Raw genomic sequence first — 57114 nt, 5'->3', positions numbered from 1 at the left:
GGGTGAGCGGCGTGTGTTTGAATCTAGGGGAGTCATCGGGGGGTGATCCATTGCGCGTCTTCTCCGGCCGCCGCGGCGCCATCGCCGCTGTCGTGGCGTGCCTCGCGATCGCCGTCAGCCTCAGCGGCTGCGCCGACGCGGAGAGCGTCCCGATCGACGTGCCCACGCAGGCAGACGGCGGGTTCCCCGATGAGACCGGACAGCGACTGCAGGATGCTGTCGCTGCCGCGATGACCGCCACCGGGTCCACCGGAGCGATCGTCGGCGTCTGGGCGCCCTGGAGCGGCTCCTGGGTCGACGGCATCGGCACGCAGTCCCCGACCGACGACACCCCCGTCACCGCGGACCTCACCTTCCCGGTCGCCGACGTCACCCGGAGCATGACTTGCGACGTGCTGTACATCCTCGACGCACGCAAGGTCCTCGACGCCGATGACAGCGTCACCGATTACGTCGGCGGGGTGGCGAGCCTCGCGGATGTGTCGCTGCGCCAGCTGTGCGACTCGACGTCGGGCGTGGGGTCGTACGCGCCGCTGCTGCTCGCCACCTGGCTGCAGACGCCCGCACGCGTCTGGGGGCCGCTGGAGCTGGCGAGCTACGGGCTCGGCAAGTCGAGTGATGCGATCCCCGGGTCGAGGTACCTCGACTCGGACGCCGGGTACCTGCTGCTGGGTCTGGCCCTCGAACGCGCGACCGGGACGCCCGCACACGACCTGTTCGAGCAGTACCTCGCCGGGCCTCTCGACCTCGAGCACACCCTGCTGCCGGCCGCGGCATCCTCCGCGACCGACCCGGCGGGCATGCTCACAGGGCTGTACTCGCGCAAGGTCGACGGCGGCTACCAGTGCGCAGAGCCGACCGACGTAACGGGGATGTCGCCCAGCATCGGCTACACCGACTCGGGTGTCGTCTCCACGGTCGACGACCTCCACCGCTACGTGCAGGCGCTCGCGGTCGGCTCGCTGATGGCGGACGGCGTCGACCGGTACGACACCCCCTACGCACCCGCCGCGGATGCGCCGACCTGGGACCGCCGTGCCGGTGGCACGGTGCGCTTCGGCTCGCTGGTCGGGCAGTTCGGCGCCGTGCCTGGCCACAGCACCGCCGCGTTCGCCGACCCGGAGTCGGGGCTGACCGTGGTCGTCACGCTCAACAACTCCGCCGCCGGCGGGAAGATGGCCGCCTACCTGGCCAGGGAACTGGCGGCGATCGCGTCGAAGGCGCCGGCCGCCGGCGGCGAGGCTGCGCCCGACGCGGGCCTGCCCTGGACAGCCGACGAGCAGCACAAGAAGATCGCCAAGGCCGCGATCTGCTCTGCCCCCGAAGACTGACCGGTGGCGCAGCGTTCGACGCCCGCCATCCTCCTGGTGATCGCGGGCCTGGCCTGCCAGGAGATCGGCGCTGCGCTCGCCGTGGGGCTCTTCGACAAGGTCGGGCCGCTCGGCATGGTGATGCTGCGCCTGGTGTTCTCGGCGATCGTGCTGCTCCTCATCGCGCGCCCCTCGCTGCGGGGGCACACGCGGGCGGGATGGCGCGCCGTCGTGCAGTTCGGGGCGGTGCTGGCCCTGATGAACGGCCTGTTCTACCTCGCCCTCGAGCGACTGCCCCTCGGGGTCACGGTCACCATCGAGGTGCTCGGCCCCCTCGTGCTGTCGATCGTCGCCGCCCGCCGTGCCTCGGCGTGGCTGTGGGCGGCTCTCGCCTTCGCCGGCGTGCTCGCGCTCGGCGGCGGCGGGTGGGATCACCTCGACCCGGTCGGCGTGCTCTGCGCGCTCGGGGCGGCCGCGAGCTGGGCGCTCTACATCCTCGCGTCGGCGCGGGTGGGCCGCGAGTTTCCGCGGCTCGACGGGCTGGCGCTGGCCATGACCGTCGGCGCGGTCATCTCACTGCCGTTCGGCATCGCGCAGGCGCAGGGGATGCTGCTGCGACCCGACATCCTCGCCGTCGGCGCCGCGGTCGCGGTGCTCTCGTCGACGATCCCGTACGCGTTCGAGCTGATCGCGCTCCGGCGGCTGCCCGCCGCGGTCTTCGCGATCCTGATGAGCCTTGCGCCCGCGACGGCTTCGCTGGCGGGGTTCCTGCTGCTCGGGCAGGAGCTGTCGTGGCTCGAGCTGTTCGGGATCGCGCTGGTCATCACCGCGAGCATCGGCGCGGTGCGCGCGTCCGGCCGTGCGGCACGAGGCGCGGCCGAGCCCGTCGGCTGAGCCGGGTGAGCGCCACCGTGTGACGGCATACCCTGTGGGGAGTGACGTTGATCGGAGGATGCGCCGTGGTTTCAGAGAGCGAACGGGCCGCCCAGGGGCATGTGCCCGGACCGGGCGAGCCGTCCATCCCCGAACTCGAGGCGGACGAGAACATCGCGCCGCGACCCGAGGAGGAGATCGCCGACGTGCTGCGGGCGGTCCCCGACGTCGAGGACCACAGCGCGCACGCGGAGTAGCGATGGACTGCGCGAAGCGATGAGCCTGGTTCTCGTCACGGGCGCCGCGCGCCCCGACAGCATCGCGGCCGGTGTCGTCCCCCGGCTGCTCGCGGACGGATGGGATGTCGCGACCAGCGACCTCGACGGCGGCGACTATCCGTGCGACCTCTCCACCGCGGACGGGCCGGAGCGGCTCATCGAACGGGTCTCATCCGCACGCGGCCCCCTCAGCGGCCTCGTTCTCAGCCACGCGCACGACGTCGAGTCCGGCATCCTCGACACCACCGCCGACAGCTTCGACAGGCACGTCGCCGTCAACGCCCGCGCATCCCTGCTGCTGATCGCCGCGTTCGCACGGCAGATCCCGAGCAGCGGAGGTGCGATCGTCGCGTTCACCAGCGACCACACGACGGGCAACCTGCCCTACGGCGCATCCAAGGGAGCGCTCGATCGGATCGTGATCTCGGCCGCTCGGGAGCTGGGACCACGGGGGATCTCGGCGAACGTGGTCAACCCGGGCCCGATCGACACCGGATGGATGGATGCCGACCTCCGCGCCGGCATGGTTCCGCACCACCCGCTCGGCCGACTCGGGACCCCCGGCGACATCGCGGCCGTGACGTCGTTCCTCCTGTCCGAGGAGGGGCGGTGGGTCTCCGGTCAGCTGCTCCACACCGACGGCGGGTTCTCCGCCCGGTACTGACCGGCGCGGGCTACATCCTGGCGTAGCGGGCGCGGGCGAAGCAGAAGATCCCGTAGATCACGAGGCCCGCTCCCACGATCCACAGGATGATCGGGCCGAAGGGCAGGCCGGCCAGGGTGTGCAGCGCAGCATCCAATCCGCCGGCAGCCTTCGGGTCGTGGGTGAACGCGGCGACGATGAAGAGGATGCCGGTGACGGCGATCGCGATGCCCTTGGCGACGTAGCCGACGACACCGAACGTGACGATGCCGCGGTGGGCGGTGCCCGCAGGAAGGTCGAGGTGCTTCTCGAAGGCGCGCGTGAAGCCGCGGACGATGAAGGCGATGCCGATGGCACCGACGATCAGTCCGACGAGGACGAGCAGGAAAACCCCGGCGGGGCTCGCGAGCACCTTCGCACTGAACGTCTGCGACGATCCCTGTGAATCGGACCGGCCGCCCAAGGCGTAGACGAGCGCGGTGATCGCGATGGCGATGTAGGCGACCGCGGTGCCCACGTACTTGAGGCGGTGCCCCCACTTCTTCTTCGTGTCAGGGTCGCGCTCGAGGAAGGCGTCGGCGATCTGCCAGATCGCGAGGGCGGTGAGCCCGATCACGATGACCCACAGCAGGACACGGCCGGCGGGCGCCTTCTGGATCTGCTCCATGGCGCCGCCCTGGTCGGCATCGCCGCCACCCCCGTTCGCGATGGAGATCGCGATGACGCCGATGACGATGTGGAGGATGCCGAGCACGACGTAGCCGATGCGCGCCAGGACGCGGAACGGTGTCGAGCCTTCGGTCGCGCGGGCGACGGATTTCGGGGTGCTCATTGGCGTAGCGTATCTCCCTGCTCGTGTGCCGGCCCGTCGGATCCGGATCCGACCGGCGCGGCGGCCGGCGAACGCGCTGCACGCCGGTCGCGCAGCGCCTCGATCGCGAACCACACGAAGGCCGCGACCGCGATCCCCTCGAGCATTCCGGCGATCACGTCGCTGAGCCAGTGCGCATGCAGATACGTTCGGCTCCACATCATCCCGACGACCCAGACCGCCCCGAGCGCCCACACGTACCAGCGCCGCAGGAGCAGCCCCAGCGTCATGGCGAGCGCGGTCGCGACTGCCGTATGCCCGGACGGGAATGAGGTGGCGACGCTCTCGGCGAGCGAGTCGGCAGGGCGCACGCGCGCGATGACGGCGGCCATCGGGGCCCCGATCGCGACCACCACGACGATCACGGCCGCGAGGGTCACCGCATCCCAGAATCTTCTGAGCAGGGCGAAGACGGCCACGAGCACGATTCCGACGACGACCATGCCGATCGTGCCGCCGACGATGGCCGGGATCCAGGCGATCACCACGCCCGTGTCGGTGAGTGTGGCCACCATCAGGTCGTGCCACCACACGTCGATCGGGAGCGGCTTGTGGCCCCCGAACGCGACCACGAGTCGCAGGAGGACGAACGCGACCGTCGCGGCTACGCCGACGAGCAGCACGGTGACGCGACGCGCGTCGGGCTCCATCGCCGGGGCGGTGTCTGATGGTGCGGTCGGGTCCGCATCTGTCGTCACGGTCGGACTTGCCTTCGCTGGCGGGAGTGGGGCATCCAGCAAGTATGGCGTGCAAGTGGGGTCGACACCCGGTTGGCGCGGGTGTAAACCGACACCATGCAAGAAGAGCGCGGAGTTGCGTCTCGGTGGCGTGCAGCGATGTCGGTCATTTCGGCGCTGGTTCTGGCGGTGGCGATGTCGACGGCCAGCGCCGCGCCCGCTGATGCCTACACCTACTACCGGGGCGCAAAAACCGGGGAAGGTCGTCGTCCTGGACCAGATCCAGGGGACGCATTACCAGCAGTGAGTCGGCTATATCTACATCGGGGGGATCCGGTATCCGAACTGCGTCTGGAATCCCGCACTGATCGCGCCGCAGAACAAGATCAACCGGTCCTCGGCCACGACGTCCGCTCAACGTGTCTCGGTGACCTGGTACCTGCAGCGCTATGACAACGGGTGGTACACACACGCCACACGGGCCAAGGCCTACACGATTCCCAAGGGCACCTCATCGGTGACCTCGCACGACTGGTTCGTGATCCCCACGAAGTCGCTCTACATGCGGATGATCGTGAAGGTGAAGTGGAAGAGCGCCAAGACCGGCAAGACGCTGGGCGCCTACCGGGCCGTGTTCAACGAGGCACGCGATTACAGGTGCGTCACGCGATTCCCGTGTCAGGTGATGGAAGACAGCATCTGGTTGAAGGCGCCGGGCGCCTGATACCAGATCGTCGGCGCCGGAGGTCGATCTACCAGACGACGCCGCCGCCGATGGAGATGCCGCCCCACGTGAGCGCGATGAAGATCGCGGCGAAGACGACGGGACCGATGCCCTTGCCGTTGCGCGCGAGTCCCTTGAGGAGGCCGATCACGGCGAGCACCGCGGCGACGATGGAGAGTCCGCCGCCCACGATGAGTCCGATGAAGAGCGGAATGGGCATGAGCACGAGGCCGGCCAGCGCTACCCAGAACGCGGCCCAGGCAGTCGGGTTGGATTGGCGTTCGACGGAGGAGGACATGGGGCCATTATCTCGTGCCCGACACGTCGTCGTCGGCGAGGAGCCGCGCGAGTGTGGTTTCACCGAGCCAAGCCATCGGCGGGTTGGTGGTGCGGTAGTACCAGACGAGGCCGACCGCCTGTTGGAACGCCCACGCCGCGCCGCGCTGCCATGCCAGCTCATCGGCCGACAGAGCGTCGCGCAGCACTGCTCGTGCCGGCGCGTCGAAGTGGTGCCACGCGCAGACGAGGTCCAGCGAGGGGTCGGCGGGGCCGAAGCATCCCGCGTCCAGCACGCCGCGCACGCGCTCGTCGATCAGGATGTTCCAGGGAGTCAGATCGCTGTGTGTCATCACGTGCGCTGCGCCGTCAGGAAGACCGCGGAGTCGTGACCACAATGCGCGCAGCGGTTCGGCGTCGCGGAAGCCCTCCACCTCGGTGAGGCATTCCTGCACATACGCATCGTGGGCGCGGAGGTCGCCTCCCCGCCCTGTCCCACGGAAGGTCCTGCCTCGGGTCGGCACCGCGCGCAGCGACTGGATCAGGTCGGCGAGATCCCGCGCGACGGCGGTGGAGGTCGCGACGCTGATCGGCGTTGCGACGTCACCATCCAGCCAGGTCTGTACCGACCACGGCATGGGATACGCCCCGCCCGGACGGCCCAGGGCCACCGGGATCGGCGAGGCGACCGGACTCGCAGAGGCGAACTCGGTCATCGCCGCAGCTTCCTGCTCGAGCGCTCGCCTGGCCAGATCCGGCTCCGCGCGCTGAAGCGGGAATCGCGCCGCCATCCCCTGCCCGACACGGAAGATCGCGTTGACCGTGCCGCTGCCGGACACCGCGGTGACCTCGAGATCCGCCCACTCCGGAAACTGCTCGGATATCAACGCTCGCGCGATGTGAGCATCGATGGGTATCTGATCCGGATGCATCCGCATCTCTCAATCCTCCGGGATGCGCAGCAGTGCCTCAGGGCGTGCTGACGATGAGGTACCGCTCGTCGGAGACGGGGCCGCCCCAATAGGCGGGGTCATCGAACATCCGTATCTCCACGTTCTTGCGGCTGGCGCTGACGAGTGCGAAGCACTCCTCGGCCGAGAGTCCGACTCCCGTGTGCCATTGGCCTTCCACGAGGATGAGGATGCCGGTGGGAGTGAGCAGGTCGAGCCAGGTCTGCAGTGCGGTGGCCGGATCCGGCATCGCCCACAGTACGTGGCGAGAGAGAACCACATCGAAGCCCCCGAGCGGGAGCGGCGGGTCCGCCGCGTCGCCCACGATGAACTCGGGTTCCGGTGCTGTGTCGCTGGCCTTCTCCCTGGCGCGGCGGACCATCTCCGGCGAGAAGTCCACCCCGGTGACGAGATGTCCGCCCTCCGTGGCCAGCAGCACAGACAAAGTTCCGGTGCCGCACCCGAGGTCGGCGATCCTGCGCCCGCGGCCTCCGATCAGGGGGAGCAGCAGGTGCGCCCACGCGCGACGGATGTCCGGATCCAGCAAGCCATGGTCGGGCGCGTCATCGAAGGTCTCCGCCTCTGCGTCCCACAGAGTTCTCGGATCGTCCCTGGTACGGAGGAGGTCCGCCTGGATTCGTCTGATGTGCTCGCCGAGGTCACCGGAAGCCAGCAGACCCGGGCCGAGTGGCCCGGCCGTGTCATCGCCCAGGGGTGGGAGCTGCCGGAGCGCAATCGCTGCCTCCGGGCTCAGGTGCGCGAGTTGCCATTCCAGCTCGTGGACTGCCCCGTCGGCCGCAAACCCGGCCGCTCGCGCGGCATACGCCGCCGCGCCGAGAGCATGTGCACCCATGTGCGCGACACCGGCTGCTTGGGCGGCAGCACGGGCAGCGGCGACGCCCGCGGGTGATGTCGCCGAGTGCGCGGCGCGGCCGGCGACGAATCGTTGCCGGATCTCTCCCGCCGTCGAGAGCTCGCCGCGCGCGAATGCCCGGGCACGCGCGATGGCGTTTCGGGGTCGGTCGTCGGCCGGTGCCTCGGCCTCGAACAGGTGCAGGACGCGTTCGGCGCAGTCGGCCGCCCACGCCGCCACCCGTCGGCGATCCTCTTCGCTCAGCGACTGGGGTGACGGCACGCCTGCACTCTGCCAGACAACCACTGGAGCTGCAGCCCGATCGCCATTCTCAACCATCCAGGGTCAGGGGCAATCCTCGCCTGTGGCGGGGAAGGACATCGATTGTGTGCCACGGGCCACGTGCTGTTCCCCGTTCACCTCGTATGTGAGATCAACGGCCGCGAACCCTCCGGCGATGTCCCCTGTGCGCTCCAGCGCGAGCGCGACGAACCAGGTCTCGCCCCCGTCATCGCTGACGACGGTCCCGTCGAGCGGAACTCGGCCATCCCACGCCTCGTCGCCGTCGTCCACGTATAGCGATCCGACACCCAGGTGAGTGCCATCCGCGAGGAGGACCGCCCGTGCTGCGGCCTGCTCGACCACGCGCACTCCCTCAGCGTCGACCAGGTCGGCCCGGACGAGTGTGACGTCCGGAGCACCTCCAGTGAGCCGGAGCGGCTCGCCGAACGTCATCGGTTCGGAGAATTCTCCGACGCAGATGGCGGTGCTTCCTCCCGACGGGCCCGCGCCGAGAATGAGTTGCGGATCGGGGGCACATGCGGTCAGCGCGACAACAACGCTCCCCAGTGCGGCAGTGACCGCCAGTGTTCGCGCGAGGGGCACGGAGGCTTACCTGCCCGGCCCGAGAACACGACCATCGACGGCGCCCGCAGCCTCGCCCTTGAGTTCGACGAAGATGGTGTGCGTTGCGGACTGACCGATGTTCTCGCCCGCGTGCCGTTGGGCAGGCAACCACATCGCCTGATTGGCAGGGATGTCGAAGTCTCGCTCTCCAGAATCGGTGCGCAGCCGGCGCTGGAAGTCGGACAGAGTCACCATCACACTGTTCGGGTGCACGTGAGGAGTCGTGCGTTCGCCCGGCTCGTCGGTGTACTCCAGTACGCGAACGAACTCGTTCTCGAAGATCGTGCGGTAATGCTCCGGGTTGGTCGTCACCGGATCTTCCTCGGCCATGGTGGCGAGCGTACTCCGCGACGCGCCAGACGTGTCGCGCGCGGATCAGTCCCGGTCGATGAGGTGCAGGACGGAGGCGACGAGCTGATCGAGGGGTGCATGAGCACTGAGGCGCTCGTGCTCACCCGCCCACGGCTCGAACTCCGCCTGCCGCGTGCGCACGTCATCCCAGGTGGGTTCTTGGATGCTGCGCAGATCGCGATGGCGATCCTCAAGTCGACGACGATGCTCGACGGCATCATCGAGGGTCAGGAGGATGAAGGTGAGCGGCGCACGGGTCGCAGCCGCGGCGCGACGCCACGTGTCGCGGGCGATCTCGCTGTCGTTGACCGCGTCGACGACGACGGTGTGACCGAGCTCCAGGTTCTGCTCGGCGACGGCGCGGACCGCCTCATAGGCGGCGACGCCGGTCGTCCAGGACGCGGGGATCCCGGCGCCGATGAGTGCGTCCTCGATCGTGTCGATCGAGAGATGCACGGCGTGTGCCGCCTGGGCGACCCGGGCGGCGAGGGCACTCTTGCCAGTGCCGGGCAGCCCGGATATGACGAGCAGCATCAGCGCATCGTCGGCTTCGGCTCAGCGCGTACCGCGACGGCGGCGAGCAACGATCGCGACGATGACGAGGACCACCCCGGCGATGAGGACGATCGGGCCGATCGTTGCCCACAGCGCGGAGCCGCTCATCGCGGACCCGCCCAGCACGTTGAGACCCTGGAGGGTCCACACCAACCCGACCGCAGCCAGGATCACGCCGACGAGGAGGAGCGGCCACAGTCGTTTCACATTCGCGACCTTAGCGGGACCGACCTTCTCAAGACAGGGGAGGCGCAATGTCGTCGCGCTATCCCGCGAGTGTGACGAGATTCGACCCGGTGACCTCGCCGTCGTCCGAGATGGCGGAGGTCTCGATGTGCACATCGAGGACCTCAGCGTCTGCCGGCATGGTGACCGTTCCGAGCTTGGCCAGCGGCTTGCTGGTGTCCGCGATGTCGTCCATCAACCAGAATTCGATCACCCGATCGTCGCCGATGTAACCGCTGATCATGGTGCCGTCGACGGCGTCCGCGTCAGCGCGGGCGCAGTCGTTCCAGCCCTCCGTGATCCGGGAGCAGATGGTGAGGCTTCCGTCCCCCACCGGTTCGGAGATGTGAATGCGCACGGCGATGGGAGTCAGCCGCTCCAGCAGAGCAGGGTCGGCGTCTTGGGGGTTGAGGATCACCGGCTGTTCCTCGTCCGACTCGAGCGGAGCCAACCCGAGGTGCGCACGGACGTCCGCGTGCTCGACGCGCGGCAACCGCGCAAGCACCGCGTCAGCGTCCGCCCCGAGGGCTTCATGCACCGGGATGCTGATCCTGTCGTCGATGCACGATCCGGGGAAGAACACCTCTCCGGAGGGTGTGACGGCCAGCACGTAGTCGACCATGTCGGCCGGAAAGAGGTCGGGGTCTGCCATCGCGAACCAGACCTGACCGCCGTGAGCGAGGGTCCACTCGACGCCTGGCCAGAACGAGGTGTGGATCTGCACGCGCTGCTCGTGCGCCGAGTCATCGAGGATGACCGCTGGCAGAGTCTGCCCCTCCGCCCGGGTAGACCTGCCGGCATCCACGACCTTCGCGACGGCGAGCCAATCGGCTGTGGCGGCGAGGTACTCGGTGGGCGTGAAGGACACTTCACCCGGCGGTGACGTGCAGGCGCCATACTTCGCCCCGAGTTCCCGACCCGACGCATCCGCCGGAGGCTCGGCACCCGTTGCGCACGCCGCCAGCATGCCCGCCGAGACCGCAAGGGCGGCCATCACCGCCCACCTTCCACCAGCGTTCGCCCTCACGAGGTCCCCTTCACGCGCGCTGCCGAGTCAACGGCAGACGCGACCAGGAGCCCGAAGCTGGGGGGCCACCGTGTGGAGGGATGCTATTGCACATCACGCCGTGGCTGCCACAGTCGGTCTCAGCACGATCAACCACGAGGAGTAGTGCTCCAGAACCGTCCCGCCCAGTTCCCTCACCGCGTCTGCCGCCCGGCCCACCTCGTCGAGCGACCAGTCGCTGAAGGTCGTGAACAGCGCGCGAACCTCGTGTTCGTCGAGATCGATGCTCCACCGGTACGTGAAGGTGTCAACGACCCGGAACAGACCCGTCTCGGTGAGTGCAGCCGCTGTGGCGACGCAGTCCTGGGCGTCTGGTCCTGGGCGCGGGGGCGCCGTCCGCTCCGCCACGATCTGGACTATCCGATCCCGGAACGGGGTGCGGAAGTCGGGATCGCCGAAGACGTTGCGCCAGACCAGCAGGACTCCGGAGGGCGAAAGGAGTCTCCGCACCTTCGGGAGGACGACGTCGAGGTCCATCCAGTGGATCGATGTTGCGGCCACCGCGAGATCGAACGATCCCGCGGGAAGGCTCAGGTCTTCGGCCCGCGAAACGATCACCGGTGCCTCCGGGAATGAGGTCCGGATCTGCGCCGCCAACTGGGGCCCGGGCTCCACCGCCGTCACCCGCAATCCGGCTGCCAGCAAGCGGCTGGTCGCCTGCCCGGTCCCCGCTCCCAGGTCGAGAGCACGAAGGCCGGGAGTCAGCATCCCGAGATCCCGCAGATCGTCCCACAGCGCATCCGGGTAGGGCGGCCGCGCGCGGGCGTAGTCCTCGGCGTGCGCCTCGAAATGCATGGGATCCGGCACGCGCACAGCCTACGACCGGGGTGCGGATCGATGGTGTGCCGCCTCGTCGGCCTAGTACAGGGTGACCCCGGTCTCCGTCAGCTCGAGCTCAACGACCGGAATCGATGTGATGGCGGCGAGGGTCTCGCGCGCGGCAGCTTCCGTGAGTTCGGGGTCGTCGGTCTTGATCATTACCCATATCCCGGTTCCGAACTTGTCCGGTCCGACTGCCAGAAGCGACCCCGCTGCCCCCAGTCGAGCGTCGAGCTCGCGAGTGACCTTGTCGCGTGCGTTGCTCATCTCCACCAGGGAATGCGGCGCGTCCACGAGGTGCACGGTCACCTCGGGATGTTCAGCGATGAATGTCCGCACCGACGGCGGGAGCTCTCCCTTCCAGCGCAGAGTCACCTCGTTCGAGAGGGGCGCGCCGATCACCAATGAGGCGTATCCGTTCGGCTTTCCGTCGATGGTGTGTACGAGCTGGGATTCCTCGTCACCGGCCAGGTGCAGCAGCTGCCTCACGAGCGGCTCACGGACAGCGGCCGCTTCGAGCTCTGCCGCGGTCGGATAATCGGTGGCCGACTGATCTGTGTCAGCGGCTGTGTCGACGGCCTTCGCGAAGAAGTCGCTCTGAGCCCGGGGAGCGGCGCGGTCGCCGGAATCGACCAGCCATCCGGTGAGGCTGAAGAAGCCGGCCCACAGGGTCACTGTCGTGACAGCAGCCCCCACCACGATCAGCAAGGCGGTGCGACCGTCGCGTGACTGTGGGAGCAGGGCCATGGGCAGAGCATACTGGCGCCTCCACGGGGCCGTACAAGGGTCCGGCAGCGCCCGCTTGCTCGGTGGAGGTCCGCGTCAGCCCGGCGATCTGGTGGCGATGGGCTCGATCTCGACCAGCTGGTTGGGGTATCCGAGTACGGAGACCCCCTGCAAGGTGGCCGGCACCTCATGACGGCCGAAGTGCTCGCGTACGACCGTCCACGCGAGGCCGAGGTCGTTCGGTTCGTCGGTCGCCACGAGGATCCGGAGAAAGGCCACGTCTTCCAGGGCCGCCCCGCACCGGCGAAGGACAGCATCCATGTTCTCCAGAGCCGCGCGGGTCTGCGCCGCGACATCTCCGGGTGAGACGACGACGCCGTCCTCGTCCAATTGGCACACGCCGGCCAGGAGGATGACCTCGCTGCCCGCTCCGACGATCGACGCGTCGGCGTACTCTGCATGGGCCAACGACGGCACGCGGACCAAGCGCAAGTTGCTCACCCCGCGATGATACTGAGCATGCCGTGGCGGCGGTCGGCCCAACCCGTCAGCCGGTCGTCGGCGGGCGGGAGGGCTCCAGCTTGTATCTTCGCTTCATGGCTCTGACTGCGCGTCGCAACTCGGTATGGCTCATCGCTGCAAGCGCGGTGTCAGTGATCGGATTGCTGATGGCGCTGACATCGACGGTGTTCGGAGCGGGCTCGGTGGCATCGTTCGGTTGGTGCTCGTTCGCGCCGCTCTCGAACGAGCTCATCATGCCCGGCAACTTCGTGATCCTGTCGGGCCCCACTCTGATCGGCGCGGGTCTGCTCGGGCTCGGGTTGCTCGCTCTGAGCTTCCTCCTGGGCATGCGAGCCGGAGCCAGGTCCGCCTCACGCGCGCCGCGACCGACTCCCGTCGACTAGGTGCCAAGGGCGCATGCCACGCCGCTCGGGTGAGGGTGCCGTGCCTGTCGGCAGCGTGTGTTGTTACTGCGACCAGACGGCGAGCTCGTTGCCCGCGGGATCGACGAAGTGGAACCGTCGGCCGCCGGGGAACGCGTAGATATCGTGCCGAATGGTGCCCCCGGCATCCGTCACCCGTTCACGCGCAGCCTCGAGGTCGTCCACGTACAGCACTGCGAGCGGTGCGCTCTGACGGGCGCCATCGTCGACGGCATTGAAGCCCGCCGTCACCCCGCTGTCAGAGGTGTCGAGGTACTCGCCGTAGTCCGTGAACCGCCATGCGAATGCCGCTTCGTAGAACGCGCGTGCCGCGGCCAGATCGCCGCTGCCGCCGATGGGAAACTCGATGAGATCGATGCGATTGTGCTCTGGCATGTCCCTGGTCTACCAGGTAGCGCCGACGTCACGCGGCGGTGGCCAGCAGCATCCGCATCTCGGGGGAGGGCGTGATCGATGACGGTCATCATCGTCGAGGGTGAGAGCGACCGCGTCGTCCTCGAAGTCCTCAGCACCCGCATGGGCATAGCGCTGGGGAGGATCGTGACTATCGGCGGTGCGAGCGGGATACGCCGGGCCGTCTCCGAACTGCCAGGTGAGAGCATCGTCGGGTTGGTCGATGCCAACGAGCGAGCGCAGTTCGAACGCGTGATGGAACGAGTCTTCGTGTGCGACCCGGATCTCGAGGGCGAGCTCGTCCGGGCACTCGGTTCTGACGCCGTCGAGGCAGTCATCGCCGAACAGGGAGAGCATGAGTCGTTTCGGCGCCTGCAGAACCAGCCAGCACAACGCGGCCGACCCGTCGAGGCGCAGCTGGCACGTTTCTTCGGGGGGAGGAGCGGAAACAAGCTGCGATACGCGCGCCTCCTCACCGCGGCAGTACCCCTGGATCGGATACCCCCGCCGCTCGCCGAGCTCATCCGAGCGGCCGCAGTCCAACCACCTCCTGTGCGATAGCGGGCGTGGCAATCGGTCCCGTCGTCAGGCGATTCGGGTGAATCGTGGTCCTTCGTAGCCGTCGCGGCTGAGGGAGTCGAGGAACATGTCGAGGGGGCGCACCCAGAAGCTGTAGTCGTCGTAGAGCTTGCGGTAGAAGACGAGGTCCTCCTCGGTCTCGCTGTGCCGCCCTGTGCCGATCACTTCGTAGAGGGCGCCCTTGAAGTGCTGGTAGATGCCGGGCTCGACCGCGGCGGGTGTTGAGGGCAGCATTCCGCGATCGTACCCACTCATCACGCCGGTCCTTCAACGGACGGCTGCGGTGAGTGGTCCGCTCAACCAGGCTTCGACCTGGCGTCGCGACTGCAGCCGCACCACTGTCAGATGCGGGTGATCACGTTCGAGTGCCGGCACGCGAGCTCGATACTTGTTCCGCGTGGAAACCGCCCATCGCACGATGTGCTCCCGGTCGGTCAGGATCGTGCGCAGAGGGGGCTCCACGTTCCCGTTCCACAAGATCTCCCGCCGCAGCCGCCTCTGCACGGTGCGCCGGATCACGCGAGGCAGCGTCACCGTCGCAAACGGCAGATCCAGCCACACCAGCAGGTCGGCGCGGGCCGCGAGGAGAGGCCGCGCGGTCGCGTACTGCCACTCGGTCGTCCACGACTCCGCGGCGACGAGCGCACGGACGTCGTCGAGGAACTCCTCACGGGGAACCCAGCCTGCTCCGTGATACAGGGCGTCGATCTCGGTATGTGCGGCACCGGTGAGGCTCGCGATCCGTCGCGCAAGATGGGTCTTTCCGACTCCCGAGACTCCAGCGACCACAACCCGCATCGGACGGACCGGGAGCGGGTCGTCGAAGCGCAACATCGTGCCGATGGTACCGGGCGAGCGATTCAGCCGGGCGGTCCGCTGATGTCGGCGGTGAGTCCGACCCGCAGGGTGCTCAGTAGGAAGGGCGGCCGGCCTCGCCGGATTCGTGGATCCAGCGGCTTGCGAGCGCCTCGGATCCCCGAGCGAGGAGCGCGACGTCCGCGCCGACGAGGATGAAAGATGCTCCGGCCCCGGCGTAGGCGTCGGCGACCGCCGGGTCGAAGGCGTTGACGCCGACGGGCTTGCCCGTGGCTCGCACCGCGTCGAACGCCTTCCGGACGGATGCGACCACATCCGGATGGGACTGCTCGCCCAGCAGGCCCATCGACGCCGCGAGATCCGATGGCCCGACGAACACGCCGTCGATGCCGTCGACGGCGGCGATGGCCGTCGCGTTGTCCACGCCTTCTGCGGTCTCGATCTGCACGAAGACCGAGACGTGGTCCGCGGCGTTCTCGAGGTAATCGTCCACTCGATTCCATCGGGCCGAGCGTGCCAGTGCCGACCCCACGCCGCGCCGGCCTCGCGGCGGGTAGTGCACGGCCTCCACGATGGCTCGGGCCTCGGCGGCCGTCGACACCATCGGCACGAGGAGAGTCTGCGCGCCGAGGTCGAGCACCTGCTTGATGGTGACGATGTCACCGATGGGCACGCGCACGACGGGAGTGATCGGATAGGCGGCGACGGCTTGCAGCTGCGCGAGGACGGAGTCGAGTCCGTTCGGCGAGTGCTCCATGTCGATGAGCATCCAGTCGAGCCCGGAACCGGCACAGATCTCGGCCACGAGCGCGGACCCGGAACACGCCCAGATACCCGCCAAGGGACGAGAAGCGTCGGTGAGATCGTGACGAAGGGTGGGCTTCAGACGAAGCGGCATGTGATTGATCCCATCGGTCCGTAGTCGCACAGCACGACATCTCCACGCGAGACCCACATCGGCCGTGTGAACGAGCCAGCCAGGATGATCTCGCCGGCCTCCAGTCTGCTGCCGTGCTGGTGGAACTTGTTGGCGAGCCACGCGACACCGGTAGCAGGATGATCCAGCACACCGGCGGCGACGCCGGTCTCGGTGATCTCGCCGTTGCGGTACAGGAGTGCAGGGACCCAGCGCAGGTCTATCTCGTCCGGCCGCCTTCGTACGTCGCCGAGCACCATGGCGCCGTAGGCCGCGTTGTCGGAGATCGTGTCCACGATCGTTCGACCCTCGAGTTCGATGTGCGAGTTGAGGACTTCGAGCGCAGGGACGGCGTAGTCGATCGCGGCGAGTGCGTCGTCAAGCGTGCAGTCCGGCCCCGCAAGCGCCGTCTTCAGCACGAACGCGAGTTCGACCTCGATGCGCACATTGGAGAACTGGTCGACGGGGATCTCCGCGCCGCTCGCGTAGACGGTGTCGTCGAACATGACGCCGTAGTCCGGCTCGGTGATGCCGGTGGCGTCCTGCATCGCCTTCGACGTGAGCCCGATCTTGCGGCCGACAAGAGTGCGCCCGGCCGCGATGTTCCTGTCGCGCCAGACCCCCTGGATCGCATAGGAGTCCTCGACAGTGGCCTCGGGGTACCGGGCGGTGATCCGGGGGATCACGCTGTGCGTGCGGTCGGCGCGGGCGAGCTCGTCCGCGATCTCCGCGATGGTGTCTGGGTGCAGCATCCGATTCCTCCGTGATCACGCTGTCGGACGGTCAGAGCTGATGGCCGAGCTTGTACTCACCCTGTTTCCACTCGGGCATGGACGCCTCGCCCTCGTCGGGGCGAGTGTACGAGAAGCCGTCCGCGCCGATCGTGACGGCCATCTCGGACGTGTCGGTGCGTGCGAGCACGGGCTGCGGGTTGCCGTCGAGATCGAGTACGAGCGACGCCTCCGTGTACCAGGACGGGACCACGGGGTTTCCCCACCAGTCACGGCGCTGATTGTCGTGCACGTCCCACGTGACCACCGGGTTGTCGGGGTCGCCGGTGTAGTAGTCCTGCGTGTAGATCTCGACGCGGTGCCCGTCCGGGTCGCGCAGATACAGGTAGAAGGCGTTCGACACGCCGTGCCGACCGGGTCCGCGCTCGATGGCGTCGGAGCGGCGGAGCGCGCCGAGCTTGTCGCAGATGGCGAGGATGTTGTGCTTCTCGTGGGTCGCGAAGCACACGTGATGCATGCGCGGCCCGTCGCCGCCCGTCATGGCGGTGTCGTGCACCGTCGGCTTGCGGCGCATCCACGCCGCGTAGACCGTGCCCTCCTCGTCCTGGATGTCCTCCGTCACCCGGAAGCCGAGCGACCGCATGAAGCCGACCGCCCTCGGGACGTCGGGAGTGACCTGGTTGAAGTGGTCGAGTCGCACCAGCTCCCCGGGGATATAGAGGTCGTAGCGCCAGGAGAGCCGCTCGACGTGCTCGGTCTGGAAGAAGAACTCATACGGGAAGCCCAGCGGATCGATCACGCGCACCGAGTCGCCGATGCCCTTGGTGAATCCGTCCTCGCGACGCTCGACGCGGCAGCCGAGTTCTGTGTAGAACGCGACCGCCCTGTCGAGGTCCTCGGCGCTGCGCACCCGGTACGAGAACGCGGCGACGGCGGCGACCGGGCCCAGGCGCAGCACCAGGTTGTGGTGGATGAACTCCTCGGTCGAGCGCAGGTAGATCGCCTGGTCGTCCTCCTCGGTGACGTGCAGCCCGAGCACATCGACGTAGAACACGCGGGAGGCGGCGAGGTCGGTGACGACCAGCTCCATATACGCGCAGCGGAGGATGTCCGGAGGCGCCGCCTGGGGTGTCGGCACCGGGTTGTCGGAGTGGATCGGGGCCTCCTGCGAAACGAAGAACCCCGAGGAGGTGCGGGTCATCTGGGAGCGGTCAGTCATGTCAGCGTCCTTGCGTGAGACGAGCGGTCAGTTGCGGCCGAACGTGGGGTTGTGCACCTCGCCGAGCGTGATGTGCACCGCCTGCTGGTCGGTGTAGAAATCGATCGAGCGGTATCCGCCCTCGTGGCCGAGGCCGGAGGCCTTCACGCCACCGAAGGGCGTGCGGAGGTCGCGCACGTTGTTCGAGTTGAGCCAGACCATGCCCGCCTCGATGGCCTGCGAGACGTTGTGCGCGCGCTTCAGGTCGTTCGTCCAGATGTATGCGGCAAGCCCGTACTTCGTGTCGTTCGCGAGCGCGACAGCCTCGTCGTCGCCCTCGAAGGGGGTGATCGCGACGACGGGGCCGAAGATCTCCTCCTGGAAGATGCGGGCGTCGGCGGGCACGTCCGCGAACACCGTGGGTGCGACGAAGTTGCCCGTCTCGAAGCCTTCAGGGCGTCCGCCGCCGGCGACCAGACGCCCCTCGGTCTTGCCGATCTCGACGTAGCTCATCACCTTCTCGAAGTGCTCAGGATGCACGAGCGCGCCGACCTCGGTCGCCGGATCGTGGGGGTAGCCCACTCTGACCCGTGCCGCCTGCGCCGCGTACTTGTCGACGAACTCGTCATAAATCGCCCGCTCGACGAGGATCCGCGAACCCGCGGTGCAGCGCTCGCCGTTGAGGGAGAAGACGCCGAAGATGGTCGCGTCGACAGCGGCGTCGACGTCGGCATCGGCGAAGACGACGGCGGGCGACTTGCCGCCCAGCTCCATCGACAGCCCCTTCAGGAAGGGTGCGGCGTTGCCGAAGATCAGTCGGCCGGTCGAACTCTCGCCCGTGAACGAGATGAGCGGGACGTCGGGATGCTTCACGAGGGCGTCTCCGGCTTCCTCGCCCAGTCCGTTCACGAGGTTGAAGACACCTTCGGGCAGCCCGGCCTCCTCGAAGATCCCCGCCCACAGCGAGGCCGACAGGGGAGTGAACTCGGCCGGCTTCAGCACGACGGTGTTCCCCGTGGCCAGCGCAGGGCCGAGCTTCCAGCTCTCCAGCATGAACGGCGTGTTCCACGGGGTGATCAGCCCGGCGACGCCGATGGGCTTGCGGTTGACGTAGTTGATCTGACGGCCGGGAACCTTGTAGGTGTCGTCGGACTGCGCCACGATCAGGTCGGCGAAGAAACGGAAGTTCTCCGCCGCGCGACGTGCCTGGCCGAGCGCCTGCGTGATGGGCAGTCCGGAGTCGAACGACTCGAGCTCGGCGAGCCGCGCGTCACGGGATTCGACGATGTCGGCGATCCGGTGCAGGACGCGCGAGCGATCCCGCGGGAGCATCCGCGGCCACGGTCCTTCGTCGAAGGCGTGCTTGGCGGCGGTGACGGCGCGGTCGATGTCGGCCTTCTTGCCGGCTGCGGCCTGCACATAGACCTCGTTCGACACCGGTTCGAGCACGTCGAAGGTGCCGCCGTCCGCACTGTCGACGAACGCGCCGCCGATGTAGTGCTGGATGCGCGACGGCAGGTCTGCCGGCACATGGCGCCCGGCTGCGGGTTCGGGGACCGCTGCGAGCGAGGTCGTCTCAGACATTGTTCCTCCAGTCGGTGGGAAGGTCAGAAGGCCGGAAGGCCGAGGGTCTCGTCCGGGTGTTCGTGGATGAGGTACGCGTCGAGGGTGGCGGAGCGGTGGCGACGGGCGACCTTCTCGATCTCGCCGAGGGGGGCGCCGTCCTCGATGAGCTGCAGGATGCTCTCGTGCTCGCGCACCGACTCCTGGGCGCGACCGGGCACGAACGAGAAGGTCGAATCGCGCAGGTGCCCGAGGCGTCCCCACTCGGCGTTCACGAGCTCGAGGATGCGCGGGTTGGCGCACTTCTGGAACAGGACGGCGTGGAAGTCCTGGTTCAGTGCAGTGAACACGCGCGGGTCGAAGTGGTCGAGCGCGGCGATCATGCGCTCGTTGATCTCGCGCGCCCTGCGGATGTCATCGGTGCCGAGTCGTCGTGCGGACAGGGCGGTCGCGGTGCCCTCGAGGATGCTGAGCGCCTGCATGCTGAACCGGTACTGCGAGTCGTCGACCATCGACACGTGCGCGCCGACGTTGCGCTCGAACGTCACCAGTCCCTCCGCCTCGAGCTGGCGGATGGCCTCACGCACGGGCACGACGCTCATGTCGAGCTCGCCGGCGATCGAGCCGAGGACGAGGCGGTACCCGGGTGTGAACTCCTGGCCCGTGATCCGCTCTCGAATCCACTGGTAGGCGCGCTGCGATTTGCTCAGGCCGTCGGATTCCTGAAGAGCCGAACTGGTCATCGCCCGTCCTCCCGATCCTGCGCACGGTCGGCGTACTTCGCCCGCCACGCGGCGTTCATCGGGAACAGCCCGTCGACCGGGTGGCCCGCGGCGACCTGCTTCGCGATCCAGGCGTCCTCCTCCTCCTGCGCCAGCGCCGCATCGGCGACCTCTTCGGCAAGAGCGGGCGGGATCACGATCACACCGTCGGCGTCGGCGACGATGATGTCCCCCGGCTGGACGGTCGTGCCGCCGCATCCGATCGTCACGTCGTGGTCCCAGGGCACGTGCTTGCGTCCGAGCACCGCAGGGTGGGTGCCCGCCGAGTACACGGGGATGCCGACCGCGGCGACCGCCTCGGCGTCGCGGACACCCCCGTCGGTGACGATGCCGGCCGCGCCGCGCGCGTGAGCCCGGATCGCGAGGATGTCGCCCAGTGTCCCCGAGCCGGTTTCGCCGCGCGCTTCGATGACGATGACCTCGCCCTCGCCGACAGCGTCGAACGCCCGCTTCTGCGCGTTGTAGCCGCTGCCGTGGCTGTCGAAGAGATCCTCGCGGTTCGGGACGAATCGCAGAGTCCGGGCGGTGCCGACGATCCTGCTCCCCGGCCGGAGCGGGCGCACTCCGTCGATCGTGACGTTGTTCAGCCCGCGCTTGCGCAGCTGGGCGGAGAGACCGGCGACGGGTATCGACTCGAGCTTGTCGCGCAGCGCCGGATCGAGCCCGACCGGGGCGAGCCCCGCCGCCTCCGACGAGCCCCACGCCTCGGCGCGCTGCGTGTCGTCGACGGAGGGGAGTGATCCCAGTCGCTGGTCGAACGGCGTCGCGCCCTGGGCGACCGTCGTGACCAGGCGGCCGGAGGTGGGGGCGCCCTCGGCCGAGGGCGCGTCCACCTCGACCTCGACGACGTCGCCGGGCGCGATGACGGATGAGCCCGCCGGTGTGCCGGTGAGGATGACGTCGCCCGACTCGAGTGTCAGGTGCTGCGAGAGGTCGGCGACGATGCGCGGGAAGGAGAAGAGGAGGTCGGCGGTCGTGTCATCCTGCACGAGCTCGCCGTTCACCCAGGTCCGCACGCGCAGCCCGGCCGGGTCGACGGACGCGGCCGGGAACCGGGCGGGGCCGATCGGCGTGAAGCCGTCGCCACCCTTGGATCGGACGTTCGAGCCCGAGTCGTTGGCGCGAAGGTCGTACAGGCCGAGGTCGTTGGCCGCCGTGATCCAGCCGACGTGCGACCACGCGTCGTCGGCGGTGACGCGCCGCGCCGGGGCGCCGATCACGAGTGCGACCTCACCCTCGAAGGCGAGCAGCTCCGTGCCCGCCGGGCGCTCGACGATGCCGCCGGAGGCGGCGACGGAGCTGGAGGGCTTCAGGAAGTAGGAGGGCGCCAGCGGCGTCCGGCCCCGCTGCGCGGCGCGCGACGCGTAAGCCAGGTGGACGGCGATGACCTTGCCCGGTCGCCCGGGCAGTGCGGCGAATCGGGGATCGCCGTGGGCGTCGTCGTCCGATCGTGAGTCGGTGGTCATGAGCTCCCTCGCTCTTGCGTCATATCCGAAATCGTATATGATCGTCGGTGTTCGGGCAAGCGGCTGTCATCGGCCATCCCGGACCGCAGACAGAGTCGTCGAACCGACACAGGAGTCATCCGCATGAGTGCACCGCAGCCCCCCGGATTCACGCCCACCGGAACCATCGCCACCCCGGCGGACCGCCGCAGAGTGGTCTTCGCCACGGTCGTCGGCACGACCGTCGAGTGGTACGACTTCTTCATCTACGCCACCGCCGTCGGCCTCGTCTTCGGCGAGCTCTTCTTCGCGCCGCTCGGAACGAACAGCGCCCTCATCGGCTTCGCGACGGTCGGCGTCAGCTTCCTGTTCCGCCCTCTCGGCGCGTTCCTGGCCGGTCACTTCGGCGACAAGTACGGGCGCAAGGCCGTCCTGATGTGGACGCTCATCCTGATGGGAGCGGCGACCGCGCTGATCGGCGTCCTGCCCACCTACGAGGCGATCGGCATCGCCGCCCCCATCCTGCTCGTGCTGCTGCGCATCGTGCAGGGCATCTCGGCCGGCGGCGAGTGGGGCGGCGCCGTCCTGATGGCCGTCGAGCACGCGCCCAAGGCCCGACGAGGCGTGTTCGGCGCCTCGCCCCAGATCGGCGTGCCGCTCGGACTCCTGCTCGCCTCGGGCGTCATGGCGCTGATGACGATCATCGCGCCCGGGGACGCGTTCCTGCAGTGGGGGTGGCGCGTCCCGTTCCTGCTCAGCGTCGTGCTGATCCTGGTCGGGTACTACGTGCGCCGCCGGGTGGAGGAGAGCCCGGTCTTCACCGAGCTCGCCGAGCGCAAGGAGAAGGCGCGGATGCCGATCGTGCAGCTCTTCCGGAAGCACGCGCTCCTGGTGGTCGTCGCCGCGCTCGTGTTCGCCGGCAACAACGCGGTGGGCTACATGACCACGGGCGGATACATCCAGGGCTACGCGACCAACCCCGACGGCCCGCTCGTGCTCGAGCGCGGACCGGTGCTCTGGGCCGTCGCCGGCTCTGCCGTCACGTGGCTGCTGTCGACCCTGTCCGCGGGCTGGGTATCCGACCGCATCGGCCGCCGCACGACCTACATCATCGGGTGGACCCTCCAGCTCGTCGGCGTCTTCGTCCTCTTCCCGCTGGTGAACACCGGCAGCATCGTGCTCCTGTTCGCCGGCCTGGCGATCCTCACCATCGGCCTCGGATTCACCTACGGGCCGCAGGCCGCGCTCTACACCGAACTGTTCCCCGCCTCCATCCGCTTCTCCGGCGTCTCGATCTCGTATGCCATCGGCGCGATCGCCGGCGGCGCCTTCGCGCCCGCCATCGCGACGGCGCTCGTGCAGGCGACCGGCAGCACCGTGTCGGTGACCTGGTACCTCGCCGGCATGACCGTGGTCGGCCTCATCGCCACGCTGCTGCTGCGCGATCGCAGCGGCATCCCCCTCGGCCCCGACTACGAGGACGAGCAGTCCGTCAGTCCCATCCGAGGGCTCGTCCGGGCGTAGCCGGTCAGGCGAAGGAGTCCGCATGCAGTTCCACCACCACGGCTACGTTTCGCACGACCCGCGTGTGCAGCCCGCCGCCGGCACCGGCATCGACCGTCCCGCCGATCTCCCCGACGAGATGGACGTCCTCATCGTCGGCTCGGGGCCGGCGGGCATGCTGCTGGCCGCGCAGATGTCGCAGTTCCCCAGCCTGTCCACGCGCATCATCGAGCGACGCGACGGCCGGCTGCCGCTCGGTCAGGCCGACGGCATCCAGCCGCGCAGCGTGGAGACGTTCCAGGCCTTCGGCTTCGCCGAGCGGATCCTGGCGGAGGCCTACAACATCGCCTACATGAACTTCTGGACCCCGGATCCGGATAACCCCGCGAACATCATCCGCACCGCCCGGACCGACGACTACGCGCTGAAGATCAGCGAATTCCCGCACCTCATCGTCAACCAGGCGCGCGTCCTCGACTACTTCGCCGAAGCCGCCGCGCACGGGCCGGGGCGCATCGTGCCCGACTACGGCATCGAGTTCCTCGGCCTCACGGTGCGCGACAGCGGCGACCACCCCGTCGAGGTGCGGGTCCGCCATGTCGCCGGTGATCGCGCGGGCGAGGAGCGCACGGTCCGCGCGAGATACGTGGCAGGCTGCGACGGCGCGCGCAGCGGCGTCCGCGAGGCGATCGGCCGCAGGCACGTCGGAGGGATCTCCGCGCACGCCTGGGGCGTCATGGACGTGCTCGTGAACACCGACTTCCCTGATTGGCGCACGAAGTGCGCGATCAACGCGCAGGCGGGCAACATCCTGCACATCCCCCGCGAAGGCGGCTACCTCTCGCGCGTGTACGTCGACCTCGGCGCGGTCCCGGAGAACGACGACCACCGGGTGCGCGCCACGCCGATCGACGAGATCATCCGGAGGGCGAACGAGATCCTGCACCCCTACACCCTGGACGTGAAAGAGGTCGCCTGGCACAGCGTGTACGAGGTCGGCCACCGGGTCACCGACGGATTCGACGACGTGGCCGACGGCGAGGAGCGGACGCCGCGGGTCTTCCTCACCGGCGACGCGTGCCACACGCACAGTGCGAAGGCCGGCCAGGGCATGAACGTGTCGATGCAGGACGGCTTCAACCTCGGTTGGAAGCTCGGCGCGGTGCTCACCGGTCGCAGCCACGCGTCACTGCTGTCGACCTACTCCGCCGAGCGGCGACCGGTCGCGCAGCAGCTCATCGACTTCGACAAGGAGTGGTCGTCGCTGATGGCGCGCAAACCGGGCGAGATCTCCGACCCGCAGGAGCTCGCCACCTACTACCTGGCGACCGCGGAGTTCCCGTCCGGCTTCATGACGCAGTACCCGCCTTCGGCCATTGTCGCCGACTCCCCTCATCAGGCCCTCGCGGCCGGCTTCCCGATCGGGAAGCGCTTCGCGTCGGCCGAGGTCGTGCTGGTCAGCGACGGCAACGCCGTGCACCTCGGCCATCACGCCAAGGCCGACGGCAGATGGCGCCTGTATGCGTTCGCCGACGCGCCGGCGGCCGGCGAGCCGTCGCAGCTGGCCTCGTGGGCGCAGTGGCTGGCCTCATCGCCCGACTCCCCGCTCGTTCGGCACACGCCTGCCGGCGCGGACATCGATGCCGTCTTCGACGTGAAGGCGATCTACCAGCAGCGGTTCGAGGACGTCGACCTCACCGCCGTGCCCGACCTCTTCCGGCCGTGCACGGGCCCGCTGGGGCTGACCGACTGGGAGAAGGTGTTCGCCGCGGCGCCGAGCACGTGGACCCGCACCGACATCTTCGCCGAGCGCGAGCTCTCACGCGACGGGGTCGTCGTGGTCGTGCGTCCCGACCAGTACGTCGCTCACGTGCTGCCCTTCGCGGCGCGCGACGAGCTGGCCGAGTTCTTCGCCGAGAGCATGATCGCGGCGGGGCGCCCCGGCGCGGCGTGACCGTCACGAGTTCACGCGGATGATCTCCTCCTGATACGGCGCGACGACCGAGGTCGACACGCGGCAGTCCAGCAGGAGGAAGGGACGGTCGGCTGGTGCACGACCCGCCCAGCGGGCCAACGCATCCAGGTCTCCGAGCTCGCGCACGATGACGCCCTCGGCGCCCACGGCGCGGGCCAGCCCGGCGAAGTCGACCTCGGGGATGAGCATCGGACCGGTCGCGAGACCCTTCAGCGCGTAGAGGTTGACCTCGGCGCCGTACGCGCGATCGTTCCACACGACCGCGAGGCCGCGGCCGCCGGCCACACGGACGGCCGACTCGAGATCGGCGAGGGCCATCAGCCCGCCCCCGTCTCCCGTGGTCAGCACGATCGTGGACGCGGGCTTGGCCATCGCCGCGCCGGGGACCGAGGGGAAGCCGAGCCCGATGGACTGATAGGCGGTGCCGACCATGAGCATCCGATCGGGTGACGCGACCGGCCAGTACATGTTCGCCCAGCCGATGAAGTGGCCCCCGTCCGAGACCACCACACGATCCTCCGGCAACAGCTCGCCGATGCGGCGCGCGACGGCGCGAGGGTCGAGCCGCCCGTCCGCGGCCTGCCCCGCGCCGTCGTCGTAGGCACGCAGCGGCGCGAACTCGACCCGATCGCGCCAGCCGGACGGCGCCGCCCCCATGCCCTCGATCTCGCGGACCAGGGCCTCGGCCACCACCCTGGCGTCGCCGCGGATGAACCCGCCGACGTGCGGATGCGTGGCGGCCGGTGCCGTGTCGACCTGCACGATGCGCGTCCCCGGCGCGAAGAGCTCGCCGAAGCGCATCGTGAACTGGTTCAGCGACGCGCCGAAGACGACCGCCACGTCAGCCTGGCGGACCAAGTCCATGGCGCCGGCGGCGCCGAAGCCGCCCGTGACACCGAGGTCGTACTCAGCGCGAGGGAAGACGCCCCGGCCCAGCGCCGTCGACGCGGTGACGGCGCCGGTGACATCGGCGAGCCGACCGAGCGCCGTGGTGGCGCGGGCGTTCCACGCTCCACGGCCGGCGAGCAGGAGCGGCCTCTCGGCGGTGGCGAGCGTGCGGGCGAGCTCGGTGACCGCCGCGGCACCGAACGGGCCGGCGGGCGCGAGCGGCGCGGGCAGCGCGGGCTGCGGTGCGACCGGCACGGGTCCGGCATCGAGGCGCGCGACGTCGTAGGGGATCGCGAGCACGGTGGGCACCCGATAGGCGAGGGCGTGCTCGATGGCGATCACGGTCGTCGCCGCGGCGTCGGCGCGACCCACGGTGTACGTCCGCGCGCCGACCGCCGCCGCCAGGGCGATCTGGTCGACGTCCCAGGGGCGGGGTCCGGATGTGGGCTCGTCGCCGATCACGAGCACGAGCGGCACGTGTGCCTGCACCGCCTCGGCGAGGGCGGTGAGCGTGTTGGTGAAGCCGGCGCCGTAGGTGGTGGATGCCGCAGCGATACCGCCGCCCGCGCGGTGATACGCGTCGGCCGCGACCACAGCGCCCGCTTCGTGCCGCACCGCCGTGAAGGTGACATCGGTGGTGCGCTCGAGAGCGTCGAGGAAGTAGGCGTTGCCGTTGCCCATCACCCCGAAGACGTGGTCGATGTGGTGGGCGAGAGTCTGGGCGACGTGCGCGGAGACGGTGGGCATGGGCGTGCCTCTCAAGACAGAACGGATGCGGGAACCGTATGTGTCTCACCAGTGCCGGCGACAGTGCCGGAGGCTGCGTGCCCTTTTTTCGAGCACCGGCGTGCGTAACGCCGGACGACAGCAGTATAGGCATGCCCGCGTCGGTGTTCGCGAACCGGTGCTGGAAGAGAGAAGTGGATGTGGAACGTCGCGGAGTTGGGACCGCTCAGCGAAATTCTCAGGTAGTTGGGACTGGAGATTTCGCGGACACAGGTCGCCCTGACGGCGGCCGATTCTCAACCTAGTTGACACTTTTCCGGAGGAGAATCCCAGGTCATTGCAGAGTTTTGTGTCGCGGACCTCTGGAATCGGGCAGGGAGAGGGGAGGTGGGGCGAAATGATCACGGCTCGACTGCCCAGTCGAGCACTCCCGCCCGACGCGTTCTACTGGCGCGCTGCTGGTCCCGTCGACTCGCGGATGAGAAGCGCGGAGTCGATCCTGGGTATCTCTGATTCGGACTCGGGCCTGGCAGGGTCAACTTGTCGGAGTAGTTCGGCGAGTGCCTCGCGCCCCTGCGCGCGGAAGTCGAGTCGGATCGTGGTCAGCGAGGGCGTGAAGTACGCGGCCTCGGGAGTGTCGTCGAGCCCGGTGACACTGACGTCACGAGGCACTGCGAGTCCGTGCTCGTGGAGTGCGTGCATCGCACCGAGGGCCATCTGGTCGTTCGCAGCGACGATCGCGGTGGGCACGTCCGCTGCCGGCATCGCACTGATTGCGTCATAGCCAGACTTCGCCGACCAGTCGCCGTGCACGATGCCCGCCGCGGTGAACCCTCGCGAACTCATCGCGCTTTCGAAAGCGTGGCGACGGTTCCTCGCGGCGGCCCAGTCTTCCGGGCCGGCAATGTGCAGGAACGTGCGGTGACCGAGATCGGCGAGATGGCTGACGAGGTCGTCGATACCGTGCGTGGCCGTTCGTGAGGCGTCGACAGAATCAGGCTCATCCGTCTCGCTCGCGATAACGACCGGCACGTCGAAGCGGGTTCGCTCGAACACGTCGCGGGTGCCGTCGGTTGAGGCGAAGGCGAGAATCCCCGCGAGGTCGTACTGCATGAGGGAGGCAAGGGCCTGGCCGATCTCGGCGGCGTCGCCCATGTCGAGGGTGACGACATCGAGGAGGTATCCGGCTTCACGGGCGGCCGCCGTCGCACCCTGTATGACCATGTTCGGGCCGACTTGATGGGTCTCGTGCGTCAGGGCGCCGATCCTCAGCGAGCGGCCTGTGATGAGAGCTCGGGCCGTCAGGTTTGGCTTATAGTCGAGAAGCTCGAGCGCCTTCTCGATCTTCACCTTGGTCGTGGCTCGCATGTCGAGCCCGCGCATGTAGCGGCTCACGGACTGATGTGAGACGTCGGCAGCGTGCGCGATGTCGTAGATCGTCGCATTCTTGCGCGCGCCGGAACGGTTGCCGGCTGGGGAGGCCTCGGCCATGAGCCCCCTTTCATGGGTCAGCAGAAACTGTACTTGCGTCGTGAACTTTTATCGATAACAATAGCTCTAGCCCGCGAACGGTTATCGATAACAGTTCGCATCGACACCACAACGGAGTAGTTGACCCGATGTCCGCGACGACGCGCCGCCCCACCGCAGACCTGCTCTTCGGTGTCGCCTATTACCCCGAGTACCACCAGAGCGACCGCACGGCCAAGGACCTCGATCTGATGGCCGCGGCCGGCATCAATGTGATCCGAGTCGGCGAGTCGGTGTGGTCGACATGGGAGCCCCGGGACGCGGAATTCGACCTGGAGTGGCTGGCCCCGGTGCTCGACGGGGCGCACGAGCGCGGCATCCGGGTCATTCTCGGCACTCCGACCTACGCCGTCCCGCCGTGGTTGCAGACCGCGCACCCGGAGATCGCCGCTGAGCGTCGCACGGGCGAGCGAATTCCGTGGGGCGCCCGCCAAGAGGTCGACTACACGCACCCGGTCTTCCGCTTCCATGCCGAACGGGTGATCCGGCGGATCATCGAGCGTCACGCGGAGCACCCTGCGGTCATCGGCTATCAAGTCGACAATGAGCCCGGTCTTGAGCTCCTCCACAACCAGGGCGTGTTCGAGGGCTTCGTCGCGTCGCTGAGGGAGCAGTATGGCGACGTCGACACCCTGAACCGCGAGTGGGGCCTGACGTACTGGTCACACCGTCTCGGCGACTGGACCGAGCTTTGGCGACCCGATGGCAATACCTTCCCGCAGTACGACCTCGCGTGGCGGCGTTATCAGGCGCAGGTGACGACCGACTTCATCGCCTGGCAGGCGGAGATCGTGCGCGAATACGCCACCGACGACCAATTCGTGACGACCTGCCTGCAGTATCCGCGCCGCGCGCTCGACGACCGCTCCGTATTCGAGGCGCTCGACGTCGCCTCGGGCAATCCGTACTACGGGATGCAGGACCAGCTCGATGCATCGAAGGACCTCGAGGCGCTCAATTACTGGACGACGTCGGGGGTGGCGGGCCTGTTCCGCCAGGCGGACCGCATGTACTCCTCGAGGCAGCAGCGCTACCTGGTCACTGAGACGAACGCGCAGGCCATCGACGCGTCCGAGAACAATTTCCCGCCATACCCGGGTCAGCTTCGCCAGGCCGCTTTCGCCCTGATCTCTCGCGGCGCCGAGATGATCGAGTACTGGCACTGGCACTCCCTCCCGTACGGGGCGGAGACCTACTGGGGTGGCGTGCTGCCGCACAGCCTCGAACCGGGCCGCATCTACCGCGAGGTCAGCGAGATCGGCCGCGATCTGGCAGCGCTCGGCGCCCGGCTCGATGGCTATGTTCCCGACGCGGATGCTGTGGTGCTCTGGTCGAATCCGAGCCGCTACGCACTGCAGTTCATGCCGCCACTCGCCCGCGACGGCAAGCCTGACGACGAGTCGTACGAGCGGATCTTCGACGCGTTCTACCGCGGTGTCCTCGACGCAGGTGGCCAGGCGAGGATCATGCACGTCGAACAGGCGCTCGCGCTAGGCGCCGCCGAACTCGCTCGGCGGTATCCGGTGCTGATCGCCGCCGCGGTGTACATCACCTCCGACGCCGACATCACCCTGCTCCGCGACTACGCGGCGGCCGGAGGTCACCTGCTTCTCGGACCTCGAACCGCCTACGCCGACGAATTGGCACGCGCTCGCATCGCGGTCGCGCCGCCGGGACTCGCCGATGCGGCTGGGGTCCGTTACGAGGAGTTCTCCAACCTGCAGCACGACATCACGGTGACAACAGATCATGGTGCGTCGGACGGCTCCGCGCATGCGCGGCTCTGGGTCGACGGACTCATCCCGACGGATGCCGACATCCTCGCGACGTATGCACACCCGCGCTTCTCCGCGTTCGCGGCAGTCACGACGCACGTCCATGGTGCAGGTCGAATCACGGTCGTCGGCACCGTGCCCGACCGCGAGCTCGCCCGCACTGTGGCCGCGGAGGCGATTCCCACGCACACCCCCGCCGTGCGGATCCCCGCTGGATCGTCTGTCACGATGTCGTCCGGCACGGCCGGTGCACACCGCTACGCGTTCCTCTTCAACTGGGGCCAGGACCGCCAGCAAGTCGGGCTCGCGACCGATGCGGAGGACGCGATCGGCGGGGTCGTCGTGGCCGCGGGCACCACGATCGATCTGGCACCGTGGGGCACTCGCATTCTGCGGTTCGCAGCGGAAGGAGAGGCCCGATGACCGTTGTGCAAGGTGCGCCCCCGATGGTCGTGGACGCCCCGCTGTTGAAGCGCCGCCGTCGACGGGACTGGCGCGGCTGGCAGTTCGCCGCGCCGTTCGCCGTCGTGTTTCTGATCGTCTTCATCGCACCGCTCGCGTACGCGCTGTACCTGAGCCTGTTCCAGAACCGGATGATCGGGGGAAACAGCTTCGTCGGGATCGACAACTATGTCGCCGCCCTCACCGACCCGCAGTTCTGGGATGGGTTCCTCCGCGTCGTCATCTTCCTGCTCATCCAGGTCCCGATCATGCTGGTGCTCGCGCTGGTCGCGGCGCTCGCCATCGACAGCGCCCGCCTCTACGCGAGCGGCGTGTTCCGTATGGTGATCTTCCTGCCGTACGCGGTGCCCGCCGTCGTGGCCGTACTCGTCTGGGGCTTCATGTACGGCAGCAACTTCGGGCTCGTCGCCGACATCAACCGGATGCTCGGGGCCACCGTCGTCCAGCCGTTCTCGGCGAACTGGATCCTCGCCTCCATCGGCAACATCGTCACCTGGGAGTTCGTCGGCTACAACATGCTGATCTTCTACTCCTCACTCAAGACGATCCCCACCGATCTGTATGAGGCGGCAGCGATCGACGGTGCCCGCGGCTGGCAGGTCATCAAAGCCATCAAGCTGCCGGCCGCCCGCGGCGCGATCGTGATCGCAACGATCTTCTCCATCATTGGCAGCTTCCAGCTGTTCAACGAGCCCAACGTGCTCCAGCCGTTGGCCAACAACGTCATCACGACGTACTTCACGCCGAACATGTACGCCTACAACCTGTCGTTCGCAGGCCAGCAGTACAACTACGCCGCGACCATCGCGATCATCATGGGCGTCATCACCGCCGTGATCGCCTACGTCGTCCAGCTGCGCGGAACCCGCAAGGAGGACCGATGACCACGACGCTTCGCACCGTCAACCCGAGGGCCCACCAGCGCTTCTCGATCGCCCGTCCGCGCAAATCCGTCGCTCTGACGGTGATCATGCTCCTCTTCCTGATCTACGCGATCGTGCCGCTCGCCTGGCTCGTCATCAACGCCAGCAAGACCCAGGCCGATCTGTTCACCACCTTCGGGCTCGCCTTTGGCGACACATTCGCCCTGTGGGACAACATCGTCGCGACATTCACGTACGACGACGGCATCTTCCTGCGCTGGCTCGGCAACACGTTGCTGTACGTCGTCCTCGGCGCGGGAGGCGCCACACTCCTGGCCACCCTCGCCGGGTACGGCCTCGCGAAGTACACGTTCCCGGGGCGAACGGCCTACTTCGCCGTCGTGCTGGGAGCCGTTGCCGTGCCTGGAACCGCGCTCGCCGTCCCGACGTTCCTGCTGTTCAGCCAGATGGGCCTCACTAACACGCCCTGGTCGATCATCATCCCGTCGCTGATCACGCCGTTCGGCCTGTACCTGATTTGGGTGTACACGATCGACTCCGTCCCCACCGAGCTGTTGGAGGCCGCGCGGCTCGACGGCGCCAGCGAGATGCGCACCTTCTTCACGATCTCAATCCGGCTGCTGACCCCCGGAATCGTCACCGTCGCGCTGTTCTCGATCGTCGCGACGTGGAACAACTACTTCCTGCCGCTGATCATGCTGAGCGACCCGACCTGGTACCCGCTCACGGTCGGACTGAACCAGTGGAGTTCGCAGGCATCCGGCGTCGCGGCCGAGCCGATCTACAACCTCGTGATCACCGGCTCGCTCATCACGATCGTGCCGATCGTTGTGATCTTCCTCTTCTTGCAGCGCTTCTGGCAATCGGGCCTGAGCGCAGGAAGCGTCAAACAGTGATTCGGGAGCACTGCGCGATGGACCCGAACATCCTCTCGACCCACCCGGGTGACCTGCACCCACACACAACGAAGTGAAAGGAACACACATGTTCAACGCAACATGGCGCTCGCGTCCGGCGCGTACAGCGGCGGTGCTCGCCGTGGCCGGTTTCGCCGCGCTGTCGCTCTCGGGCTGCGGCGGCGATACCGGCACAGCGGCCGCGCCCGAGGCCTCGGCATCCGATCTCGAAGCTGCGCTTGAGGCAGGCGGCGAGCTCACCTACTGGACCTGGACACCCTCGGGCGAGGCCCAGGCCGAAGCCTTCATGAAGGAGTATCCGAACGTCGACGTCACCGTCGTGAACGCGGGCACCGCGACGGACGAGTACACCAAGCTCCAGAACGCGATCACCGCGGGTTCGGGCGCACCCGACGTCGCACAGATCGAGTACTACGCGCTGCAGCAGTTCGCCCTCTCGGACAGCCTGCTCGACCTCGCGCAGTTCGGGCTCGACGACCTCGAGGACACGTACACCGCTTCGACCTGGGGCGCAGTGAATCTCAACGGCGGACTGTACGGGCTCCCGCAGGACTCAGGCCCCATGGTGCTCCTGTACAACCAGTCGATCTTCGACGAATACGACCTCGACGTGCCGGCAACCTGGGACGAGTACATCGCTGCGGGCGAGAAGCTCCACGCCGCAGACTCGTCCAAGTACATCACCAACGACGCCGGCGACCCCGGGTTCGCGCAGCCCCTGATCTGGCAGGCCGGAGGCCGCCCCTACAAGACCGACGGCACGAAGGTCACGATCGATCTGCAGGACGAGGGCAGCAAGCTCTGGGCCGACACGTGGAACCAGCTCCTCGAGCCCGAACTGCTCGCACCCATCTCGACCTGGACGGACGACTGGTGGAAGGGCCTCGGCAACGGCAGCATCGCGACGATCGTGACGGGCGCCTGGATGCCCGGCATTCTGGAAGGGTCCGTACCTGAGGGCGCCGGCCAGTGGCGCGTCGCACCGCTGCCGAGCTACGACGGCTCGCCGACGACCGCGGAGAACGGCGGCAGCGCACAGTCCGTGATCAAGCAGAGCAAGAACCCCGCTCTCGCTGCGGCGTTCCTGCAGTGGCTGAACAGCTCGGAGGAGAGCATCGATGTGTTCCTCGAGAGCGGCGGCTTCCCGTCGACGACCGCACAGCTGAACGCGGACGACTTCCTCAACGCTGCACCGGAGTACTTCGGTGGACAGGAGATCAACAAGGTCCTGGTCGAGGCATCGCAGAACGTCGCAGAAGGCTGGGAGTACCTCCCGTTCCAGGTGTACGCGAACAGCGTCTTCCCGGACACGGTCGGTCAGTCCTACGCCAACTTCAGCGACCTGAACGCCGGGCTGCAGGCCTGGCAGGAGAACCTCGTCGACTACGGCAACTCGCAGGGCTTCGAGGTCAACAAGTAGTCCGACCGCAGTAGGTCAGCGAGCGCGAAGCTGACGACCGGGGGACGGTTCATCACGCCCCCGGTCGGCAGCATCGTCTTCGCGTCAGTCCCGGGAGCGCGGGAGACCCGCACGGCGCCCTCATCTCCTCAGGGTGTCCGTTCCCAGCCCCCTGCAGAACTCGAGTCTGCATGAGCGAGGACTAGTCCACGCTCCCTCGATCGTCGCCGGAGTCAACCCCTGCCGGCGGTACCTGTCGCGCCCGCGTCAGGTGAACTCACACCTCGAAGGAGAGGTCATGAAAAGGCTAAGAAATGGGCTGGGCGTAGGCATCATCCTGGCGGCTTTGTCCGCGCCGATGCTGGTTGCGCTGCCCGCCAGCGGCTACGAACCGACGGGAGATGTGATCTTCTCGCTTCCCGACGACCCCTGCCTGAAGGGCCGGGGCAACTGCATCGTCTACCCGAAATCGGCGCAACTGCCGAGCGGCCGTCTCGTGATGACGTTCGAGCGCTCGCTCGTGCAGGAATCGGGCGGAGCGACCGGTCAGACGCTCCCGATCTTTGCGAGTGACGACTATGGCGACAGCTGGGAGCAGATCAGCGAGGTGGCTCCGCCGTCCGACCTGTCGGACGACCCTGCCATGGACAAGTACCTGTCGAACTGGACCAACCCGTATCTCTACGTCCTCCCGGAGGACGTCGGCGAGCTCAAGGCTGGCACCCTGCTGCTCGCGTCGGTCGTTTCCGGTGAGGACGCCTACTACCTCGAGCAGAAGGCGAACGAACCCGCCTGGATCCCCAACAACGACGGCGACCGTGCCAACGTCGCCATCGCACTCTTCCAGAGCACCGATGAGGGCGGATCCTGGGACTTCGTCAACATCGTCACCGAAGGTGGATGGCAGGGCGGTAGCGCCGGTGCGATCGGCACCCGCATCGCCGGGGCGAACACTTACGGTCAGATCGATCCGGTGTGGGAGCCTTACCTGTTTGCGCACAACGGCAAGCTGATCACCTACTTCTCCGACGAGAACGACTACCTGGGATTCGACCCTGCGACGGGCGTGCTCGTCGAGGACCCGGACAATGACACGGCCTCCGACGCCGGCATCCAGATCTTGGCGCACCGGTCGTGGGACGGCGTGGGCGCATGGAGCGCCCCCATCGTCGACGCCTGGGGCAACCAGGTCAGCCGCGGCAACGGGAAGGTCCAGATCGGTGGCGGTCGACCTGGCATGACCAACGTCGTCGAGACCACCGACGGCAAGTTCATGATGACTTTCGAGTTCTTCGCGAACGGCAACGGCAACCGCTACAAGCTGTCGACCGACCCGAACAACTTCTTCGGTGACGCCGACCCGGACGGCGTGAACGTGAATACGCTCACGCGTGTGACGGGCAGCCGGTCGCTCAACAACTCGGGCAGCCCGGTCCTGGTCTCGCTCCCCGACGGGCGACTGGCCTACAACTCCAGCGGCAGCGGCAGCGTGTGGACGAACAACGGCAGCAGCACCGGACCGTGGACCGAGTACCAGACCACGCTCGCCGGGGGTTATAGCCGCAACCTGACGCCCATTGCAGGCACCGGACGCGTACTGATCCTGCAGTCGATCTGGGGCGGCGCGAACACGCTCCCGGTCATCCGTCACGCCGACATCGACTTCGGTGGCTCGGACGGTCTCACCTACCAGTTGGTGAACCGCAAGTCGGGGCAGGTTTTGGGCACCGGCGGCAAGACCAACGACGCCAACCTGGGCAACGCCAACACGCCGGATATCGTTCAGGAGAACCCGAACGGGTCGGTGACCCAACAGTGGCAGGTGGTTCCGAAGACGAGTGGATCGATCACTCTCCTCAACCAGTCGGGCGGACGCTCGGCAACGGTGTGGACGGGGAACGCCACGGCTGGTCAGCGGATCGCGCAGTGGGTCGACGAGAGCACCACGGGTGCGTGGCGGTTCATCCCGACCACCGACGGCTACGTCAAGCTGCGTTCGGTTGTCAACTCGAACATGTTCTTGACCGGGGTGTCGAATGGATCCCCCGCTACCGTTCAGCTGGCGGCGTCCGACGGCTCGCAGGAGTGGCTGCTCGTTCCCGTCGCCCCGGCGGCGTCAGAGCTGACGGCCCGCAACCAGAAGACGGAGCTCATCTCGAGCGACCCGTCGGTGAGCGCGCTGACCATCCAGGTCGACGCGTCGGCGGCGACGCCGAGCGGCGCCGCCCGTCACGCGGGTGCGACGGCCCACGCCTTCCTGTACGTCGGGTCCGAGCCGGCCGTGGATCTGGGCGCGGTTGCTCTGGACGCACAGCAGCGGGCAACGGTCACCCTGCCGGACTCGCTCCCGGAGAGCACGACGTTCCGCGTCGCGGTCGCATACGAGGACGCGCCGCTGCAGTGGGATGAGGCAACGATTCTCGCCGCTGACTCCGACGCGCCCGCAATATCGGTTGTCGTGGACCCGTCGAACCCCACGGGCGACAATGGCTGGTACACCGGCGAAGTGTCGGTCAGCGTGAGCGCGACCGACGAACTGGATGCCTCCCCGCTGGTCGAGGTCAGCGTCGACGGGGGTGCGTGGTCGGAGGCTACGGCGCCGGTCGAACTGTCGACCGATGGCACGCACTCCGTCAAGGTCCGCGCGACCGACTTTGTCGGCAACGTGTCGGGCGTGACTGATCAGGTCGTCCGGATCGACGGCGTGACTCCGGTCTCGGCGGCAACGGTCGACGAGCAGGCGCGCACTGTCACCATCCGCAGCGCCGACGACACCAGTGGTGTCGGACGCACTGAGGTCAATGTCGCGAACGGCGGCTGGGTCACCTACGAGGGACCGGTGACAGTTGGCGCTGACCAGACGGTCGTCCAGTTCCGCAGCGTCGACAGGGCAGGCAACGTCGAGACCGCCGCTTCCGCGGTCGTCCCGAAAGCCGGCGTGACGCTCACGAAGTCGCTCACCGCGGCCAACATCGCAGATTCGTCCGTCAGGTTCTACGACACGAACTCCATCACGGTTCGTGTCACCGGTGGGTCGGCAACAGCAACAGGAACAATCAAGGTCGTTGCGGGTGCGGTTCAAGTTGGATCGGGAACCCTTTCCAACGGGCGCGTCACCATCAACCTGAACAAGGCGCTGCTGGTTCCCGGAAAGTACACACTCGAGGTGCGGTACTCCGGAAATGCGGCTCTTGAGGCGTCGACCGACACAGCGGAGCTGAGTGTCGCGAAGGCTGCCGCGACGGTGAAGGCCTCGTTCGTGGACAGCACGATCAAGTCGTCGACTACGCCCAAGGTGAAGGTATCCGTTTCCTCCAAGGCGCCGGTGACCGGCACGGTGACAGTGAAGGAGGGGTCGAAGACCCTGAAGGCGAAGGTCACTCTGATGAACGGCAAGGCGACGATCAGTCTTCCGAAGCTGAAGACGGGCACGCACAAGGTGACGGTCACCTACAACGGCTCCTCTTCGATCGGAACGGCGAAGTCCTCCACCATCACGGTGAAGGTCAGCTGACGCGAAACTGACGACCGCGGGACGTGTCCTTGCGCCCCGCGGTCGTCAGCATTGCCTTGGCAACAGTGATCCCCCCGCGAGGGCGGCCGCCCCCAACGGCCGCCCTCATTTTCCGAGAGGCTTCCGTGCCCACTTTTACCATCGGCGAGACCGACTTCCTGCTCGACGGCGAGCCGCACCGCATCCTTTCCGGCGCCATCCATTACTTCCGAGTGCACCCCGATCAATGGGCAGAACGCATCCACGCGGCGCGGCTGATGGGCCTGAACTCGATCGAGACGTATGTCGCGTGGAACGCTCACGAGCCCCGCCGCGGAGAGTGGGACGCCTCCGGGGCGCTCGATCTTGGCCGCTTTCTTGACTTGGTCGCGGCGGAGGGGATGCATGCGATCGTGCGTCCCGGGCCCTATATCTGTGCCGAGTGGCACAACGGAGGCCTCCCCGTCTGGCTCACGGGCATGCGCGACGTTGCGCTCCGGCAGTCCGACCCCGACTACCTCGCCGAAGTCACGCGATACCTCGACAACGTCTACGAGATCGTCGCACCCCGTCAAATCGGCCGCGGTGGCAACGTCGTCCTCGTGCAGATCGAGAACGAGTACGGTGCCTACGGCAACGATAAGGAGTACCTCGCAGAGCTTGTGCGCGTCACCCGCGCCGCCGGTATCACCGTGCCCCTCACAACTGTCGACCAGCCCACCCCGCAGATGCTGCGCGATGGAAGCCTCCCGGGTCTGCATCTGACGGGATCGTTCGGGTCTCGGTCCGCCGAGCGACTCGCCACGCTCCGCGAGCACCAGCCCACGGGTCCGCTGATGTGCTCGGAGTTCTGGGACGGATGGTTCGACTGGTGGGGCGGCATCCATCACACGACGGATGCGGCGGCCGCGGCATCCGAGCTGGAAACACTGCTGGCAGCCGGCGCATCGGTCAACTTCTACATGGTGCACGGCGGCACGAACTTCGGCCTGACGAACGGGGCGAATGACAAGGGGCGCTACCTGCCCCTGGTCACCTCGTACGACTACGATGCCCCCATTGACGAAGCCGGGAGCCCGACGGCGAAGTTCTTCGCTTTCCGCGACGTCATCGCCAAGTACGCGCCCGTGCCGGACGAGGTGCCGCCTCCGGTTCGCTCGGCGCCGGAGGTCAGTGTCGCGCTGGAGCCGTATGCCCTCACCCTCCCGCCGGCCCTTGAAGAGACCTTCGAGGAACCGCCCAGCTTCGATGGCTTAGGTCACCTCAGCGCTCTCGTCCGGTACGAAACGGTGCTTCCCGAGGCGGGCTTGCTTGCATTCGACGAGGTGCGCGATCGAGCGTGGGTGAGCGTGGACGACCGTCCTGTCGGCATTCTCGATCGGACGCGTGGCGAGCGGGCCCTCGTCGTCCCGGCCGGGCGACTCTCGCTGCTCGTTGAAGAGCAGGGCCGCGTCAACTACGACGCGCGGCTTGGTGAGCCGAAGGGGATCGTCGGGGTTCCGACGCTAGAGGGGCAGCCGTTGCGGTCGTGGATCGTCACGCCGATCGAAGTGGCCGCCCTTGCATCGCAGGCTGCCACTGCTCCGGTCATCTCGCGAGAAGAGTCGACCACCTCGCGCCCGGCTGCGCTACGAGGCTCCTTCCATCTGGCCGAATCGGCCGACCTCTTCCTGGACGCCGGCAGGTGGGGAAAGGGGTTCGTATTCGTCAACGGCTTCTTCCTCGGCCGATACTGGGCGAACGGGCCGCAGCGCACGCTGTACGTACCGGCGCCGGTTACGAGGTCCGGCCCGAACACCGTCGCGGTCGTCGAACTCGAGCCGATGGTGGACCTCACCGCGAACTTCGTCACGGGTCCACTCCTGGGTCCAGTGGAGGAGTAGTGACTGTCGCGACGCGGACAACGCGCCGACTCGGACCTAGGCGTCAAGCTGGCCCTTCTTGATCCCGTTCGGCCCTACTTGATCGAGCCTCGGGTGACCCCGGAGATGACCCAGCGCTGAGAGAAGATGTAGACGATCAGCAGCGGTGCCATGGCCATCAGGTAGGACGCGAACGCGACGGTGTAGTCGGTGTTGAACTGCCCCTGGAACACGTATTGGGCGAGCGGCAGCGTGCGTGAGCTCGGATCGGTCAGGACCACGAGCGGCATGATGAAGTCGTTCCAGGCCCACACGCAGGTCAGGATCCCGACAGTCGCGTTCATCGGCATGAGCAGCGGGAAGATGATCTGCCAGAACACGCGCCAGGTGGATGCTCCGTCGACGCGTGCCGCCTCTTCGAGCTCGATGGGGATAGAGCGGATGTACGCGGTGTAGATGAAGATGTTCAGCGACAGCCCGTAGATCGTGTACAGCAGGATCATGCCGACCTGGTTGTCGAGTCCCAGGATCGCGGTCTGCTTCACCAGCGGGAGCATGATGATCGGGAACGGGATGAAGAGCGCGGCGAGCAGGTAGAAGAACACTCCCTTGAAGAAGGGCCGGTGGATATTGCGGGCCAGGGCGTAGGCGACCACCGAGCTGGTCAGCAGGGTGAACACCACGGAGCCGACGGTGATCAGTGCGGTGTTCGCCAGGGCCTGGGGGAAGTTCGTGCGCTCCCATGCCTCGGGGAAGTTCTCCCAGCGGATCGGGTTGGGGAGTTCGAATCCGGTGCCTGCCGTGAGCTGCTCCGGGGTCTTCAGGGCGACCACGACGGCGAGGTAGAGCGGGACGAGGACGGTCAGTGAGCAGACCGCGATCAGTGCGGTCGCCCACCAGTTGGTCTTGCGGGTGTCGTCTTCGTCACCGCCGCGCCGGCGGCGTCGCTTGAGGGTGACGGCGCCGGAGGCGCTGCCGAGCTGCGGGGCGACGTTGGTTGCGGTGGTCATCAGAAATCGGCCTCTCTGCGCTGAAGGACACGGAATTGGAAGAGCGAGACGATCGTGATCACGATGAAGAAGATCACGGCGTTCGCGGTCTGGTAGGCGAACTCTCCGCCGGAGAAGCCGCCGCGGAAGATGAGCAGCGTCACTGACTCGGTGGCGGTGCCGGGACCACCGTTGGTGAGGGCGACGATCGGGTCGAAGACCTGCAGGAAGCCCTTGAGGCTGAGGACGACGTTGATCGTGAAGAACGCGCCGATGAGTGGGAAGGTGATGGAGGTGAACTGCCGCCAGGGGCTGGCGCCGTCGAGCGATGCTGCTTCGTAGAGTTCGGCGGGGATCGTCTGCAGCCCCGACAGGTAGATGATGATCGCGAACGCGCATGCCTGCCATACGGCCAGGACGACGATCGCCGTCCACGCCCACGTCTCATTCGTCAGGATGTTGTCGGCGAACAGCGGGATCCCGGAGAGGATCTTCGGGAGGGAGTTCGAGAAGAAGAACTGGAAGACGTATCCGATGACGAGGATCGCCAGGATGTAGGGCACGAAGTACACGCCCCGCCAGAAGTTCCTCGCCTTGATCTTGGCGTTCAGCCCGAGAGCGATCGCGAGCGAGATCGCGTTGGTCAGGATGGTTGCGACGATCGCGAACAGGAACGAGAAGCCGTAGGCCTGCAGCACCCTGCTGTCTTTGAACAGGTTGATGTAGTTGGACAGCCCGATGAAGTTCCAGTCGCCGTAGCCGGCGTAGTTGGTGAAGCTGAAGAAGATGCCGATCAGCACTGGCAGGGTATGGAATCCCGCGAACGCGATGACCGCCGGCCACACCATCCAGTAGTAGGCGGGCATCGCCCGCTTCGAGTCGCTCCTTGTGCGGCCGGCGCGCTTCTTCGCGACGCCTCCCGTCGACGAGGCGCGCACGGCCTCCGTCATGGTGGTGGTCATGTCATTCTCCTGTCACCGGGATGGTGCGGGCGGCCACCTTGGCCCACTCGCTGTCGAGAGTGGCGAGCGCTGCCTCGGCGTCGCCGCTGAAGAGGAACTGCTGGTCGATCGCGGCGAGCGGGATGCTGGGTGGGATCTGGTGATCGATGAACCCGGTGATCCTGCCCTCGTCGAAGTACGGTTTGACCGATTGCAGTGCGGGGTCGTCGCTGAGTTGGGCTCCCTCGACGGAGGGGACCATGTTCTGCGACGCCGCGAAGTCCTCGATGACGCCGACGTCGAACAGGTAGTCGATGAAGCGCAGTGCCTCTTCCCGCTTGGCTGTGTTCTTGCCCATCGTCACGACGACGTCGACACCAGAGACGAGCAGCCGGTCGTCTGGATCGTCTGCCGCGGGGTAGGGGAAGATGCCTGCCTTGATGTCGGGGTTGATGGCCTTGACGGGGCTGATCGCCCAGATGCCCTGCAGCAGCATCGCCACCTCGCCGTTGGCGAATGCCGCGTTGCCGTCGTCATACGTCATGCCCCGGTATCCGTCCTGCATGTAGGAGAAGAGCTGGAACTGCTGGTCCATGGCCTGCGCGAAGTCCTTCTGGAATGACACCTCGGAGTCCGGCCCGACGTTCTCGCCCTCCTCCCGCATCTGGTCGAAGAACCCGTCCTGGGCCGGGTACGCGCCGAGCGCGTTGAATGACGGCAGCCCGGTCCAGGAGTCGGCGAGTGTGCCGTAGAACGGGGTGACGCCGGCATCCTGCAGCGCGTCGCAGACCGCGATGAACTCGTCCCACGTCTCGGGGACCTCGAGGCCCTGCTCGTCGAAGATGTCCTGGTTGTAGATCACGCCGTTGGCGTTGTTCACGTAGCCGAGGCCATTGACCTCGCCCTCCTTGTTGCCGAGTTCGGCGAGGATCTCCTGCACGGCGGGGTTGATCGTCTGCAGTACGGGCTCATCGGAGAAGTCGTAGAACACCCCGGACTGGGCGAGCTTGCCGAAGCCGCCGTTCGCGTTCAGGGTGATGACGTCGGGGGCCTTGTCCTTCACCAGCAGTGTCCGGATGATCGTGTCGGCATCGGCGACCTGGTTCTGGACCACCTTGATGTCGGGGTTCTCGGCCTCGAAGTCGGCGATGATCTTGTTGAAGTCCTCGAGCGCCTCGCCTTTGAACTGGAAGAAGTTGAGGGTGGTGACGCCGGACTCTGCGCTGGAGGCGCAGCCTCCGAGCGTGACGATCACGCCGGCGGTCGCCAGCGCGGCCAACACGCGCTTGTGAACTCTGAATGTGGATGACATCGGCGCCTCCTTGCGCTCGTGCGGGGTTTCAGTGCTGTGCGGTGAGCTGTACGACGGTGGACTGCTGCGGGAGCTGGACGGGTGGGCGGATCCCGGTGGCGGCCAGCATCCGGCCGGTCAGGACGGTGGGATGCTGTGCCCACTCGAGGGCCGACTGGCCGGGGTCGTGGCTCTCGTCGCCCAGCGACAGGATCTCCAGGAGATAGGGGCGATCGGGCTCGAGCCCGGGAAGACGGATGCGGCCTGGCGGGTAGGCGACCGTCGTCTCGGTCTGCGTGATGGTGAATACCGCGCTCGATCGGTCCTCGGCGACCACCCCCCGCACGTCGATCCCCGGATCCGTCCCGTCGACGTCGATCGTCCAGCCGGTGGCGATCGTGGATCGGATCCGCTTCGCCAGCACGATCCATTGCGAGATCGATTCCCGGGTCGGGGTGTCGACAGTGGTGAGATCCCACTCGACGCCGAAGTGACCGAACAGCGCGACGGCAGCGCTCAGCCCCAGCGCCACGGTCCGACCGGACGAGTGCACGACGGGGCTGGTGAGGTGCATCCCCATCAGCTCGGGGGGCACGACGAGGGCGGTGTAGCGCTGGTTCGTGAGGCGTTCGAGCGGGTCGAGGCTGTCGCTCGTCCAGATCCGGTCAGTGTGGTCGAGGATCCCGAGGTCCACGCGGGCTCCGCCCGAGGCGCAGCTTTCGATCTCCAGGCCAGGCCGCGCCGACTTGAGCTCGTCGAGCAGCCGGTAGAGGGCGAGGGTCTGCTCACGCACGCGAGCGACACCGCCCGGGCCACTGCCGGCGTCGGCGAGGTCTCGGTTGTGGTCCCACTTGAGGTAGGCGATCGGGTACTCGTCGAGCAGCGCCTTCAGGCGACCTGCCACGTAGGCGTACGCCTCCGGGTGCGCGAGGTCCAGAACTTGCTGCTGTCGAGCCGCCGGGGGGAGCGACATCCGTGCGCGCAGGATCCAGTCCGGATGCGCTCGGGCGAGTTCGCTGTCCGGATTGACCATCTCGGGCTCAACCCACAGTCCGAACTCCATACCGAGGGCGGTCACATGGTCGACGAGGGGATGAAGCCCGTGGGGCCACACGCCCTCGTCGACGAACCAGTCGCCGAGCCCGGCAGTATCGTCTCGTCGACCGGTGAACCAACCGTCGTCGAGGACGAAACGTTCGACGCCGACATCCGCCGCGGCGTCCGCGAGTGCCGTCAGCTTCTCGAGTGTGTGATCGAAATACACCGCTTCCCAGGTGTTGAGCGTGATCGGGCGGGGCCGGTGCGGATGCTGGGGGCGCTGGCGCAACTCACCATGGAAGCGGTGCGATAGCTCGGTGAGGCCATCACCCCACGACCCGACCACCCACGGTGTCTGCGCTGTGGCGCCGGGTTCCAGGATGAGTTCGCCAGGTGCGAGAAGCTCACCACCGGCGAGGAACGCCTCACCGGTGGCGACACGCTCCGCGAGAACGCGGTGATTCCCGCTCCACGCGACATGGATGCCATGCACCCGCCCGGCCTCGAAGCCGAATCCCGGGCGGCCCGCCGCCAGCAAGAGCGTCGAGTCCGCGCCGGGTCGCCCGCGGCGACTCTCACGAAGATGAGTCCCGAAAGTGAAAGGCCGACGCTGCGGACTGCGCTCCCTGAGATGGCGTCCAGTGGTGTCGAGAAGTTCGGTCGCGTCCCACGGCACCGGGAAGCCGAGGAGCATGGACTGAACGGTGTACGCCGTGTCGGCGGTGTTGCGCAGCGTCATCCGCTGATGCAGCAGCCCGCTGGGGCCGAGGCGAAGTTCGAGCTGGGCGGCGAGGCGAGCCTCCGGGTCGGTGAGTGAGAAGAGAGCGCGGTGGTCATTGGACTGGAGCCCGGCCACTTCGAACTGGGCACTGAACCCCGCTCCATTGCGATGGCCCTCAAGCCCGGGCGTGTGGAGCCATCCCGATGCAGGAGTCGCGACGAGCGACAGGCGCGGCGTTCGGTCAAGGCCGCCCGAGACACGCTGTGGCCGCGCGGCCATCGCGAGCGACGCAAGTGAGTCAGGTGCCGAGCCTTCGAGCGATTCACCCCAGTGCACGATCACCGGCGAGAAGGCCGCGTCGACGTCGATGACGACACTGGTGCCCCCTCGGTGGAGGTGCAGGACTCGGCTCGGCGCGACCGCTGCGGCACTGAGGGCCGATGTCTCCACGCCTACTGCCCCTCCGTCCGATGCCATGGATTATTTCTACTACAGAACTAATTAGCCTGGCAAGGCCTTTCTCTGCATCGCTTGCGCGGCGTTGAGAGCAATTCTTCGTGCCAGGATGGAACCAATCAGCGGAGGAGGACCATGCTCACCGACAGCGAAGCAGCGCTCGCCGAGGCGGTCCTCATTCATGGCCCGATCTCACGCAGCGCGCTGACGCGGCGTCTCGGACTTTCGGCCGCGAGCCTCACGCGGTTGACGAAACCCTTCCTCGACTACGGCATCCTCATCGAGCTGGATGACGTCGTGGATGGGTCGGTGGGTCGTCCCACCAAGCCGTTGGACATGGCCCCGGATGCGGGGCGCTTCATCGGCGTCAAGCTCACCGGCGATCGTCTCTACGCCGTGGCCACCGATATCAGGGCCGCCGTCCTGGCGAGGGCGGAGAAGCGGCTCGAGGACCCCGATCCGCTCGCCGTTGTCGATGCGATCGCCGAGGCCGTCGACGAGCTGCAGGTCTCGGGGCTGACGGGTCTGGGAGTCAGCCTCGGTGGCAGCATTCGTGACGGCATGGTGGAGCGGGCGGCGTTCCTCGGCTGGACTGACGTCGACATCGCATCGGTGCTCGCGCAGCGGCTGGGAGTCGCCGTCACCGTGGAGAACGACCTGATCGCGCTGGCCGAGGCCGAGCGCTGGTTCGGTCTTGGCCGCGGGATGGCGGGGTTCTCTGTCATCACGATCGGTGCCGGCGTCGGCTATGCCTTGATCGTGCACGGCGCCGTCGTACGCTCGCGAGAGGCCGGCCTCGGGCTGGGCGGTCACATCCCTCTGGCGGCGAACGGGCCCCTCTGCCACCTCGGCCACCGGGGATGCGCGGAGGCCATGCTGACATCTGGCTCCATCGCGACGCAGGTGACGACCGCGCTGCAGCGGCAGGTGACCTATCGCGAGGCACTTGACCTCGCGCGCGCCGGCGACCCGGCAGCGGCCGCTGTGATCGACGCAGCCGCCGACGCTCTGGGGAGGTTTATCGCACTTGCGGCGAACCTCACGATGCAGCACTCCGTCGTCCTCGCGGGCGAGGGTGTCGAGCTCTACTCCGTCGCGGCAGACCGCGTGAGTGCGGCGATCGCCGCGGACCGTGATCCACTCGCAGACCCGCTCGAGGTGCACGTAGATACGTCGGGGTTTCTGGCGTGGGCCCGCGGAGCGGCCGCTGTCGCGATTCAAGCAGCGATCTCGCGACTTGAGATCGCGCGGGTCTGACGCGGGCGGATATCTGACCCCATCGGCGATCGGCTCGTCGAAAGGGGGACGACAATAACGTGCGCGGAGTTCCGGGCTTGGATCGTTTCACTTTCGGCTCGCTGATAGCGGCCCAACTTGCCGAAAACACATCACTGAGTGGATTGACGGAGACGGCGCAGCGCATTTAGTATTGCCGAAAGCCCGTCGTTGACTAGTTTTCAGATCAGCGCCGATGCACCCGGAAGTGGGCCCTACAAGGAGGTAAGGATGTCTTCAATCACACGCGGATCGCGGCCAGTCATTCTGGCAGGCGTCGCGATAGCAGCACTCGCATTGGCCGGTTGCTCCGGCGGCGGCGGAGAAGCAGACCCGGAAGGCCCGGTCACCCTGAAGTGGTTCCAGGGGTCGGGAGTCGAGACCAACATCGCCACCGCTGAGGCGCTGGCGACTGCGTTCAACGATTCGCAGTCGGACATCGTGGTGGAGGTCGACGCATCGGGTCCCAGTGACTCGGCCGCGCTGGACAACCTCATGAAGACGCGTCTCGCGACGAACGAGATGCCCGACATGTTCTGGTACAACAGTGGCTCGCTGCTGCAGGCGCTCAACCCCGACCAGACGATGCTGAACATCGCCGACGAGGACTTCGTCTCGGGGCTGGACGACGCCTGGGTGGCGGCAGTGTCGACCGACACAGGCGTCTTCGGTGTCCCGGTCCAGACCGCTGGTGGCGGCGGGTTCTTCTACAACATCCCGATGTACGAGGAGCTCGGTCTCAAGGTTCCGACGACCTGGGACGAGTTCCTCTCGAACGCCGACGCGATCCGCGATGCCGGCCACACTGCGGTTGAGCTGACGTTCGGCGACGCGTGGACATCCCAGATCGTCACGCTGGCCGACTTCTACAACGTCTGGGCGAGCGACAACGACTGGGCGAAGAAGTACACGGCGAACGAAGTCAACTTCGCGGACGACCCCGTGGCGGTGGGAGGCTTCACCAAGCTGCAGGACATCTACGACGGCGGCTACGTCAACGAGGACTTCGCCTCGGCGCTGCTCAACGATGGGCTCGAGGCCATCGCGACCGGGGAGGCGGGGCATTACCCGATGCTCGGATTCGCACAGGCCACGATCGCGACGAACTGGCCGGACAACGCCGACGATGTGGGCTTCTTCGGGATCCCCGGAGACTCCGCAGATGACGCTGGCATGACCGTCTGGATGCCGCCGGCGCTCTACGCGCCTGCAAACACCGAGCACCCGGAGGCGGTCAAGGCGTTCATGGCCTTCGTCGCCAGCCCGGAAGGCTGCGACGCGATCACGGGCGCGCTCGGCGCGACCGGTCAGTACCTCGTCGAGGGCTGCGCGGTGCCGGACGAGGCGCCTCGGATCGTGGCCGACTGGGCCCCCTACTTCGAGGCTGGCAAGGTTGCACCCGCGCTCGAGTTCCTGTCGCCGGTGAAGGGGCCGAACCTGATGCAGATCGATGTCGAGGTCGGCTCGGGCGTCCGTGACGGTCAGAGTGGTGCCGAGCTGTACGACGATGACGCCACGAAGCAGGCTCAGCAGCTCGGCCTCGAGGGCTGGTAGGCCGTTCCATTCACTGCGGGGGTCGTCGGCTTGCTGGCGGCCCCCGCCGTAACAAAGGTTTTACTATGGCCACTCTCGCACCCCCCGACAGCACCGAGGCGGTGGTCACCGTCCCAGGACAGCGCCCACCGCGCCGCCGATATGCCAACGCCATGTATCCGCACTGGTTCGTGCTCCCTGGCGCAGCGATCTTCCTCGTGCTGTTCATCGCACCCACCTTCGCGTCGTTCTACTACGCCTTCACACGATGGACGCTGTTCGACGTCGAGTTCATCGGCTTCGACAACTTCGTCACGTTCTTCACGGACCCGCAGCTCAGCAAGGGCTTCGTCAACACCCTCATCTTCGGCGGACTCACCTCTGGCCTGAAGATCGTGCTCGGGCTGCTCATCGGCGTCCTCCTCACGTCTGAGATCTGGGCACGTGGATATCTGCGGGCGGTCATCTTCTTCCCGGTTCTGGTGAGCACGGTCGGCGTGGGCATCACGTTCCAGGCGCTCATGGATCCGTACGACGGAGCGATCAACCAGGCGCTCGCATGGGTCGGGATCGACGGGCCAGGCTGGTTGACCGATCCGAATCTCGCGCTCTACTCGATCATCGCGGTCGACGTGTGGCGAGGCGTCGGCCTCGCAGCGCTCATCTACATGGCCGGTCTGGTCGCCATCCCGCAGGAGTATTACGAGGCTGCGAAAGTCGACGGCGCCAGCGGATGGCACCGCTTCTGGAACATCACTCTCCCGCTCGTACGCCCCGCCACGACGACGGTCATCATCCTGTCGCTCATCGGCGGCCTTCGCGAGTTCCAGTTGATCTGGGTCATGACCGGCGGCGGGCCCGGTTTCGCGAGCGACGTCCTCGCGTCCGTCATCTACAAGCAATACGCGTACGGATTCTTCGGCCTGTCCACCGCGGGCAACGTCGTCCTCTTCGTCGTCGTCAGTGCGATCATCCTGCCCCTGTTCTGGTGGCTCAACCGAAAGCAGACGGACCTATGAGTCGCGCTGTCACACGCCACGTCACCGGCGGCCTCGCTGTCCTCGTCTCGGCGGTCGTCTTCCTGGTCCCGTTCGCCTTCATCGTCCTGCAGTCGTTCAAGACCGGTCAGGACTCCGCAACGCTCAAGTTCACCTGGCCGGTCGACTTCGTCCTCCTGGAGAACATCGTCACCGTCTTCCAGACGCGCGATTACATGCTGATCACCGCGTTCATCAACAGCACGATCCTCACCGTGCTGTCCGTGTCGATCATGGTGGTGCTCTCCGCGATGATCGGGTGGGTCCTCGCGCGACGCCCCTCCCGCTGGAACCCGGTGATCACCTTCTTCATCCTCGCGGGGCTGATCGTGCCGCCCGCAATTGTTCCGACCGCGTGGATCATGCAGAGCTTGGGGATCTTCAACACCCTGTTCGGGTTGGCCCTCATCGAGGTCGCCTACGGCATGTCGTTCTGCGTCCTGCTGTTCCGCGCGTTCGTGTCGAACATCCCACGTGAACTCGACGAGGCAGCGACGATCGACGGCGCCGGACCGATCCGGCTGTTCTTCCAGGTCGGCTTCCCGCTGCTGAAGAGTGTGATCGTCACGGCGATCGTGGTTCAGTCGGTCGCAGTGTTCAACGACTTCGCGAATCCGCTCTACTTCCTCCCCGGGGAGGAGAACGCCACAGTCCAACTGACCCTGTTCAACTTCCAGAGCCAGTTCCAGACAACGTGGAACCTGTTGTTCACCGACATCCTCCTGATCACGATCCCGCCGCTCGTCATGTACATCTTCTTCAACCGGCAGATCGTTGCGGGCATGACATCCGGCGCGATCAAGGGATAGCAGTTCCCGCAAAGAGGTAGGGGCTCATCTGACACACGTCAGATGAGCCCCTACCCGAGCGCCTCCGGGGGGAGGGCTTATCCCAGGCGAATCGGAATCGACTGGAGCTCCTTGGCGACCGACGTGCCGATCACGAGTCGGTACTCGCCGGGTTCCGTAACCCAGCCGTCGGCGGTCCACGTCGCGAACGCCCGTGCCGGCACCGTGATTCGGAGGTGCCGGGATTCGGCCGCAGGGATCCCCGTCGCCTTGAACGCGGCCAGCCACCGCTCAGGTCGGTCGATGCTGCTGGTCTCGACGCGTTCGACGTAGACCTGGACGACAGCCTTCGTCATGCGAGACCCGGTGTTTGCAAGCGTGACGCTCAGGTCCACATCCGATCCCGCCGACGCCCGCTCAGGTGCGTTCGCATCGGTGAGAGCCCACTGGCCGTAGCCGAGTCCGAACCCGAACTCGAAGGCCGGGGTGGCATCTGTGCGAAGCCATGCCCGGTATCCGACGTGGATGCCCTCGGTGTACGCGAGCCTGCCATCGTCGGGCGTGACGTTCGAAACAGGCACCGATTGCTCGTCCGCGGGCCACGTGACTGCGAGACGCCCGCCAGGCTCCGCATCGCCGCTCAGCATGTCGGCCAGCGCGGCACCGACTTCCTGCCCTGGGAACCACATCGCAAGGACTGCAGCGACATCGTCGACCCAGGGCATCAGCACCGGCGAGCCGGCGTTCACGATGACGATCGTGTGAGGATTCGCCGCTGCTACTGCGTGGACGAGATCATCCTGACGCCCTGGCAGGGCGAGCGTCGTCCTGTCGAACCCTTCGGACTCGACTTCGGGTGAAGTGGAGACCATGACTACGGCGATCTCTGCCGCGGCCGCGGCCGATACGGCCTGCGCGATGAGGGCATCCGGATCGTCGTCTCGCGGCGGCAGACCGACCCGGAACGATAAGGCGTCGGGGATGCCGCCTTCGACGGGACGCAGGCGAACAGTTATCGCTACTTCCTCGCCTGCTCGGGGGAGCAGGAACGATGTCGACGGCGGATGCAGCACCGCCGCTGCGGGATCGTCCCCGGGGCCGGTGCGCAAGCGTCCCTGGTGCGCAAGGGCGCCATCCACGAAGACCTCGAAGTCGCACAGACCCGCCACGCCGAACGGGAACTCAGTCGGATGCTGGTCCTCCGGGCGGTAGGCCAGTCGCAGCTCGATGACGGCAGATCGCAGCGCGAGGGACTCGGCCTCGAATGAGACCACTTCTGATGCGCGTCGCGTCTCGCTTGCGAGGATCTCGCCGTGCTGGTTCAGGTACACGACCTGCATACCCGGGGTGCCATCCGGTGCGTGGAATGAATCGAGTGGCAGATCCGACAGCCCTGTTCCCACGACCGCTCCAAGAGACCACGTCGTCGTGGAGTCGGGGAAGCGGGCCGTGACCGCCCCGAGCGGCGTTACGACCTCTGCCGGAATGACGGTTGCGCTGCCGCCGCCCTGGGTTCGTGGGTGGCGCATTCCTTCACCAACGAGCGCGATCGATGCCGGCGCCGCAAGTGGGAGGATCGCTTCATTTCGCAGCAAGACACTCCCCGCTGTCGCCGCTACCCGAGCCGTCGCGCGCGCATCCGTGGAAACCTCGGTGATCGGCGACGCCGCGACGCCGTCGATGGCTCCGACACGTCCAGCGAGCCGCAGCATCCGGATCACTTTCCGATCGACGATCCGCTCATCGATCTCGCCGGCGCGGACCGCGCGGACAAGAGCGTCGCCCCACGGCCCCGACGGCCCCGGCATCACAAGATCCTGCGGGAACTGCGCGCTCTGCAGCGAGCGGACCGCAGTCCAGTCACTGACGACGACGCCATCAAACCCCCAGTCGTCTTCCAGCGGAGAGCGGAGCAGTTCGTTCTCGGTCGCGCGAGCCCCGTTGACCGAGTTGTAGGCACTCATCACGAGCCATGCCCCTCCGTCGATCACCGGCCCTTCGAACGCGCGCAAGTACACCTCGCGCAGAGACCTCTCGTCGACCTGCACGTCCACCGTGAACCGGTCGGTCTCCGAGTCGTTCGCAACGTAGTGCTTCGCCGTGGCGCCGACGGCTTGTGACTGGATGCCCGCGACGTACGCAGCGGCCAACTCCGACGTCACGAGCGGATCCTCGCTGAATGCCTCGAAATGGCGTCCGCCGTAGGGACTCCGTTGGATGTTGATGGTTGGGGCGAGGACGACATCGACGCCCTTCCGGGCAGCCTCGCGGCCCAGCTGCTCACCCACGGCGCGAACGACCGTCCGATCCCAGGACGCCGCGAGCGCGGACGGGGACGGGAAGTTCACCGAGGGTGAGCGCTCATCCCAGGTCGCGCCGCGCACGCCTGCGGGCCCGTCTGAGAGCACCATCGATCGCAGGCCGATGCTCGGGAGTGGATGTGTCGACCACGAATCCCGGCCCGTGAGGAGGAGGACCTTCTCCTCCAGGGTCAAACGAGCGCACAGGTCAGCCAGCACCGATTCGTCCACGTCTGACAAGACTTCTTCGTACATGGCGTGACGCCTCCTTGATCGCGCCCAGGCTATCGGAAAACCACTCACTGACCTAGTTTCAACCCTCGAGCATGCCGTAGCATGGCGCCATGGCAGCGCGGGGACCCTATGCGAAGGGCGTCGCCAAGCGTGACGAGATTCTTGACGCTGCGATGGAAGTCTTTGCGCAGAACGGCTACGACCGCACGTCGGTACGCGAGATCGCCAGGCAGACCGGGCTGAGCCAGGCCGGCCTGCTCCACCACTTCAGCACGAAGGAAGAGCTCTTCCTGGAGGTGCTTCGCCGTCGAGACGATCGCAGTCTTGACTCAGACGAGCGCTCGCACAAGCATTCCGTGGATCGCCTCATGCGGGCCGTTGACCGCAACTCGGAAGAGCCAGGCCTGGTCCGGCTCTTCGTGGCCATGTCGGCGGAGAGCGCACAGGATGCCAGCGTCGCGCACGGCTTCTTCGCCGAGCGGTACCGCTGGCTGCTCGACGAGATCGCACAAGACGTAAGGGTCCATCAGGCATCAGGCGAACTGCCTGCGGGACTGGATCCCGAGGGAATCGCGTCCCTGCTGGTCGCTGCCGCCGATGGGCTTCAGCTTCAGTGGCTGCTCAACCCCGGGAGCGTGGACATGGGTGCCCGCATTCGGACCCTGTGGGAGGCGTTGCGCAAAACGACCTAGTCGTTTGCAAAACCTGTCAGTGACCTGCATTCTGTAGGTGTGAAGATCTCGCGCCGACTCACCGCGAGCAATCCGCGAGGAACGCTCGTGCTCTTGCCGTCGCTCGGCTGTTCCACACGGATGTGGGACCCGGCTCTCGCTGAGCTCGCCTGGCGTGACCGTCTCGACGTCGTGCTGCTGGACCTTCCCGGTCATGGGGACGCCGCGCCCGGGGAACCCGAGACGGTGCAAGATCTTGCCAGCGCAACTCTGGCCGCGCTCGACGCCTCCATGGGTCTCGGGCCCGTGGTGGTAGCGGGGGTGTCACTGGGGGGCGCGATCGCGGTCGAGTGCGCGAGACTGAACGGCTCGATCGCCGGCATTGCGAGTTTCGCGAGCGCTCTCCACTTCGGCACTGCGCGAGGGTGGGCGCAGCTCGAAGCGGCGGCGCAGGCCGATCAGACCGCCGCCTTTGATCCCACGGGCACCACGAGAGGGTGGTTCACGAACGGGTTCATCGCGTCGCAGCCCCATGCTGTCGCACGTGCGATGCACGATCTTGCTCGAGTAGACGTCGGATCGTATGTCGCGTGCTGTCGAGCTCTCTCTCGATACGACGCGCGAGGCCGGGTCGCCGCACTCGAAACCCGCGGCATAGCCGTCGGAGGAGCGGCTGACGTCGCCACCCCAGCCGCTCAGATGAGAATGCTCGCTCGCGAGGCCCCCGGCTTTCGATACCACGAACTGCCCGGAGCCCACCTCGCCGTCATCGAGAATGCCTCCGAGGCTGCCTGGTACCTGGATCAACTCCTTGACGCGACCATCGGTGAGGAGCGGGGAGGGGCTCAGAGATGATGGAAGACGGCAGAGACTTCCCCGAAGAATTCCTCTGGGGGGCGGCAACGGCTGCGCACCAGGTCGAGGGGAGCAACGTCAACTCCGACTGGTGGGCATTCGAGCATGATCCGCACACCGCGAGCGTCGAGTCTTCTGGCGACGGCATCGACCACTACGCCCGCTTCGCGGATGACTTCGCGCTTCTGGCCAGCCTCGGCCACACCGCGCACCGCCTGTCGATCGAGTGGGCGCGAATCGAACCAGCCCCAGGTGAGTTCAGTGCGGCACAGCTCGCTCACTATCGCCGCGTCCTCACGGCAGTGCGTGATAACGGCATGACGGCATTCGTCACGCTCCACCACTTCACCCTCCCTCGATGGTTCGCAGATCGCGGCGGATGGACCGCCCCTGATGCCATTGACCGCTTCGAGCAGTACGTCCGCCACGTCTGCGTGGGACTCGGCGACCTGCTCGAACACGTGTGCACCATCAACGAACCGCAGATGGTCGCTCTGCACGGCTACCTCGAGGGATACCATCCGCCCGGCGTGACGAATCCGACCCTATGGAAGCGAGTCGGACGGACGCTCTTGGCTGCCCACCGAGCGGCAGTTCGAATTGTCCACGAAACGACCGGCGCCACCACCGGACTCGTCGTTCAACTGCCTCTCCTGGCACCCGCCCGCGAGGACGACGTGACAGGCCAGTTCTGCGCGCAGATGCAGGCAGAGATCGTCGACTTGTACATCGACGGGCTGGCTGCGGACCCTGTCGATGCCGGCGATTGGCTCGGGGTCCAGTACTACCGAAAGAACTGGGTCGATCCCGCGAGTCCCACGATCTTCGCCCCGCCACCGCCGGGGGTCCCGACGACGCAGATGGGGTGGGCGATCCATCCCGACGGACTTCGCGTCATGCTCCACCGCGCAGCGGACGCGCGCCTCCCGATCTACGTCACCGAGAACGGAATCGCGACCGAGGACGACCTCGAGCGCATCTCCTACCTCGACGGGCACCTGCGCGCCGTGGCCGCCGCCCGCGCGGAGGGCGTGGATGTGCGTGGCTACCTGCACTGGTCAGCCTTCGACAACTTCGAATGGTCCGAAGGCTACCGACCCAAATTCGGGCTCATCGCGGTCGACAGGCACCACGACTACGCACGCACCCCCAAACCCAGCGCCCACGCCCTTGCACGCGTCGCACGCACCGGTCGCATCGACGCGCTCCACGACCAGCACCTCACCCCGGAGGCGACATGACCGCTCTCGACGGACCCGTTGACGATCGATTCGAGCCGGTGCAGCGACTCTTCGCTTCGTACCTGGAGGCGGACCCGGCGTACAGTGCCCAGCTGGCTATCTGGCATCGTGGACGACTCGTCGTCGACCTGGCCGGCGGAGCGGCCCTCCGGCGCGACTCCCTCACAGGGGTGTTCTCGGTGACGAAGGGCGTCGCTGGCCTCGTCATGGCGACGCTCATCGCGACCGGAGAGCTCGACCTCGCCCTGCCTGTGGCGCAGTACTGGCCCGAATTCGCATCGCGTGGGAAGGACGCGATCACCGTCGGCGACCTGCTCGCCCACCGCGCCGGGCTCCCTGCCCTGGCGGGCGGCACCTTCGGGCTGGATGAGATCCTCGAAGCGTCCGACCGTGGAGCCGCGCGCCTCGCCCGCCAGGCGCCGATCTGGACTCCCGGCTCGGCGTTCGGCTACCACGCTCTGACGATCGGCATCCTCATGGAGGAGCTCGTTCGCCGCGTCACCGGCCGAACGCTCCAGGCGGTCTACGAGCAAGACATTCGCGCACCGCGAAACGCGGACTTCTTCCTCGGGCTACCTGCTGGTGAGGAGAGCCGATACGTCCCCCTCGCGCCCGCCATCCTCTCGGCCGAACAAGAGCGAGAAGTAGCTGCGCGTCCCCCGATCGACGCGCTGGCGAGCGCCGTGTTCAACAACGTCGACGCCCCGGAAGATCTCAGCGAGCGCGGCACGAGCACGAACAATCCCCGTGTTCGCCGTGCCGGCCCCAGCGCGATCGGCGGGGTGGGCTCAGCGCGAGGACTGGCCACGCTGTACGCGGACGCGCTTCCCTCGGCACAGCGCCCGCTTGCCTCGGCTGACGTGTTCGCGGATATGGCAACGCAGCGGTCCTGGGGTCAGGATCGGGTCCTCGATGTTCCGAATTGCTTCGGCGCCGTGTTCCTCCTCCCGCAGCCGCGCATGCCGTACGGCGGACTGGGGGCCTTCGGGCACGACGGCGCCGCCGGTGCCCTCGCCTTCGCGGACCCGAAAGCCGATCTCGCGTTCGGCTACATTCCATGGCCGCGCCAGCACCCGGGTGGCGCGGACTATCGGTCCGTGCAGCTTGCGCGCGCCGCGGCGGAGTGCGCTCACGAATCGTGACGCTGGTTGCTAAAACCATTCAGTGAATGGTCTAATCGTAGGACTACTCAGAACGCGGGTGTTCAGGCGCCGATCCGCAGCACAAGCGGGGGCATGGTTCACGCGCCAGGACCGTGATGGACAGTATGACAGCGAACCTTCACCCGCTTCGGGATGCCCGACTCATCGGAGCCGCCGTCGACAGGGACACCGCACCGCGTCTACGCGGGCTCGTCGCGCTCGAGCAGGATCGAGCCGACATCGTGTCTGCGACACTCGCAGTCACCGCGCACGGCGTCTACGAGGCTTTCATCGACGGTGAGTCGGTGACGGAGTCGGTGCTCAATCCGGGATGGACCGCGTACGAGTGGAGGCTCGCGTACCAGTCCTTCGACGTCACCAACGCGCTCGCCCAGGGTCGCGGCAACGTCGTGGCGCTCTCGTTCGTCGTGGGCAACGGTTGGTACCGGGGTGACCTCGGGTTCGCGCGAGCGAACGCGAACTACGGCGAGGAGATCGGCGTCGCCGGAGCGCTCGAAATCACGTATCGCGACGGCGAAACGCAGCGCGTCGTCACCGCCGGCGACTGGGAGGCGGAAGCGTCGGAGACCACCCGCAACTCGCTCTACAACGGGCAGACCATCGACGCCCGACTCCGCCGGACCCGACGCCCGGTCGCGACCACAAGCGTTGCCCTGGACACGAGCACGGTGGTCGCGCAGACTGCACCACTCATCGTTCGCAACGAGGTACTGACCCCGACCCGGGTGTGGAAGGCGCCCTCAGGGCGCACCCTCGTCGATTTCGGCCAGAACCTCGTCGGCTGGGTCCGCTTCACCACACAGGGCCAGGCAGGCGCTCAGATCCGGATCCGCCACGCGGAGGTGCTCGAGCACGACGAGCTCGGAGTCAGGCCGCTTCGCGGTGCCGAAGCAACCGACGTGTTCGTCCTTTCCGGGGAAGTTGACACCTTTGAGCCGACGCTCACGTTCCATGGCTTCCGCTACATAGAGATCGACGGCTGGCCTGACGAGTTGACATCTACCGCCCTCGAAGCGGTCGTCGTGCACTCCGACATGCGCCGCACCGGTCGGTTCGCCTGCTCCGACCCGTTGGTCAACCAGCTGATCCACAACTCGGTCTGGGGGCAGAAGGGAAACTTCCTGAGCGTGCCCACCGACTGCCCGCAGCGCGACGAGCGCCTGGGCTGGACCGGCGACATCGCCGCGTATGCGGCCTCGGCCGCCTTCCAGTTCGACACGGCCGACTTCCTCGACGGCTGGCTGCGGGATCTCCGCGCCGAAACGGAGCACAGCGAGGGTGGCTTCGTCCCTCTCACGGTCCCCGATGTCCTCAAGTACGCGAACTTCCCCGACGGCTTCACGCTCCCGTGGCACCGCGCCACCGCAGTTTGGGGGGATGCCGCTGTTTGGGTACCGCAGGCACTTTGGACCGCCTACGGCGACCTGGAGCAACTCGCAGAGCACTATCCCGCGATGACCATGCATCTGCACTCGATCGCGCAGGATGTGTCCCGTGACGGGCTCTGGACGGGCGGGCAACAGCTCGGTGACTGGCTCGACCCCGACGCACCACCGGAGGACCCCGGCGCGGCTAAGGCGGATCCGGCAGTCGTGGCCACCGCGTGCCTGTACCGATCGGCCTCCTTCGCGGCCGAGGCCGCGCGCCAGCTCGGAAAGTCGGACGACGAAGAGCACTGGTCAGCACTGGCGGAGCGG

General features: G+C 67.3%; 53 protein-coding genes (1 of these 53 cut by a window edge). 24 read left to right on the top strand and 29 right to left on the bottom strand.

The genetic code is table 11. From position 1 onward, the window contains the following. Window positions 1-50 precede the first annotated feature (50 nt). The 4 genes from Microterr_RS15065 to Microterr_RS15050 all read left to right on the top strand — a co-directional run bounded on the left by Microterr_RS15065 (window position 51) and on the right by Microterr_RS15050 (window position 3125). Entirely contained in the window at window positions 51-1331 is a 1281-nt protein-coding gene (locus Microterr_RS15065) for a serine hydrolase domain-containing protein (RefSeq protein ID WP_263796997.1), read from the top strand. A gap of 3 nt (window positions 1332-1334) precedes the next feature. Next, window positions 1335-2204, top strand: a complete 870-nt coding sequence (locus Microterr_RS15060; RefSeq protein WP_263796998.1) for an EamA family transporter — start codon at window positions 1335-1337, stop codon at window positions 2202-2204. Window positions 2205-2269: 65 nt separating this feature from the next. Then, window positions 2270-2440, top strand: coding sequence for a hypothetical protein (locus tag Microterr_RS15055; RefSeq protein WP_263796999.1), 171 nt, complete (start codon window positions 2270-2272; stop codon window positions 2438-2440). Window positions 2441-2459: 19 nt separating this feature from the next. After that, window positions 2460-3125: an SDR family oxidoreductase gene (locus tag Microterr_RS15050; protein ID WP_263797001.1), complete on the top strand. Its 666-nt coding sequence runs from the start codon at window positions 2460-2462 to the stop codon at window positions 3123-3125. A gap of 10 nt (window positions 3126-3135) precedes the next feature. On the opposite strand, the gene Microterr_RS15045 is transcribed toward Microterr_RS15050, so the two are convergent. Both Microterr_RS15045 and Microterr_RS15040 read right to left on the bottom strand, forming a co-directional pair. Further along, window positions 3136-3936, bottom strand: coding sequence for a DUF1206 domain-containing protein (locus Microterr_RS15045; RefSeq protein ID WP_263797002.1), 801 nt, complete (start codon window positions 3934-3936; stop codon window positions 3136-3138). Then, a complete protein-coding gene (locus tag Microterr_RS15040; protein ID WP_263797003.1) occupies window positions 3933-4673 on the bottom strand; it encodes a phosphatase PAP2 family protein in 741 nt (246 codons plus the stop codon). The genes Microterr_RS15045 and Microterr_RS15040 overlap by 4 nt, the downstream gene beginning before the upstream one ends. A gap of 406 nt (window positions 4674-5079) precedes the next feature. Between Microterr_RS15040 and Microterr_RS15035 the strand changes: the two genes are divergently transcribed. Continuing rightward, on the top strand, window positions 5080-5376 hold the full coding sequence (locus Microterr_RS15035) for a hypothetical protein (protein WP_263797004.1): 297 nt from the start codon (window positions 5080-5082) through the stop codon (window positions 5374-5376). Window positions 5377-5404: 28 nt separating this feature from the next. Here the strand turns inward: Microterr_RS15035 and Microterr_RS15030 are convergent, their stop codons facing one another. From Microterr_RS15030 to Microterr_RS14975, 11 genes are all read right to left on the bottom strand, one after another. Then, entirely contained in the window at window positions 5405-5674 is a 270-nt protein-coding gene (locus Microterr_RS15030; RefSeq protein ID WP_263797005.1) for a hypothetical protein, read from the bottom strand. Between the two features lie 7 nt (window positions 5675-5681). Then, window positions 5682-6590, bottom strand: coding sequence for a phosphotransferase (locus Microterr_RS15025; RefSeq protein ID WP_263797007.1), 909 nt, complete (start codon window positions 6588-6590; stop codon window positions 5682-5684). Between the two features lie 31 nt (window positions 6591-6621). Beyond that, complete coding sequence (locus tag Microterr_RS15500) at window positions 6622-7737, bottom strand: class I SAM-dependent methyltransferase (RefSeq protein ID WP_318528816.1); 1116 nt, start codon at window positions 7735-7737, stop codon at window positions 6622-6624. Window positions 7738-7800: 63 nt separating this feature from the next. Continuing rightward, the gene (locus tag Microterr_RS15010) at window positions 7801-8190 is read right to left on the bottom strand and encodes a hypothetical protein (protein ID WP_263797008.1); all 390 of its coding nucleotides are present in this window, start codon (window positions 8188-8190) and stop codon (window positions 7801-7803) included. Between the two features lie 156 nt (window positions 8191-8346). Next, a complete protein-coding gene (locus tag Microterr_RS15005; protein ID WP_263797009.1) occupies window positions 8347-8691 on the bottom strand; it encodes a cupin domain-containing protein in 345 nt (114 codons plus the stop codon). A gap of 45 nt (window positions 8692-8736) precedes the next feature. Continuing rightward, on the bottom strand, window positions 8737-9246 hold the full coding sequence (locus Microterr_RS15000) for a P-loop nucleotide/nucleoside kinase family protein (RefSeq protein ID WP_263797011.1): 510 nt from the start codon (window positions 9244-9246) through the stop codon (window positions 8737-8739). Window positions 9247-9267: 21 nt separating this feature from the next. Next, window positions 9268-9474 (bottom strand): hypothetical protein, encoded by a 207-nt coding sequence (locus tag Microterr_RS14995; RefSeq protein WP_318528817.1) that lies wholly within the window; start codon window positions 9472-9474, stop codon window positions 9268-9270. A 58-nt stretch (window positions 9475-9532) separates the two neighbouring features. Next, complete coding sequence (locus tag Microterr_RS14990) at window positions 9533-10486, bottom strand: hypothetical protein (RefSeq protein WP_263797012.1); 954 nt, start codon at window positions 10484-10486, stop codon at window positions 9533-9535. Between the two features lie 126 nt (window positions 10487-10612). Beyond that, complete coding sequence (locus Microterr_RS14985; protein ID WP_263797013.1) at window positions 10613-11365, bottom strand: class I SAM-dependent methyltransferase; 753 nt, start codon at window positions 11363-11365, stop codon at window positions 10613-10615. Window positions 11366-11416: 51 nt separating this feature from the next. Beyond that, window positions 11417-12124 (bottom strand): hypothetical protein, encoded by a 708-nt coding sequence (locus tag Microterr_RS14980; RefSeq protein WP_263797015.1) that lies wholly within the window; start codon window positions 12122-12124, stop codon window positions 11417-11419. A 75-nt stretch (window positions 12125-12199) separates the two neighbouring features. Then, the gene (locus Microterr_RS14975) at window positions 12200-12604 is read right to left on the bottom strand and encodes a RidA family protein (RefSeq protein WP_263797017.1); all 405 of its coding nucleotides are present in this window, start codon (window positions 12602-12604) and stop codon (window positions 12200-12202) included. Window positions 12605-12771: 167 nt separating this feature from the next. On the opposite strand from Microterr_RS14975, the gene Microterr_RS14970 reads away from it, so the two are divergent. After that, the gene (locus Microterr_RS14970; RefSeq protein ID WP_263797018.1) at window positions 12772-13008 is read left to right on the top strand and encodes a hypothetical protein; all 237 of its coding nucleotides are present in this window, start codon (window positions 12772-12774) and stop codon (window positions 13006-13008) included. Between the two features lie 63 nt (window positions 13009-13071). Here the strand turns inward: Microterr_RS14970 and Microterr_RS14965 are convergent, their stop codons facing one another. Continuing rightward, window positions 13072-13422, bottom strand: coding sequence for a VOC family protein (locus Microterr_RS14965; protein ID WP_263797019.1), 351 nt, complete (start codon window positions 13420-13422; stop codon window positions 13072-13074). Window positions 13423-13500: 78 nt separating this feature from the next. Here Microterr_RS14965 and Microterr_RS14960 point away from each other — a divergent pair, with 78 nt between their 5' ends. Continuing rightward, window positions 13501-14001: an ATP-dependent endonuclease gene (locus Microterr_RS14960; protein ID WP_263797020.1), complete on the top strand. Its 501-nt coding sequence runs from the start codon at window positions 13501-13503 to the stop codon at window positions 13999-14001. A 24-nt stretch (window positions 14002-14025) separates the two neighbouring features. Here the strand turns inward: Microterr_RS14960 and Microterr_RS14955 are convergent, their stop codons facing one another. From Microterr_RS14955 to Microterr_RS14920, 8 genes are all read right to left on the bottom strand, one after another. Continuing rightward, window positions 14026-14253, bottom strand: a complete 228-nt coding sequence (locus Microterr_RS14955) for a DUF1653 domain-containing protein (protein WP_263797021.1) — start codon at window positions 14251-14253, stop codon at window positions 14026-14028. A 33-nt stretch (window positions 14254-14286) separates the two neighbouring features. Beyond that, the gene (locus tag Microterr_RS14950) at window positions 14287-14853 is read right to left on the bottom strand and encodes a P-loop NTPase family protein (protein ID WP_263797022.1); all 567 of its coding nucleotides are present in this window, start codon (window positions 14851-14853) and stop codon (window positions 14287-14289) included. 76 nt (window positions 14854-14929) lie between these two features. Then, window positions 14930-15733, bottom strand: coding sequence for an HpcH/HpaI aldolase family protein (locus Microterr_RS14945; RefSeq protein WP_263797024.1), 804 nt, complete (start codon window positions 15731-15733; stop codon window positions 14930-14932). After that, window positions 15718-16503, bottom strand: coding sequence for a 2-keto-4-pentenoate hydratase (locus Microterr_RS14940; RefSeq protein WP_263797025.1), 786 nt, complete (start codon window positions 16501-16503; stop codon window positions 15718-15720). The genes Microterr_RS14945 and Microterr_RS14940 overlap by 16 nt, the downstream gene beginning before the upstream one ends. Before the next feature lie 31 nt (window positions 16504-16534). Then, window positions 16535-17701, bottom strand: a complete 1167-nt coding sequence (gene hpaD, locus Microterr_RS14935) for a 3,4-dihydroxyphenylacetate 2,3-dioxygenase (protein WP_263797026.1) — start codon at window positions 17699-17701, stop codon at window positions 16535-16537. A 27-nt stretch (window positions 17702-17728) separates the two neighbouring features. Then, entirely contained in the window at window positions 17729-19264 is a 1536-nt protein-coding gene (gene hpaE / locus Microterr_RS14930; RefSeq protein WP_263797028.1) for a 5-carboxymethyl-2-hydroxymuconate semialdehyde dehydrogenase, read from the bottom strand. Window positions 19265-19287: 23 nt separating this feature from the next. Continuing rightward, window positions 19288-19986 carry a GntR family transcriptional regulator gene (locus tag Microterr_RS14925; protein WP_263797029.1) on the bottom strand — a complete coding sequence of 233 codons (699 nt, stop codon included), beginning with the start codon at window positions 19984-19986 and terminating at the stop codon, window positions 19288-19290. Next, entirely contained in the window at window positions 19983-21491 is a 1509-nt protein-coding gene (locus Microterr_RS14920; RefSeq protein ID WP_263797030.1) for a fumarylacetoacetate hydrolase family protein, read from the bottom strand. The genes Microterr_RS14925 and Microterr_RS14920 overlap by 4 nt, the downstream gene beginning before the upstream one ends. A gap of 123 nt (window positions 21492-21614) precedes the next feature. Here Microterr_RS14920 and Microterr_RS14915 point away from each other — a divergent pair, with 123 nt between their 5' ends. Together Microterr_RS14915 and Microterr_RS14910 are read left to right on the top strand one after the other, a co-directional pair. Further along, window positions 21615-22994 (top strand): MFS transporter, encoded by a 1380-nt coding sequence (locus Microterr_RS14915; protein WP_263797031.1) that lies wholly within the window; start codon window positions 21615-21617, stop codon window positions 22992-22994. 22 nt (window positions 22995-23016) lie between these two features. After that, a complete protein-coding gene (locus tag Microterr_RS14910) occupies window positions 23017-24927 on the top strand; it encodes an FAD-binding monooxygenase (RefSeq protein ID WP_263797032.1) in 1911 nt (636 codons plus the stop codon). Window positions 24928-24930: 3 nt separating this feature from the next. Here Microterr_RS14910 and Microterr_RS14905 read toward each other — a convergent pair whose 3' ends face one another. Next, complete coding sequence (locus tag Microterr_RS14905; RefSeq protein ID WP_263797033.1) at window positions 24931-26583, bottom strand: thiamine pyrophosphate-binding protein; 1653 nt, start codon at window positions 26581-26583, stop codon at window positions 24931-24933. Window positions 26584-27006: 423 nt separating this feature from the next. Continuing rightward, window positions 27007-28053: a LacI family DNA-binding transcriptional regulator gene (locus Microterr_RS14900; RefSeq protein WP_263797034.1), complete on the bottom strand. Its 1047-nt coding sequence runs from the start codon at window positions 28051-28053 to the stop codon at window positions 27007-27009. Between the two features lie 128 nt (window positions 28054-28181). Here Microterr_RS14900 and Microterr_RS14895 point away from each other — a divergent pair, with 128 nt between their 5' ends. The 6 genes from Microterr_RS14895 to Microterr_RS14870 all read left to right on the top strand — a co-directional run bounded on the left by Microterr_RS14895 (window position 28182) and on the right by Microterr_RS14870 (window position 38905). Further along, window positions 28182-30290, top strand: a complete 2109-nt coding sequence (locus tag Microterr_RS14895) for a beta-galactosidase (protein ID WP_263797035.1) — start codon at window positions 28182-28184, stop codon at window positions 30288-30290. Continuing rightward, window positions 30287-31213 (top strand): carbohydrate ABC transporter permease, encoded by a 927-nt coding sequence (locus Microterr_RS14890; RefSeq protein ID WP_263797036.1) that lies wholly within the window; start codon window positions 30287-30289, stop codon window positions 31211-31213. The genes Microterr_RS14895 and Microterr_RS14890 overlap by 4 nt, the downstream gene beginning before the upstream one ends. Continuing rightward, window positions 31210-32109: a carbohydrate ABC transporter permease gene (locus Microterr_RS14885; RefSeq protein WP_263797037.1), complete on the top strand. Its 900-nt coding sequence runs from the start codon at window positions 31210-31212 to the stop codon at window positions 32107-32109. Before Microterr_RS14890 ends, Microterr_RS14885 begins: the two co-directional genes overlap by 4 nt. A gap of 88 nt (window positions 32110-32197) precedes the next feature. Continuing rightward, on the top strand, window positions 32198-33550 hold the full coding sequence (locus Microterr_RS14880) for an ABC transporter substrate-binding protein (RefSeq protein WP_263797038.1): 1353 nt from the start codon (window positions 32198-32200) through the stop codon (window positions 33548-33550). A 250-nt stretch (window positions 33551-33800) separates the two neighbouring features. Continuing rightward, entirely contained in the window at window positions 33801-37043 is a 3243-nt protein-coding gene (locus Microterr_RS14875) for an OmpL47-type beta-barrel domain-containing protein (protein WP_263797039.1), read from the top strand. A gap of 125 nt (window positions 37044-37168) precedes the next feature. Further along, window positions 37169-38905 (top strand): glycoside hydrolase family 35 protein, encoded by a 1737-nt coding sequence (locus tag Microterr_RS14870; RefSeq protein ID WP_263798869.1) that lies wholly within the window; start codon window positions 37169-37171, stop codon window positions 38903-38905. A 74-nt stretch (window positions 38906-38979) separates the two neighbouring features. Here the strand turns inward: Microterr_RS14870 and Microterr_RS14865 are convergent, their stop codons facing one another. Genes Microterr_RS14865 through Microterr_RS14850 form a run of 4 tightly spaced genes read right to left on the bottom strand, consistent with a single transcriptional unit; the run spans window position 38980 to window position 44341 of the window. Beyond that, a complete protein-coding gene (locus Microterr_RS14865; RefSeq protein WP_263797040.1) occupies window positions 38980-39894 on the bottom strand; it encodes a carbohydrate ABC transporter permease in 915 nt (304 codons plus the stop codon). After that, on the bottom strand, window positions 39894-40835 hold the full coding sequence (locus tag Microterr_RS14860) for a carbohydrate ABC transporter permease (RefSeq protein ID WP_263797041.1): 942 nt from the start codon (window positions 40833-40835) through the stop codon (window positions 39894-39896). The genes Microterr_RS14865 and Microterr_RS14860 overlap by 1 nt, the downstream gene beginning before the upstream one ends. 1 nt (window position 40836) lies before the next feature. Then, window positions 40837-42126 carry an ABC transporter substrate-binding protein gene (locus Microterr_RS14855; RefSeq protein WP_263797042.1) on the bottom strand — a complete coding sequence of 430 codons (1290 nt, stop codon included), beginning with the start codon at window positions 42124-42126 and terminating at the stop codon, window positions 40837-40839. Between the two features lie 28 nt (window positions 42127-42154). Continuing rightward, window positions 42155-44341, bottom strand: coding sequence for an alpha-galactosidase (locus Microterr_RS14850; protein WP_263797043.1), 2187 nt, complete (start codon window positions 44339-44341; stop codon window positions 42155-42157). 54 nt (window positions 44342-44395) lie between these two features. Here Microterr_RS14850 and Microterr_RS14845 point away from each other — a divergent pair, with 54 nt between their 5' ends. From Microterr_RS14845 to Microterr_RS14830, 4 genes are all read left to right on the top strand, one after another. Next, on the top strand, window positions 44396-45577 hold the full coding sequence (locus Microterr_RS14845) for an ROK family transcriptional regulator (RefSeq protein WP_263797045.1): 1182 nt from the start codon (window positions 44396-44398) through the stop codon (window positions 45575-45577). 249 nt (window positions 45578-45826) lie between these two features. Further along, window positions 45827-47149, top strand: coding sequence for an ABC transporter substrate-binding protein (locus tag Microterr_RS14840; protein WP_263797046.1), 1323 nt, complete (start codon window positions 45827-45829; stop codon window positions 47147-47149). A 65-nt stretch (window positions 47150-47214) separates the two neighbouring features. Beyond that, window positions 47215-48147 (top strand): carbohydrate ABC transporter permease, encoded by a 933-nt coding sequence (locus tag Microterr_RS14835; protein ID WP_404810175.1) that lies wholly within the window; start codon window positions 47215-47217, stop codon window positions 48145-48147. Continuing rightward, window positions 48144-48974: a carbohydrate ABC transporter permease gene (locus Microterr_RS14830; RefSeq protein ID WP_263797047.1), complete on the top strand. Its 831-nt coding sequence runs from the start codon at window positions 48144-48146 to the stop codon at window positions 48972-48974. Before Microterr_RS14835 ends, Microterr_RS14830 begins: the two co-directional genes overlap by 4 nt. A 77-nt stretch (window positions 48975-49051) precedes the next feature. On the opposite strand, the gene Microterr_RS14825 is transcribed toward Microterr_RS14830, so the two are convergent. Next, window positions 49052-51508, bottom strand: coding sequence for a beta-glucosidase family protein (locus Microterr_RS14825; RefSeq protein ID WP_263797048.1), 2457 nt, complete (start codon window positions 51506-51508; stop codon window positions 49052-49054). 89 nt (window positions 51509-51597) lie between these two features. Here Microterr_RS14825 and Microterr_RS14820 point away from each other — a divergent pair, with 89 nt between their 5' ends. The 5 genes from Microterr_RS14820 to Microterr_RS14800 form a co-directional block, all read left to right on the top strand. Continuing rightward, entirely contained in the window at window positions 51598-52179 is a 582-nt protein-coding gene (locus Microterr_RS14820; protein ID WP_263797049.1) for a TetR/AcrR family transcriptional regulator, read from the top strand. A gap of 39 nt (window positions 52180-52218) precedes the next feature. Further along, the gene (locus Microterr_RS14815; protein ID WP_263797050.1) at window positions 52219-53013 is read left to right on the top strand and encodes an alpha/beta fold hydrolase; all 795 of its coding nucleotides are present in this window, start codon (window positions 52219-52221) and stop codon (window positions 53011-53013) included. Further along, window positions 53010-54254 carry a glycoside hydrolase family 1 protein gene (locus Microterr_RS14810; protein ID WP_263797051.1) on the top strand — a complete coding sequence of 415 codons (1245 nt, stop codon included), beginning with the start codon at window positions 53010-53012 and terminating at the stop codon, window positions 54252-54254. The genes Microterr_RS14815 and Microterr_RS14810 overlap by 4 nt, the downstream gene beginning before the upstream one ends. Next, window positions 54251-55396 (top strand): serine hydrolase domain-containing protein, encoded by a 1146-nt coding sequence (locus tag Microterr_RS14805; protein ID WP_263797052.1) that lies wholly within the window; start codon window positions 54251-54253, stop codon window positions 55394-55396. The genes Microterr_RS14810 and Microterr_RS14805 overlap by 4 nt, the downstream gene beginning before the upstream one ends. A 116-nt stretch (window positions 55397-55512) precedes the next feature. Continuing rightward, on the top strand, window positions 55513-57114 hold the 5' portion of the coding sequence (locus Microterr_RS14800) for a family 78 glycoside hydrolase catalytic domain (protein WP_281974211.1). Its footprint extends 690 nt past the window's final position; only the first 1602 of its 2292 coding nucleotides appear in the window; its start codon is at window positions 55513-55515; its stop codon lies off the right edge, out of view.

The organism is Microbacterium terricola, from assembly GCF_027943945.1.
Lineage (GTDB): Bacteria > Actinomycetota > Actinomycetes > Actinomycetales > Microbacteriaceae > Microbacterium > Microbacterium terricola.
The sequence above is the reverse complement of the archived record's forward strand: the minus strand, read 5'-3'. Positions and strand labels throughout refer to the sequence as shown.

Bases quoted from the DNA above. Each gene is read 5' to 3' on its own strand.
- Microterr_RS14810 (WP_263797051.1), top strand. From the start codon at position 53,010: ATGATGGAAGACGGCAGAGACTTCCCCGAAGAATTCCTCTGGGGGGCG.
- Microterr_RS14940 (WP_263797025.1), bottom strand. From the start codon at position 16,503: ATGCTGCACCCAGACACCATCGCGGAGATCGCGGACGAGCTCGCCCGC.
- Microterr_RS14900 (WP_263797034.1), bottom strand. From the start codon at position 28,053: ATGGCCGAGGCCTCCCCAGCCGGCAACCGTTCCGGCGCGCGCAAGAAT.
- Microterr_RS14830 (WP_263797047.1), top strand. From the start codon at position 48,144: ATGAGTCGCGCTGTCACACGCCACGTCACCGGCGGCCTCGCTGTCCTC.
- Microterr_RS14915 (WP_263797031.1), top strand. From the start codon at position 21,615: ATGAGTGCACCGCAGCCCCCCGGATTCACGCCCACCGGAACCATCGCC.
- Microterr_RS14910 (WP_263797032.1), top strand. From the start codon at position 23,017: ATGCAGTTCCACCACCACGGCTACGTTTCGCACGACCCGCGTGTGCAG.
- Microterr_RS14960 (WP_263797020.1), top strand. From the start codon at position 13,501: ATGACGGTCATCATCGTCGAGGGTGAGAGCGACCGCGTCGTCCTCGAA.
- Microterr_RS14890 (WP_263797036.1), top strand. From the start codon at position 30,287: ATGACCGTTGTGCAAGGTGCGCCCCCGATGGTCGTGGACGCCCCGCTG.
- Microterr_RS14945 (WP_263797024.1), bottom strand. From the start codon at position 15,733: ATGCCGCTTCGTCTGAAGCCCACCCTTCGTCACGATCTCACCGACGCT.
- Microterr_RS15025 (WP_263797007.1), bottom strand. From the start codon at position 6,590: ATGCGGATGCATCCGGATCAGATACCCATCGATGCTCACATCGCGCGA.
- hpaE (WP_263797028.1), bottom strand. From the start codon at position 19,264: ATGTCTGAGACGACCTCGCTCGCAGCGGTCCCCGAACCCGCAGCCGGG.
- Microterr_RS14840 (WP_263797046.1), top strand. From the start codon at position 45,827: ATGTCTTCAATCACACGCGGATCGCGGCCAGTCATTCTGGCAGGCGTC.
- Microterr_RS14955 (WP_263797021.1), bottom strand. From the start codon at position 14,253: ATGCTGCCCTCAACACCCGCCGCGGTCGAGCCCGGCATCTACCAGCAC.
- Microterr_RS15010 (WP_263797008.1), bottom strand. From the start codon at position 8,190: ATGACGTTCGGCGAGCCGCTCCGGCTCACTGGAGGTGCTCCGGACGTC.
- Microterr_RS14820 (WP_263797049.1), top strand. From the start codon at position 51,598: ATGGCAGCGCGGGGACCCTATGCGAAGGGCGTCGCCAAGCGTGACGAG.
- Microterr_RS14865 (WP_263797040.1), bottom strand. From the start codon at position 39,894: ATGACCACCGCAACCAACGTCGCCCCGCAGCTCGGCAGCGCCTCCGGC.
- Microterr_RS14925 (WP_263797029.1), bottom strand. From the start codon at position 19,986: ATGACCAGTTCGGCTCTTCAGGAATCCGACGGCCTGAGCAAATCGCAG.
- Microterr_RS14855 (WP_263797042.1), bottom strand. From the start codon at position 42,126: ATGTCATCCACATTCAGAGTTCACAAGCGCGTGTTGGCCGCGCTGGCG.
- Microterr_RS14895 (WP_263797035.1), top strand. From the start codon at position 28,182: ATGTCCGCGACGACGCGCCGCCCCACCGCAGACCTGCTCTTCGGTGTC.
- Microterr_RS14825 (WP_263797048.1), bottom strand. From the start codon at position 51,508: ATGTACGAAGAAGTCTTGTCAGACGTGGACGAATCGGTGCTGGCTGAC.
- Microterr_RS14805 (WP_263797052.1), top strand. From the start codon at position 54,251: ATGACCGCTCTCGACGGACCCGTTGACGATCGATTCGAGCCGGTGCAG.
- Microterr_RS14950 (WP_263797022.1), bottom strand. From the start codon at position 14,853: ATGTTGCGCTTCGACGACCCGCTCCCGGTCCGTCCGATGCGGGTTGTG.
- hpaD (WP_263797026.1), bottom strand. From the start codon at position 17,701: ATGACTGACCGCTCCCAGATGACCCGCACCTCCTCGGGGTTCTTCGTT.
- Microterr_RS14965 (WP_263797019.1), bottom strand. From the start codon at position 13,422: ATGCCAGAGCACAATCGCATCGATCTCATCGAGTTTCCCATCGGCGGC.
- Microterr_RS14970 (WP_263797018.1), top strand. From the start codon at position 12,772: ATGGCGCTGACATCGACGGTGTTCGGAGCGGGCTCGGTGGCATCGTTC.
- Microterr_RS14850 (WP_263797043.1), bottom strand. From the start codon at position 44,341: ATGGCATCGGACGGAGGGGCAGTAGGCGTGGAGACATCGGCCCTCAGT.
- Microterr_RS14990 (WP_263797012.1), bottom strand. From the start codon at position 10,486: ATGGCCGCCCTTGCGGTCTCGGCGGGCATGCTGGCGGCGTGCGCAACG.
- Microterr_RS14980 (WP_263797015.1), bottom strand. From the start codon at position 12,124: ATGGCCCTGCTCCCACAGTCACGCGACGGTCGCACCGCCTTGCTGATC.
- Microterr_RS14880 (WP_263797038.1), top strand. From the start codon at position 32,198: ATGTTCAACGCAACATGGCGCTCGCGTCCGGCGCGTACAGCGGCGGTG.
- Microterr_RS14905 (WP_263797033.1), bottom strand. From the start codon at position 26,583: ATGCCCACCGTCTCCGCGCACGTCGCCCAGACTCTCGCCCACCACATC.
- Microterr_RS14920 (WP_263797030.1), bottom strand. From the start codon at position 21,491: ATGACCACCGACTCACGATCGGACGACGACGCCCACGGCGATCCCCGA.
- Microterr_RS15005 (WP_263797009.1), bottom strand. From the start codon at position 8,691: ATGGCCGAGGAAGATCCGGTGACGACCAACCCGGAGCATTACCGCACG.
- Microterr_RS14835 (WP_404810175.1), top strand. From the start codon at position 47,215: ATGGCCACTCTCGCACCCCCCGACAGCACCGAGGCGGTGGTCACCGTC.
- Microterr_RS15045 (WP_263797002.1), bottom strand. From the start codon at position 3,936: ATGAGCACCCCGAAATCCGTCGCCCGCGCGACCGAAGGCTCGACACCG.
- Microterr_RS15000 (WP_263797011.1), bottom strand. From the start codon at position 9,246: ATGCTGCTCGTCATATCCGGGCTGCCCGGCACTGGCAAGAGTGCCCTC.
- Microterr_RS14885 (WP_263797037.1), top strand. From the start codon at position 31,210: ATGACCACGACGCTTCGCACCGTCAACCCGAGGGCCCACCAGCGCTTC.
- Microterr_RS15030 (WP_263797005.1), bottom strand. From the start codon at position 5,674: ATGTCCTCCTCCGTCGAACGCCAATCCAACCCGACTGCCTGGGCCGCG.
- Microterr_RS15050 (WP_263797001.1), top strand. From the start codon at position 2,460: ATGAGCCTGGTTCTCGTCACGGGCGCCGCGCGCCCCGACAGCATCGCG.
- Microterr_RS14860 (WP_263797041.1), bottom strand. From the start codon at position 40,835: ATGACCACCACCATGACGGAGGCCGTGCGCGCCTCGTCGACGGGAGGC.